Origin of the sequence: Sphingomonas melonis DAPP-PG 224, assembly GCF_000379045.1 — a bacterium.
Taxonomy (GTDB): Bacteria; Pseudomonadota; Alphaproteobacteria; order Sphingomonadales; family Sphingomonadaceae; genus Sphingomonas; species Sphingomonas aquatilis.
The window spans coordinates 2625082-2678872 of the sequence record NZ_KB900605.1 but is presented as its reverse complement, the minus strand read 5'-3'; the positions used below and the strand labels follow the sequence as shown (position 1 = coordinate 2678872).

At 66.8% G+C, this 53791-nt stretch carries 56 protein-coding genes and 1 tRNA gene (2 of these 57 running past the window's edge); 21 read left to right on the top strand and 36 right to left on the bottom strand.

The window, feature by feature from the left end; translation table 11 throughout:
- From SPHME3_RS0112945 to SPHME3_RS0112875, 15 genes are all read right to left on the bottom strand, one after another.
- On the bottom strand, positions 1–480 hold the beginning of the coding sequence (locus tag SPHME3_RS0112945) for a tail fiber protein (protein WP_018250786.1). 510 nt of this gene lie to the left of the window's left edge; only the first 480 of its 990 coding nucleotides appear in the window; it begins with the start codon at positions 478–480; the stop codon falls past the left edge of the window.
- A complete protein-coding gene (locus SPHME3_RS0112940; RefSeq protein ID WP_018250785.1) occupies positions 477–1121 on the bottom strand; it encodes a phage tail protein I in 645 nt (214 codons plus the stop codon). Before SPHME3_RS0112940 ends, SPHME3_RS0112945 begins: the two co-directional genes overlap by 4 nt.
- Positions 1118–2011 (bottom strand): baseplate assembly protein, encoded by an 894-nt coding sequence (locus tag SPHME3_RS0112935; RefSeq protein ID WP_018250784.1) that lies wholly within the window; start codon positions 2009–2011, stop codon positions 1118–1120. The genes SPHME3_RS0112940 and SPHME3_RS0112935 overlap by 4 nt, the downstream gene beginning before the upstream one ends.
- Before the next feature lie 77 nt (positions 2012–2088).
- Positions 2089–2538 carry a phage virion morphogenesis protein gene (locus tag SPHME3_RS0112930; protein WP_018250783.1) on the bottom strand — a complete coding sequence of 150 codons (450 nt, stop codon included), beginning with the start codon at positions 2536–2538 and terminating at the stop codon, positions 2089–2091.
- Positions 2535–3008, bottom strand: a complete 474-nt coding sequence (locus tag SPHME3_RS0112925) for a phage tail protein (RefSeq protein WP_018250782.1) — start codon at positions 3006–3008, stop codon at positions 2535–2537. Before SPHME3_RS0112925 ends, SPHME3_RS0112930 begins: the two co-directional genes overlap by 4 nt.
- Positions 3005–3286 carry a hypothetical protein gene (locus SPHME3_RS0112920; protein WP_018250781.1) on the bottom strand — a complete coding sequence of 94 codons (282 nt, stop codon included), beginning with the start codon at positions 3284–3286 and terminating at the stop codon, positions 3005–3007. Before SPHME3_RS0112920 ends, SPHME3_RS0112925 begins: the two co-directional genes overlap by 4 nt.
- Positions 3258–3755 carry a hypothetical protein gene (locus SPHME3_RS0112915; RefSeq protein WP_018250780.1) on the bottom strand — a complete coding sequence of 166 codons (498 nt, stop codon included), beginning with the start codon at positions 3753–3755 and terminating at the stop codon, positions 3258–3260. The genes SPHME3_RS0112920 and SPHME3_RS0112915 overlap by 29 nt, the downstream gene beginning before the upstream one ends.
- Complete coding sequence (locus SPHME3_RS0112910) at positions 3752–4246, bottom strand: lysozyme (RefSeq protein ID WP_018250779.1); 495 nt, start codon at positions 4244–4246, stop codon at positions 3752–3754. The genes SPHME3_RS0112915 and SPHME3_RS0112910 overlap by 4 nt, the downstream gene beginning before the upstream one ends.
- Positions 4246–4599, bottom strand: a complete 354-nt coding sequence (locus tag SPHME3_RS20085) for a hypothetical protein (protein ID WP_018250778.1) — start codon at positions 4597–4599, stop codon at positions 4246–4248. Before SPHME3_RS20085 ends, SPHME3_RS0112910 begins: the two co-directional genes overlap by 1 nt.
- 3 nt (positions 4600–4602) lie before the next feature.
- Entirely contained in the window at positions 4603–4818 is a 216-nt protein-coding gene (locus SPHME3_RS0112900; RefSeq protein ID WP_018250777.1) for a tail protein X, read from the bottom strand.
- The gene (locus SPHME3_RS0112895; protein ID WP_018250776.1) at positions 4818–5297 is read right to left on the bottom strand and encodes a head completion/stabilization protein; all 480 of its coding nucleotides are present in this window, start codon (positions 5295–5297) and stop codon (positions 4818–4820) included. The genes SPHME3_RS0112900 and SPHME3_RS0112895 overlap by 1 nt, the downstream gene beginning before the upstream one ends.
- Positions 5294–5539 (bottom strand): hypothetical protein, encoded by a 246-nt coding sequence (locus tag SPHME3_RS21570; protein WP_018250775.1) that lies wholly within the window; start codon positions 5537–5539, stop codon positions 5294–5296. Before SPHME3_RS21570 ends, SPHME3_RS0112895 begins: the two co-directional genes overlap by 4 nt.
- A gap of 119 nt (positions 5540–5658) precedes the next feature.
- Positions 5659–6420: a phage terminase small subunit gene (gene gpM / locus SPHME3_RS0112885; protein ID WP_018250774.1), complete on the bottom strand. Its 762-nt coding sequence runs from the start codon at positions 6418–6420 to the stop codon at positions 5659–5661.
- 162 nt (positions 6421–6582) lie between these two features.
- Complete coding sequence (locus SPHME3_RS0112880) at positions 6583–7635, bottom strand: phage major capsid protein, P2 family (RefSeq protein ID WP_018250773.1); 1053 nt, start codon at positions 7633–7635, stop codon at positions 6583–6585.
- Positions 7636–7683: 48 nt separating this feature from the next.
- A complete protein-coding gene (locus tag SPHME3_RS0112875; protein WP_018250772.1) occupies positions 7684–8505 on the bottom strand; it encodes a GPO family capsid scaffolding protein in 822 nt (273 codons plus the stop codon).
- A 168-nt stretch (positions 8506–8673) separates the two neighbouring features.
- Here SPHME3_RS0112875 and SPHME3_RS0112870 point away from each other — a divergent pair, with 168 nt between their 5' ends.
- The 3 genes from SPHME3_RS0112870 (at position 8674) to SPHME3_RS0112860 (ending at position 12531) form a co-directional block, all read left to right on the top strand.
- On the top strand, positions 8674–10524 hold the full coding sequence (locus tag SPHME3_RS0112870; protein WP_018250771.1) for a terminase large subunit domain-containing protein: 1851 nt from the start codon (positions 8674–8676) through the stop codon (positions 10522–10524).
- A 1-nt stretch (position 10525) separates the two neighbouring features.
- Positions 10526–11581: a phage portal protein gene (locus SPHME3_RS0112865; RefSeq protein ID WP_018250770.1), complete on the top strand. Its 1056-nt coding sequence runs from the start codon at positions 10526–10528 to the stop codon at positions 11579–11581.
- Between the two features lie 143 nt (positions 11582–11724).
- Entirely contained in the window at positions 11725–12531 is an 807-nt protein-coding gene (locus tag SPHME3_RS0112860) for a DNA adenine methylase (RefSeq protein WP_018250769.1), read from the top strand.
- Here the strand turns inward: SPHME3_RS0112860 and SPHME3_RS20080 are convergent.
- On the bottom strand, positions 12528–12926 hold the full coding sequence (locus SPHME3_RS20080) for an HIRAN domain-containing protein (RefSeq protein WP_018250768.1): 399 nt from the start codon (positions 12924–12926) through the stop codon (positions 12528–12530). The two genes, SPHME3_RS0112860 and SPHME3_RS20080, sit on opposite strands and share 4 nt — an antisense overlap.
- Here SPHME3_RS20080 and SPHME3_RS21565 point away from each other — a divergent pair.
- Together SPHME3_RS21565 and SPHME3_RS20070 are read left to right on the top strand one after the other, a co-directional pair.
- Positions 12925–13329 carry a hypothetical protein gene (locus tag SPHME3_RS21565; RefSeq protein ID WP_231376751.1) on the top strand — a complete coding sequence of 135 codons (405 nt, stop codon included), beginning with the start codon at positions 12925–12927 and terminating at the stop codon, positions 13327–13329. The genes SPHME3_RS20080 and SPHME3_RS21565 overlap by 2 nt on opposite strands.
- On the top strand, positions 13314–13688 hold the full coding sequence (locus SPHME3_RS20070; RefSeq protein WP_156021360.1) for a hypothetical protein: 375 nt from the start codon (positions 13314–13316) through the stop codon (positions 13686–13688). The genes SPHME3_RS21565 and SPHME3_RS20070 overlap by 16 nt, the downstream gene beginning before the upstream one ends.
- Before the next feature lie 749 nt (positions 13689–14437).
- Here the strand turns inward: SPHME3_RS20070 and SPHME3_RS0112840 are convergent.
- A tRNA-Gly gene (locus tag SPHME3_RS0112840) sits at positions 14438–14511 on the bottom strand.
- A 129-nt stretch (positions 14512–14640) separates the two neighbouring features.
- Here SPHME3_RS0112840 and SPHME3_RS0112835 point away from each other — a divergent pair.
- Entirely contained in the window at positions 14641–15954 is a 1314-nt protein-coding gene (locus tag SPHME3_RS0112835) for a methyltransferase family protein (protein ID WP_231372514.1), read from the top strand.
- Here the strand turns inward: SPHME3_RS0112835 and SPHME3_RS0112830 are convergent.
- Genes SPHME3_RS0112830 through purM form a run of 4 tightly spaced genes read right to left on the bottom strand, consistent with a single transcriptional unit; the run spans position 15939 to position 18571 of the window.
- Positions 15939–16547: a hypothetical protein gene (locus SPHME3_RS0112830; protein ID WP_017978754.1), complete on the bottom strand. Its 609-nt coding sequence runs from the start codon at positions 16545–16547 to the stop codon at positions 15939–15941. The two genes, SPHME3_RS0112835 and SPHME3_RS0112830, sit on opposite strands and share 16 nt — an antisense overlap.
- On the bottom strand, positions 16544–16906 hold the full coding sequence (locus tag SPHME3_RS0112825) for an MmcQ/YjbR family DNA-binding protein (RefSeq protein ID WP_017978755.1): 363 nt from the start codon (positions 16904–16906) through the stop codon (positions 16544–16546). The genes SPHME3_RS0112830 and SPHME3_RS0112825 overlap by 4 nt, the downstream gene beginning before the upstream one ends.
- Positions 16903–17448 carry a phosphoribosylglycinamide formyltransferase gene (purN, locus tag SPHME3_RS0112820; RefSeq protein ID WP_017978756.1) on the bottom strand — a complete coding sequence of 182 codons (546 nt, stop codon included), beginning with the start codon at positions 17446–17448 and terminating at the stop codon, positions 16903–16905. The genes SPHME3_RS0112825 and purN overlap by 4 nt, the downstream gene beginning before the upstream one ends.
- 7 nt (positions 17449–17455) lie before the next feature.
- Positions 17456–18571, bottom strand: a complete 1116-nt coding sequence (gene purM, locus SPHME3_RS0112815) for a phosphoribosylformylglycinamidine cyclo-ligase (RefSeq protein ID WP_018250765.1) — start codon at positions 18569–18571, stop codon at positions 17456–17458.
- Between the two features lie 441 nt (positions 18572–19012).
- On the opposite strand from purM, the gene SPHME3_RS0112810 reads away from it, so the two are divergent.
- The 5 genes from SPHME3_RS0112810 (at position 19013) to SPHME3_RS0112790 (ending at position 25325) form a co-directional block, all read left to right on the top strand.
- Positions 19013–19414 (top strand): nuclear transport factor 2 family protein, encoded by a 402-nt coding sequence (locus tag SPHME3_RS0112810; protein WP_017978758.1) that lies wholly within the window; start codon positions 19013–19015, stop codon positions 19412–19414.
- A 187-nt stretch (positions 19415–19601) separates the two neighbouring features.
- Positions 19602–20849 (top strand): hypothetical protein, encoded by a 1248-nt coding sequence (locus SPHME3_RS0112805; RefSeq protein ID WP_017978759.1) that lies wholly within the window; start codon positions 19602–19604, stop codon positions 20847–20849.
- A 4-nt stretch (positions 20850–20853) separates the two neighbouring features.
- Entirely contained in the window at positions 20854–21486 is a 633-nt protein-coding gene (locus tag SPHME3_RS0112800; RefSeq protein WP_017978760.1) for an HdaA/DnaA family protein, read from the top strand.
- A gap of 2 nt (positions 21487–21488) precedes the next feature.
- Complete coding sequence (locus SPHME3_RS0112795) at positions 21489–23654, top strand: RNA degradosome polyphosphate kinase (protein ID WP_017978761.1); 2166 nt, start codon at positions 21489–21491, stop codon at positions 23652–23654.
- Positions 23655–23858: 204 nt separating this feature from the next.
- Positions 23859–25325 carry a Ppx/GppA phosphatase family protein gene (locus tag SPHME3_RS0112790; RefSeq protein WP_018250764.1) on the top strand — a complete coding sequence of 489 codons (1467 nt, stop codon included), beginning with the start codon at positions 23859–23861 and terminating at the stop codon, positions 25323–25325.
- A 128-nt stretch (positions 25326–25453) separates the two neighbouring features.
- On the opposite strand, the gene SPHME3_RS0112785 is transcribed toward SPHME3_RS0112790, so the two are convergent.
- Positions 25454–25750 (bottom strand): I78 family peptidase inhibitor, encoded by a 297-nt coding sequence (locus tag SPHME3_RS0112785; RefSeq protein WP_017978763.1) that lies wholly within the window; start codon positions 25748–25750, stop codon positions 25454–25456.
- Positions 25747–26922 (bottom strand): ribonuclease D, encoded by a 1176-nt coding sequence (rnd, locus tag SPHME3_RS0112780; RefSeq protein ID WP_020486492.1) that lies wholly within the window; start codon positions 26920–26922, stop codon positions 25747–25749. The genes SPHME3_RS0112785 and rnd overlap by 4 nt, the downstream gene beginning before the upstream one ends.
- Before the next feature lie 102 nt (positions 26923–27024).
- Here rnd and aspS point away from each other — a divergent pair, with 102 nt between their 5' ends.
- Complete coding sequence (gene aspS, locus SPHME3_RS0112775) at positions 27025–28845, top strand: aspartate--tRNA ligase (protein ID WP_017978765.1); 1821 nt, start codon at positions 27025–27027, stop codon at positions 28843–28845.
- Positions 28846–29071: 226 nt separating this feature from the next.
- On the opposite strand, the gene SPHME3_RS0112770 is transcribed toward aspS, so the two are convergent.
- Positions 29072–29905 carry a TIGR00266 family protein gene (locus SPHME3_RS0112770; RefSeq protein WP_017978766.1) on the bottom strand — a complete coding sequence of 278 codons (834 nt, stop codon included), beginning with the start codon at positions 29903–29905 and terminating at the stop codon, positions 29072–29074.
- Between the two features lie 139 nt (positions 29906–30044).
- Here SPHME3_RS0112770 and SPHME3_RS0112765 point away from each other — a divergent pair, with 139 nt between their 5' ends.
- Both SPHME3_RS0112765 and SPHME3_RS0112760 read left to right on the top strand, forming a co-directional pair.
- On the top strand, positions 30045–31436 hold the full coding sequence (locus SPHME3_RS0112765; RefSeq protein ID WP_026151810.1) for an APC family permease: 1392 nt from the start codon (positions 30045–30047) through the stop codon (positions 31434–31436).
- A gap of 22 nt (positions 31437–31458) precedes the next feature.
- Positions 31459–32229, top strand: a complete 771-nt coding sequence (locus SPHME3_RS0112760) for a polyphosphate kinase 2 family protein (RefSeq protein WP_017978768.1) — start codon at positions 31459–31461, stop codon at positions 32227–32229.
- Positions 32230–32461: 232 nt separating this feature from the next.
- Here the strand turns inward: SPHME3_RS0112760 and SPHME3_RS0112755 are convergent, their stop codons facing one another.
- Genes SPHME3_RS0112755 through SPHME3_RS0112745 form a run of 3 tightly spaced genes read right to left on the bottom strand, consistent with a single transcriptional unit; the run spans position 32462 to position 34806 of the window.
- Positions 32462–33835 (bottom strand): glutamate--cysteine ligase, encoded by a 1374-nt coding sequence (locus SPHME3_RS0112755; protein ID WP_017978769.1) that lies wholly within the window; start codon positions 33833–33835, stop codon positions 32462–32464.
- A gap of 45 nt (positions 33836–33880) precedes the next feature.
- On the bottom strand, positions 33881–34621 hold the full coding sequence (locus SPHME3_RS0112750) for a 16S rRNA (uracil(1498)-N(3))-methyltransferase (RefSeq protein WP_017978770.1): 741 nt from the start codon (positions 34619–34621) through the stop codon (positions 33881–33883).
- On the bottom strand, positions 34618–34806 hold the full coding sequence (locus SPHME3_RS0112745; RefSeq protein ID WP_231372515.1) for a hypothetical protein: 189 nt from the start codon (positions 34804–34806) through the stop codon (positions 34618–34620). The genes SPHME3_RS0112750 and SPHME3_RS0112745 overlap by 4 nt, the downstream gene beginning before the upstream one ends.
- A gap of 134 nt (positions 34807–34940) precedes the next feature.
- On the opposite strand from SPHME3_RS0112745, the gene ubiA reads away from it, so the two are divergent.
- The 4 genes from ubiA to SPHME3_RS21065 all read left to right on the top strand — a co-directional run bounded on the left by ubiA (position 34941) and on the right by SPHME3_RS21065 (position 38309).
- Positions 34941–35861 carry a 4-hydroxybenzoate octaprenyltransferase gene (ubiA, locus tag SPHME3_RS0112740; protein WP_017978772.1) on the top strand — a complete coding sequence of 307 codons (921 nt, stop codon included), beginning with the start codon at positions 34941–34943 and terminating at the stop codon, positions 35859–35861.
- Positions 35862–35910: 49 nt separating this feature from the next.
- Positions 35911–37260, top strand: coding sequence for a TldD/PmbA family protein (locus tag SPHME3_RS0112735; protein WP_017978773.1), 1350 nt, complete (start codon positions 35911–35913; stop codon positions 37258–37260).
- Positions 37253–38041: a 3'(2'),5'-bisphosphate nucleotidase CysQ gene (locus SPHME3_RS0112730; protein WP_017978774.1), complete on the top strand. Its 789-nt coding sequence runs from the start codon at positions 37253–37255 to the stop codon at positions 38039–38041. Before SPHME3_RS0112735 ends, SPHME3_RS0112730 begins: the two co-directional genes overlap by 8 nt.
- 121 nt (positions 38042–38162) lie before the next feature.
- On the top strand, positions 38163–38309 hold the full coding sequence (locus SPHME3_RS21065; RefSeq protein ID WP_017978775.1) for a lmo0937 family membrane protein: 147 nt from the start codon (positions 38163–38165) through the stop codon (positions 38307–38309).
- A 39-nt stretch (positions 38310–38348) separates the two neighbouring features.
- Here SPHME3_RS21065 and SPHME3_RS0112720 read toward each other — a convergent pair whose 3' ends face one another.
- From SPHME3_RS0112720 to ligA, 4 genes are all read right to left on the bottom strand, one after another.
- Positions 38349–39146: a LytR/AlgR family response regulator transcription factor gene (locus SPHME3_RS0112720; protein WP_017978776.1), complete on the bottom strand. Its 798-nt coding sequence runs from the start codon at positions 39144–39146 to the stop codon at positions 38349–38351.
- The gene (locus SPHME3_RS0112715; protein ID WP_018250763.1) at positions 39143–40255 is read right to left on the bottom strand and encodes a sensor histidine kinase; all 1113 of its coding nucleotides are present in this window, start codon (positions 40253–40255) and stop codon (positions 39143–39145) included. The genes SPHME3_RS0112720 and SPHME3_RS0112715 overlap by 4 nt, the downstream gene beginning before the upstream one ends.
- Positions 40256–40362: 107 nt before the next feature.
- Positions 40363–43155, bottom strand: a complete 2793-nt coding sequence (locus SPHME3_RS0112710; RefSeq protein WP_018250762.1) for a TonB-dependent receptor — start codon at positions 43153–43155, stop codon at positions 40363–40365.
- Positions 43156–43333: 178 nt separating this feature from the next.
- Positions 43334–45469 (bottom strand): NAD-dependent DNA ligase LigA, encoded by a 2136-nt coding sequence (ligA, locus tag SPHME3_RS0112705; protein WP_017978779.1) that lies wholly within the window; start codon positions 45467–45469, stop codon positions 43334–43336.
- 165 nt (positions 45470–45634) lie between these two features.
- Here ligA and SPHME3_RS0112700 point away from each other — a divergent pair, with 165 nt between their 5' ends.
- Positions 45635–46609, top strand: coding sequence for an SDR family oxidoreductase (locus SPHME3_RS0112700; RefSeq protein WP_017978780.1), 975 nt, complete (start codon positions 45635–45637; stop codon positions 46607–46609).
- Positions 46610–46637: 28 nt separating this feature from the next.
- Here the strand turns inward: SPHME3_RS0112700 and recN are convergent, their stop codons facing one another.
- Both recN and SPHME3_RS0112690 read right to left on the bottom strand, forming a co-directional pair.
- On the bottom strand, positions 46638–48296 hold the full coding sequence (gene recN, locus SPHME3_RS0112695; protein ID WP_017978781.1) for a DNA repair protein RecN: 1659 nt from the start codon (positions 48294–48296) through the stop codon (positions 46638–46640).
- 79 nt (positions 48297–48375) lie between these two features.
- Positions 48376–49344 carry an outer membrane protein assembly factor BamD gene (locus tag SPHME3_RS0112690; RefSeq protein WP_017978782.1) on the bottom strand — a complete coding sequence of 323 codons (969 nt, stop codon included), beginning with the start codon at positions 49342–49344 and terminating at the stop codon, positions 48376–48378.
- Between the two features lie 89 nt (positions 49345–49433).
- Here SPHME3_RS0112690 and SPHME3_RS0112685 point away from each other — a divergent pair, with 89 nt between their 5' ends.
- Both SPHME3_RS0112685 and SPHME3_RS0112680 read left to right on the top strand, forming a co-directional pair.
- Positions 49434–50258, top strand: coding sequence for a pirin family protein (locus tag SPHME3_RS0112685; RefSeq protein ID WP_017978783.1), 825 nt, complete (start codon positions 49434–49436; stop codon positions 50256–50258).
- Positions 50259–50317: 59 nt separating this feature from the next.
- Complete coding sequence (locus SPHME3_RS0112680; RefSeq protein ID WP_018250760.1) at positions 50318–51511, top strand: glycosyltransferase; 1194 nt, start codon at positions 50318–50320, stop codon at positions 51509–51511.
- Here the strand turns inward: SPHME3_RS0112680 and SPHME3_RS0112675 are convergent.
- The 3 genes in view from SPHME3_RS0112675 to secD are tightly spaced (at most 16 nt apart) and all read right to left on the bottom strand, a layout consistent with a single transcriptional unit that may run on beyond the window.
- Positions 51493–51861 carry an MTH938/NDUFAF3 family protein gene (locus SPHME3_RS0112675; protein ID WP_156021358.1) on the bottom strand — a complete coding sequence of 123 codons (369 nt, stop codon included), beginning with the start codon at positions 51859–51861 and terminating at the stop codon, positions 51493–51495. The two genes, SPHME3_RS0112680 and SPHME3_RS0112675, sit on opposite strands and share 19 nt — an antisense overlap.
- Before the next feature lie 10 nt (positions 51862–51871).
- Entirely contained in the window at positions 51872–52846 is a 975-nt protein-coding gene (secF, locus tag SPHME3_RS0112670) for a protein translocase subunit SecF (RefSeq protein ID WP_018250758.1), read from the bottom strand.
- Between the two features lie 16 nt (positions 52847–52862).
- Positions 52863–53791, bottom strand: partial view of a protein translocase subunit SecD gene (gene secD / locus SPHME3_RS0112665; RefSeq protein ID WP_017978787.1) — the 3' portion only. It continues 670 nt past the right edge of the window; 929 of the gene's 1599 nt are visible here — the last part of the coding sequence; its start codon lies off the right edge, out of view; its stop codon occupies positions 52863–52865.

Below are 53791 nucleotides of genomic sequence, written 5' to 3'. Positions count from 1 at the left end.
TCCGCCGGTTCGTTCTGCTGGGGTGGCGAACCGCACGACACCCTTCCGTGCTGTCGTCGCAGGCGGGTTGAGGAAATCGGTGTTGCCGAAGACCAGCTCGGAGATATCACCGGTCGGAAAGGCGATGTCGATCGCGGCGAGGAAGGTCGCGCGTGGCGACTTTTCGAAGAGCTGATCCGCCTGCGCGTAGGTCGCGAACAGGGTGCCATCGGCGAGGAAGAGGCCGAAGCCGCGTGCGGTGTAGCCGTCCGCGCTGTCGTCGCGGATGGTCATGTGGACGATATTGTCGCCGACCTGGTCGCCGCTGATGCTGGCGAGCCGCTTGAATTCACCGGGCAGTACTTCCAGCGTCGGCGCCGATACGAAAGGCGCGTCAGTCAGCCCGATCGAGGCGATGCCGAGATTGATGTCGGCGTCGAGCTGGGCGGCGGTGAAGCGCGCCTGCCCCGCGCGGGTGATCATCAGGCTGAGCGCGGTCATGGGGCGGTGTCCAGCAGCGAGCCCGTCTCAGCCTGCAGGGGCTCGCCCTGTTCGGTCTGAATGTAGAAGTCCCAGACGGGCGAGGTGTCGATCAGCAGCGCGGCGTCGTCGCGCGTGTAGCTGGCGAGACGGGAGACACCCTGCACCGCAACCCCACCCGCCAGCGCCAGCGACTGGACGACGGTCAGATGCTCGCGCAGCGGCTTCACCGCCACAACCTGCGCGATGATGTCGTCGACGATCGCGGCCTGCGCGCGGCTACCGCCAGCGCTGCCCGGCGCGGTGACGAGCGGTAGGTCGATCTCGAAGGTGTGTGGCGCCAGCCGGCCGGGCGCCTCATGCGCCTCGATCACGGTGGCGAGCGTATCGATCCGGGCGAGGACGTGCTCGACCGAAGCGCGCGTGCCCTTGATCTTGTGCTGCGCGATCGATTCGGCGACCGTGCGGCGCTTCATTGCTTCCGACCAGGTGCTGTCCCAGAAATCGACCGACAGGCCATAGGCGAGCCATGGCAGCGCGTTTGCGGCGATGGTGGTGGGGTCGGCGAGCGTGGCGAGCGGCGCGTCGACGTCGCCGATGCGGGCGGACCCCGCTTCGAGCGCCCGCTCAAGGCGGGTCGCATTGGGTGGCAGCAGGCTCATGCGGCATATCCCCCATGGACGATCGCGATGTCGGTGCACCACGTCGCCTGCGTCGCATCGCAGACGACGTCGGCGGCTGGAGCGGTAAGGTCGACGCGGTGGACATTGGCGGCGCTCAGCGCGGCGATGATGCCGCTGCGGGTGATGGTGCGGCCGAGCTTCCGATTATCGGCGATGTAGGCGACGAGGGCGGCGTGGGCAGCATTCAGCACGACGTCGACGTCCGGGCCCGAGAAGGTGACGAGCGTCGCGGCAACGGCGAAGGGCACGATCTGCGCGCTGGCGGTGGTCACGTCGTCGCCGAGCGGTCGGATTGCCTTGTCGGTGACGATCGCGTCAACCGCGGTGATCAGCGCCGGCGGTGCGGTGCCGTCACCGGTGCGGGAAAGGACCGAGACCAGCACCTTGCCGGGTGCCGGCGAGGTGGCGCTCGCGTCCGCCACGTCGCCGCTCGCGCCCTTGGCATGGCTTACGTACGCCAGCTCGGGGCCGGCAGAGGTGAAGCTTTCGGGCGCAAGGACGATTCGGGCGCGCAGGGCCTCGTCATCCTCCATGATCGCAGCCGCACCAGTGAGCGGGTCGGCGGGCGTGACCTGGAGACGTGCGACGCCGACGAGGGCGCCGAGGTGGTCGAGCCGTGCACCGCTGGCATAGGCGACGAGGTTCTGCGCTGCGCCGTCCTGAAACGCTTGCCGGATCAACATCTCGCGGTAGGCGGCGACCTGCAGCACTTTCACCGCCGGATCGCTGTCGACTGTCGCGTCGAATGACGGCACGAGCGCCTGCACCGCCGCGATCATCTGCGCGAGGATGTCCTCGAAGCCCAGCTGCTCGACGAACACGGGCGCGGGCAGGCGCGACAGATCGAGCGTGGTGGGGGTGGCGGCCATCCGGCCATGTCGTCGGCGTGATGCGGCGTTGGCTATGCCGCGCTCTTGTAGAGAGCGTCTCTACAAGAGCGCTCCGATCACGGCGCGACCATTGCTAGCAGGTCGTCAAGGATCATGCTTTGCTCGGCGTCAGTGAGGCCCAGCAGCACACGCCGGGGATAGCGGACCTTCTTGCCACCCTTCTCGGGCGCGTCGTCCAATCCCTCCTGGTGAACCGTCGCGATAGCGGCAGCGCGACCGGAAAATCCAACCCACGCTTCGCCACCTTCGGTACCCGACCGCAGGTATTTGGCGAGACGCAGGCGCCGAAACATCATCTTGGCGCGCAGGCGTCCTTTTCGAGCCTGCGCCTTGGTCTTGCGGGGTGCGAAAGCCGATCCATCCGGCTGGATCTGCCGAGCAATGCGATCGGACTGACTCTTTCGGACCTTGCTGGCGATGCCGCGCAGCACTTGGCGGCGGTGGCCGGGGTCGATCTGGCGCAATAGCGCCCGCGCGAGCTGGTCGATCTCAACAAGATCGCTCATGCGCCGGCGTCTATGTCGTCGAGCAGACCGCGCCATGGATGCACGCCCGCGTCCATGCCCTCAAACCCGATCGAGGGCCGCCCATCGTCGATATGCGTCGTGCGCAGCTTGCCGCTGGGCAGGCGCTCGACGCGGACGCTCTCGGTGAGTTGGATCTCGATGGCGATGTCGCTGGTCGTGGCATCGAGGAGTTCGGACTCGAAGGTGAACGGCTGATGCTCGGCACGGTCGAGCAGGTCGGGCTGGTTTCGGGCGATCCATGATAGAATCGGCACGAACACCGTGTCGGGATCGCCGCTGAATGCCTGTATCCAGACGGTCAGCGTGTAGGCGATCTCGAACGACAGCGAGCGCGTGCCGATCGCCTTGATCGCCCCCTTGTCGACGTAGATCGAGAGGTTCTGCGGGTTCGCCTTCAGGGCGGGTACCGCCGCGAGCAGCAGCGCCCGCAGGCCATCGACCTTTTTCACCGCGCAGCCTTCGGCACGGGGCAGCTGCCCGGCGCGTGCCAGTCGATCAGACGGTCCTGACGGTCGGCATTGGCACCGAAGGCGCGGGCGAGTCGGATGATGGCAGCGCGCAGCCGCGTCGGGATCTGGGCGATCAGGTCCGGATCCTCGGGGAGACCGGCAGGACGATCGGCGCAGGCAAGCAGCTCGGCCGGCGGGCGCGGCGGCTCGACCTTGACCGCGACAGGTGGCGGGGCGGCCGAGGCGACGTCAGCGCGCCGCAGGGCGCAGCCCGGCAACAGCGTTAACAGCAGAAGTCCACTCACGATCGACAAGGTTGCGGCGCTCGGCTTGCGCATCGGCGGTCTCCATTCGGTTGAGGGCGTCACGCATGCGCGCAGCGGAGGTGCTGGCGAGCTGGGCGTCGTGCGCGGCGCGCAGGTTGGCATCCTTCATGGCATCGGCGAGCAGGCGGGCGGTTTGCTCATCGGCGGACGCCTTGAAGGCCGCGAGGTCGGCTGCGCGCCGGGCGCAGGCGGCCCCGCGGGGCACGGCTTTCGTCGTCTTGCTCGACGGAGCCGCCGACCAGTCGGCGCCGGCCTTCGCACAGATCACTTCGGCGCGGTGAATGGCGTCGTCACGATCGGCGCTGACGCGCTGAAACTGGACGTAGAGATACGCGCCGACGCCCGCGACCGCGAGCAGCACCAGAAATGCCGCCTCGGCGCGCAGCTTGGCCAACATGGGCGAGAGCAGGCGGCGGATCATCGCGGCAATTCCTTCAGGCAGAGGGCGCGCTCGGCGCGGCGCCGGCGGTCGAGGCCGTTCACGACCTGCCCGTTCGCCTTGTTCCACATCAGGATCGCATCGCACGCGCCGCGCCAGTCGCCGGCGTCAAAGCGGCGATCGACCGTGGAGCGGCAATAGCCAGCAGTGCCGATGTTGTAGGCGAGGCTGATGGCCGCGGCGAGCTGGTTGGGATGACCTCGCAGTGTAGGAGTGCAGGCGAGGACCGGTTCGGCGTGGCGGACCAGAGCAGCTTCGTTGCGCGCCATGCAACCTGCGACCGTCTCGACCATTCCGGGGGTGACGCCGAGCGTTTCACCGTCGCAGATCGTCCAGACGTTCGCCGGATCGTGCTTGCCCTGATAGGCAACGAGGCGGGGCTTGCCGCCTGACTCCCATCCTGACACGAACGGGGAGACGATCGCGGCACAGGCGACGCCGACGACGCCGACCAGCGTCTTGCGCTTGGCCATCACTTTTTCTCCTTGGAGGGCAGCAATCCGACAATGCGGTCGCGGATCTGCGCCGGGGCCTCGCCCAATGCGGTCGCGCAGCCGGCGATGAAGGCGGGGGCGGACTTGTAGGCGACCATGCCGATCAGGAAGCTGATCGCCTGCGTCACGAATGGATGGAAGGCGAACAGCGCGTCTAGCGCGCGGCTCATGAAGTAGCTCATGACGATGCCCACCCAGAGGCGGGCGAGCATTTTGCTCCAGGTAATGCCGTCATCGACCAGCATGCTGACCGTCGCCCCCAAGGCGGACGGCAAAAGGCTGACGAGGAAGGCGAGGATCGTGTCGACGACCTCATGCACGAATTTGTCCATGGGTCAGCTCCAGAGCTGCACGATCTCGCGCACGGCGACGGCCGGCGCGACGATGGTGGGGATGATGACCGGCGTGCCGGCGGGAAGGGTGGCGCCAAGACCGGCAAGGCCGGGGTTCGCGGCGAGGACGGTCGGTGCGTCGGCGATGCCGAGGCCGCGCTCGCGCCAGATCAGGCCGTCGAGCGTGTCGCCTGCCCGCGCGATGACGCTGTCAGCCATCAGATCAGCTCGACGTCGGTACGGCCGGTGCCGAGGATGTCGCGCACGGCCCAGATCGCGTCGCGGCGCAGTTCGCCGATCGACGGCTCAAGATCCTCGACCTTGTCCTTACCCGCCTTGGTGATGTCGACGTCGCGATAGCGCTCGACCAGCTTCGCCTTGGCCTCGCTGTAGACGGCGGTGCGGTAGATCTGGACGAGGCGGCTTTCCCCGTCGATTTTCGGCGATGCGACGGCGGCAAGGCTTGCGATACCACCCAGCAAGCGGGCCTCTCGGTAGGCGGCGAGCTGATTGCCGATCGCGATGATACCGTCGATCAGCGCCTGACGGCGACGGGCGGGGGTGACGGAGTCGCGGACGCTCATCGCCTGGGCGAAGTCAGCGGGGTCGATGTCGGGGAAGAAGCCGTCATTGGCGATCACCGGCGCCGGGGCGGCATCGGTGCCGTTGTCGACGATCGGCAAGAGGGTCTCGGTCACGCGAGGCCCCGTGCGGCAAGCGTGGCGCCGGCGATGAACACCAAGAGGCCGATCACGATGCACAGCATGGCCAGTTCGCGCGTGTGGCGGGCGATCAGCGGCGCCGCGGCATAGCCGTCCAGAACATCGGCGAGAGCGAGCGCCTCGGGGAACAGCGTCGCGACGGCACCCGCGAACGTCAGCCATGCGCCGCCTGCAACCAGTGCGAGGGCAAGGGTGTGGATCAGGATGGCGAGGAACATGGTAGGGCGTCCTTTTCGCGCTCCCCGGTTTACGGGGGTGGGGATCAGGTCGATCGACGGCCCGCAGCCCGAAGGCCCTCCCGTCTCGCGTGATCCGCCCCCGAGCGCCGGGGAGCGAGCTATGCGGCCGGCGTGAGGCCGGTCTGTTCCGTGATGGCGGAGTGGGCGCCGAGCGCCTTTTCCAGTCGCGTGATCAGACCCTTCACGCCGCTGCGGGTGTCGAGCATAAGCGCGCGGCGCAGCAGCTCCAGCGCGCGCTGCGACAGGAAGGTCGCCGCGAGCGGCCCGGCAGTCGTGGCGTCGGCCTCGGCGATCAGCTCCTGCGCAATGGCCTTTGCGAGCTTGGCGCGGGGCTGATCGTGCATGTCGACGTCCGCCGTCAGCTCTTCGACCCGTTCGAGGACCTTGAGGGGGAAGCGCTGCTTGGCCTGCTGCGCAGCCAGCGCCGCGTCGGCGGTCAGATCGACGATCACCGTGGCGGCGTCGCGATTGTAGCGTGCCGGCAAGGCGATGCCGAAGCGCAGGACGTGTTCGGCGAGTTCGAGCCCATGGGACCAATCGCCGGTATCCAGCGCCCAGACCATGACGGTCGGCAGCACGTCGTCGGCGCCGGCCGAGGGGAGATCGCGGCCGTCGAGCGCAGCGCCGGCGGCAAGGCGCAGGTCGCACCATTCGCGATAATCGGGGATCATCTCGCGCTTGGCGGCGATCTTGAGGTCGGTTGCCTTGATCTCCTTCAGGCGGCGCAGGTCGTGCGCCAGGCGCAGCGCGATCTGCGCAACCGCGGGATCGACGCCGATCGCGGCGCGGGCCGCGTCATCGTCTACGTCTGCGGTCGCCGCCAGCGCGGTCGACAGGCGATGTTCCAGCGCCGGGCTCATGGCAGGGAGAGCGGGTTGCCCGCCCCCGTCGCTGACAACGACCGATTGGGGCAGGCCAGGTTTAGCCGCAGCTGCGGCGAGGCGTTCCCGATGTAGGCGAGCAGGGCTCATGATCGTGTCCGGTAAGCGAGAGGGCGGGCAGCTTGCGGGGCGGAAGGTTGGTTAGACCTTCGGCCCGAGCTGGATGTTCTCGATCAGGCAGGCTTTGCCGTAATCCTCGACCATGAAAGCGTCGTTGATGCTCTCATAGTTGGCGATACGGTCGAACTCGGGTTCATCCTTTACCGCGCGGCGCGCCGAGCCGATCTGCCAGTAATACGACAGGTTCTTGAGGCTCGTGATGAGGATGGCATTGGCCGGAAAGAACGGCACCTGCATGGTCGGCTTACCGCCCAGCTGGCGGCTCGACAGGATGACGTCGCGCGCGACCTGCTCAGTCGCCTTGTCGCCGGCCGCGCTGACGATCTTGAAGTATTTCTCCTGCACGAGATCGGACCCGACGATCACGACCAGATCGGTCGCGGTGCGGTACCGCTCGTGAATCAGGTTGCCGATGGCATCGAAGACCAGCGCGTCGAGGTTGACGTAATCGGCGGTGCCTTCGTCCGACACGTAGACCTTGAGGTTGTCCTTGGTGCCGTGGCTCATGACGCGGGCCGGCGCGTTGGTCCGCATCTTGTAGAGCCAGCCCCAGTTGACGTCCTGCAGCAGGGGATAGGTGGTGCGGTTCGTCTCCACCGCGGCGTCGACGCCGTTAAACCCGATCGTGATAACGTCCTCGGCCTTCTGCACGAGCACGGCATCACGCACGAGCTGCTGGAACTCGGGTCGGTGCGCCCAGGCGTCGAGCAGCGTGTAGCCCCAGGCGTAGTCGTAATCCGTCTTCTTGCAGAAGTATTGGTCGATGACGTCGCTGGTGGTGGGATCGCCGGGGTTGCGGCGGTGGCCTGCGGCAGTGTCGGTACGGCTGGCGAGCGAGCGGCCAACGCCGACGCCGACACGCGCGCCCTGCTGTGCGGCTACCGGAATGACGTTGATGCGGCTCATGAAGTCGCTGGTCAGCTGCAGCTTGGCCTGCAGCCGCTGCTCGATCACCGGTGCGACCGCGAACTGCTTCAGCTCGCCGGGGATGACGGTCAGCGAGGGATCGAGGCCGTTCAGCTGGGCGAGCGTGCCGACGTAGCTGTTAAACAGGAGGCGGGTGGCGGTCTGCATGTGGCGGGTGTTCCTGGTCGAGAGGCGGAAGGGAGCGGCGGGCTGCGATCAGCAATCAGTGGCGAACTTCGCATCGACCGATCCGCCCGCGTGGGGCGCGCGCGAGAAGCCGTTCGGCGCCTCGGTCGTGGCGAGGCGCTGTTCGAGGGCGGCGAACCGCTGATCGCTGGCAGCCTGTGCGTCGGCGATTGGCTTGATGGCCGCGGCGATGCTGGTGCCGAGTGACGCAATTGCCGAGGCGAACCGATCGTTGTCGTTCGCCGGCTCCTTCGTTTCTTCCTTCTTCGGCTCGGGCGGCGCGGGCTTGAACATGGCGGCGACGCGCGAGAAACCGGCGACGATCGCATCCGACACGCTGGTCGGATCGGCGGGCGGTGCATCGAATTCGATCGCAGCCGGCGCATCGCCGTGAGCATGAACCGTGCCCGGCGCGCTACGCGAGAACTTGAGCGCCTGGGTGGCGATGCTGGCGGGGTTGTCGGTGAAGGCGAGAGCGAGCATGCCGACCTTGCCCGTTCCGGCGTAGCTGTCGGTTAATTCCACCGACGGGAACGGCTTCTGATCCTTAGCCGAGAGGGCGACGAGCTGGTCGTTGGCATCGACTTGGCAGTAGAGCGCGACCCGCTTCTCGGTCTTGCCGGCGATCGTGATGTCATCGGTCTGCTGCTTGACCGCGATCACACTGCCGTAGCCGTTGAATGGCGGTTCAGGACTGTAGCCCGAGATATGCTCGATGTTGATCCGAGGAGTGTAGCTCTCGGGATTAAACGTCGCGACGATGTCGGCGATCATTTCCGGCGTGATCACCCGCCCGTCGCTGATCGTCTGACCTGCGACGAAAGCGCGGAAGAACTTGCTCTTGGTGCCCATGGCGCTGCGGTCCTCGGTTCGAAATCGTGTCCACGGCGCGGGGCCGCATCTGAGGCTTCAACAGGGACCGAACAGGCGCATCTTCTCAAGGCGGCGCTCTTGTAGAGAGCGTCTCTACAAGAGCAGGGCGGCGATTGCGGGGGCGGGCGGTGGCTAGGCTTGCCCACGATGAGCAAGCTTTCCGTCGACACTGGCATGCCGCTGCCCGCCGTGACGTTCCCGATTCCGGTGACGGCGCAGCGCATGGCGCGCAGCCTGTATTGGCGGGGATGGGGGGTCACCCAGATCACCGACGAGCTGGCGCAGCTCGGGTATGCCAACGATGAAACCGGCAAGGCCTATGCCCGCGCAACGGTCGAGAGCTGGAAGCAGCGGGGCGGCTGGGACGAAGCATCGTGCATCGAGAAGGTCCAGGACTCGGCCGAGGGCCGGATCAACACGCTGATCTGGAAGGAAGCGAAGACCGGCGCCGATTACAAGGAGCTGGACGCGCTGATGCGCGCGCTCGTGATGACGGCGAAGATCGAACGCTACAAGGCGCCCGGCGGGCACGACGGCCACCTCAACGATAAGGTCGCCAACCGCAACGCGGGCGAGAAGCGGCAGGCGAAGAAGAACCACTTCACCGCCGAACAGGTCGAGCAGCTCGAAGCGATCTTCGAAGACGAACTGTTCGACTATCAGCGCGATTGGTGGGGGGCAAAGGATCAGCGAACCCGCATGATCCTCAAATCGCGCCAGATCGGCGCGACGTGGTATTTCGCGCGCGAGGCGCTGCTCGACGCGCTGCGGGGCGGCGGCAACCAGATATTTCTGTCTGCATCGAAGAACCAGGCGCACATCTTCCGCAATTACATCGTCCAATTCGCGGCGCGGGTCGGGGTCAAGCTGCAGGGCGATCCGATCATCGTCACCGCGGACACGATCCCCGACGGCGAGTCGGCGGCCCAGCTGATCTTCCTCGGCACCAACGCCCGCACCGCGCAGGGCTATCACGGCAATTTTTATTTCGACGAGTTCTTCTGGACCTATGGGTTCGAGGAGCTGAACAAGGTCGCCAGCGCCATGGCGCTGCACAAGCGGTGGCGCCGGACCTATTTCTCGACGCCGTCGACGATCGCGCATCAGGCCCATCCTTACTGGACGGGCGAGCATCGGAATCGCCGGGTCAAGAAGGCGGACCGAGTATCGATCGATGTCAGCCATGCCGGTGTGGCCGCGGGCCGGCTGTGCGAAGATGGCGTGTGGCGCCAGATCGTGACGATCGAGGACGCCGAACGGGGCGGCTGCGACCTGTTCAACATGGCCGAGCTGCGCGTCGACTATGCGCCCGACGAGTTCGCTAACCTGCTCATGTGCCAATTCGTGGACGACAGCCTGTCCGCGTTCAAGTTCAACGAGATCCTGCGGTGCACGGTCGACACGGTGATCGATTGGGACTGGTTCAACCCGCTGGCCGCCCGGCCGGCGGGCGATCGTGCGGTCTGGGCGGGATATGATCCGCAGGAAAGCGCCGACGGCGACAACGCCGCGCTGATCATTGCGCTGCCGCCGAGCGGGCCGAACGGCAAGTTCCGGCTGCTCGAACGCCACCAGCTCCGCGGCGATTTTCAGGAACAGGCCGAATTCATCCTCGCCCGGCTGTCGCGCTACAATTGCACCTACCTCGGCATTGACGCGAACGGCGTCGGCGCCGCGGTGCATCAGCTGCTCGTCGGCAAAATCCGGGGCCTGACCAAGATCGAATATTCGCTCGAAGCGAAGACGGCGATGGTGATGAAGGCGCAGCACAGCTTCGCCCGGCAGCGCATCGAATTCGACGCGAGCTGGATCGACCTGCAATCGGCGTTCCTGTCGATCAAGAAGGCGCTGACGACGTCCGGCCGCGCCGTGACCTTCAAGGCGAGCCGCACCGAAGAGGTAGGTCACGCCGACCTCGCTTGGGCGGCGATGCACATCATGATCAACGAGCCGCTCGATGGGCAGGAAGCGCCCAAGGGCTCCATGGAGATGTTCTGACATGAGCAAGGCGAGCAAGGCGCGGCGGATGTCGCGCGCGGAAACCGCCCAGGCCGCGACCGGCGCGATCATCGCGTCGAACGACAACCGCGGATCGATAGAGACCTATTCGTTCGGCGATCCCGAACCCGTCCTCGGCGGGCGCCAGCTGCTCGACATGCTGGAATGCTGGCATAACGGTCGCTGGTACGAACCGCCGGTGCCGCTCGATGGACTGGCTCGCGCGTTCCGCGTCTCGCCGCATCACAGCTCGGCGATCATCCTCAAGCGGAACCTCCTGCAAGCCTCGCTCGACCCGTCGTCGCTGATCACACGCGCTGAGCTGGGCAAGATGGCACAGGATTATCTGGTGTTCGGCAACGCCTATGCCGAGACGCGCCGCAACGTCTTCTCCGATCCGGTGCGCCTCGTGCACGCCATGGCCCGCTACACGCGGCGCGGACTAGTCGAGGGACAATTCTGGTGGGTGCCGGGCAACGCCGAGGCGGTGCAGTTCCCCGACAACAGCGTGATCCAGATCATGCAGCCGGATGTGAACCAGGAGGTTTACGGCGTTCCCGAATATCTGTCAGCGCTACAGGCCGCGCTGCTCAACGAAGCGGCGACGCTGTTTCGCCGGCGCTACTATCTCAACGGCAGCCATGCGGGGTACATCCTCTATGCCACCGGCGAAATCGATGCGACGGACGTCGATCGGATCAAGGAAGCCATGCGGCAGGCGAAGGGGCCGGGCAATTTCCGCAACATGATGGTCCACGCGCCGAACGGGAAAGAGGGGAGCCTCAAGATCATCCCCGTGACCGAGGCCGGCGCAAAGGACGAGTTCATCGGCATCAAGAACGCCACCCAGGCGGACGTGATGGCCGCGCATCGCGTGCCGCCCCAGCTGCTCGGCATCGTGCCGGCGCAAGGGTCGGCCTTCGGCAATCCCAAGGATGCGACAGCCATGTTCTTCGAGCTGGAGATCCAGCCGATGCAAACCGCATTCCTCGAAATCAACGACCGGCTGGGGTTCGAGGCGATCCGCTTCCTCGAACGCGACAAGCCGTCAGCCTGAAATCCAGTCCGGCATAGCCGGGCGGGGGAGCCGGGTTGCAGCCCGACTTACCGACGAGGGGAAGCTCGCCACGACCAACGGCCATCGGCCGTCCCGCACCCGGCGATTCGCCGGGCGGGCCATTTATGAGGCGAGAACGAAAAGTGAACATACAAAAAGCAATTCGCCCCGTCGCGCCTGCGGCTGGCTACATCGGCGGCAAGCGCAACCTTGCCGCCCGCCTCGTCTCGATGATCGAGCGCATCGACCATGATGGCTACGCCGAGCCATTCGTCGGCATGGGTGGCGTCTTCCTGCGGCGACGATCGCAGCCGAAGGTCGAGGTCATCAACGACGCATCCGGCGATGTCGCGACCTTCTTCCGGGTGCTGCAACGCCACTACCCGTACATGATCGACATGCTGCGGTTCCGTGTCGCCAGCCGTGCAGAATTCGAGCGGCTGAGGGCGCAGCCGCCCGAGACGCTGACCGATCTCGAACGCGCGGTGCGGTTCCTATACCTTCAGCGACTGGCGTTCGGAGGCGAGGTTAACGGCCGGCATTTTGGTGTCGACAAGACGCAAGGCGCGCGCTTCAACGTGGCCAAGCTCGAACCGCTGCTCGCTGACATTCACGAGCGGCTAACAGGCGTGGTGATCGAGCAGCTCGACTTCGGTGTCTTCATCCAGCGCTATGATCGCGCCGGCATGCTGTTCTACCTCGATCCGCCTTATTGGGGCTGCGAGACAGACTATGGCCAGGACGTGTTCGGCAGGGCCGACTTCGCGCGTCTGGCGGGGCAGCTCGCCGGGATCAAGGGGCGTTTCCTTCTGTCGATCAACGACGCACCGGGGGTGCGCGAGGTGTTCGCCCGGTTCACGATGGTCGAAGCATCGACCACATACACGATCGGCGTCGCGGCCAGCACGCGCGCGGCCGAACTGATCATATCGAACGGCCCGATCGGCTAGGCTCCCCATTCCGGCCCATCCGGGTCGCGACACAGCCAATCGTCCTCATCCGGTGCCGCGGGCTTTGGCCTGGGCACCGGCAAGGTCGGCATACCCCCGCCGAAACGCACGCGGATCGACGCGATATGCTGGTCCAGCTCCTGGAATATCGCCTCGTATTCCTCGCCGGCGCGAATGCGAGAGCCAACCCATAGGCAGCGTTCGCGCGACAGGTAGCCCACCTGATGGTCGCGGGCGCTGAACACGGCGACGGCAGCCGGATCGTGCCTGTTCTTCGGTTCGAGCACCAGCCGAACCGGCTCGCCGGGTGTGCAGAGCGACAGCTCGAAGCGGCGATTGCTCTTGTCCGCGTTGGCGTAATTGATGCCGACGACGGCGAGGCTGAATTCCTCCATGGCCCATCCCGTAGAACAAACGTGGAACAGTCTCTATCTACGAAGCATGGCGAGTCGGTCAATCGAACGGTGGGGCGATCACAATGCGATGGTGCACGATCGTCGGCGCGCACTCGCGCGGGCGGCTGTGATCGAGCAGGCGCGGCGTGATGAGGTGCGGGCGATCATGAGCCGGGCCACCGCTGATCCGCGCGAGGCGTTGCGCCAAGTGGTCGGCCGCGGCCGCGACAGCCTTGCTTCACTGTCGCGCATGATCGGGCACGGGGACGGCTATCTCGCTCGGTTCATCGACCACGGGGTGCCGAAGGCATTGGCACCGGACGATCACCGCCGCCTGGCCGAGTATTTCGGCCTGACCGAGCGCGAGCTGGGGATACGAGACCTGTGGTGCGCGCGACGCTGATCGAGCTGGCGGTGCGCGTGCTGCGCGCGGCAGTCGAGCGCGCGAGGGCCGGGCCGATCGACGGGCCGGAGGTACGCTTGGCGCTTCGGTGTGTCCTGCCTCATGCGACCGATCGTGCGTTGCTCGTCGAATTCTGGTCGTATGCTGGCCAGCTCCCCAACGCGAACCGCTCCGACAGCTGCCGTGCCGTGCTCGATGCTATCGTCGAGGATCTGCGCGCAGCCGGTCGCTATCCGGATGCGGATCTGGAGTCGCGGCGGTTCATGGCCGAGGCGCTCGTGCAGGTGAAGCGCGACCAGGAGGCCGAGGCCCTGGCGAAGCGACGCCACTATTGGGCGCCGCCCCCAAGGTGGCGCTGACCGTCGCAAACCGGGCGTAATTTTATTGCGTGTAATAAAATTTCAAAATCTACGAGCCAAATTTTTTGCGGTCATGTGCTTCGTCGCGGCTGCGACCCCAAATCCCGCGCTGTTCTCCCCGCCTCGCCCGCCCTCTTTTTGGGTCGGTTTTGATGCAAAACGACGATCTGATGCGTCGGGAGGGAAGAAGGCCCTAGATCCGTGCGGATCTGCGTTCGAAGGCGCATGCAAATTGATGCAGCCGAAAGATCGAAAGCGTGCAGCTCCACTCTTATCGTTCGATCGGCACTCTTGGGTGGATCACGGCCCCGCGGTTGCCCGCATGAGGATTGCTCCGCTGCACATCACGATCCTTATACGAGGGGGTAGGGTCGGGAAAACCCCAACATCCCCAACCGCCGGAAAAAAGGCTGCTGTAACCCGCAGAAAACTGCGAAAAATGGCGTTGGCGTCCAACCCTAACATTCACCAACATTTTTCATGTCAGAACCCAATCTCATTGAAAAGGCACGTCTTTTTAAGAGCCGATCGTTGGGGTTTGGAGACATAATCAGGTTATAGATATATTGGGGTAAATGTTGGCCTGAAACCCGCGGAAATCTGCCATTGTTGGCGATGTTGGGGTTTTCCCGACCCCTCCCAAAAGCTGGGCACCTCGGTGCTAAATTAGCGGGGAGCGTCTCGTCTAAACCGCGACATCCAGCGGACGTCATCAACCGCGCGCTACCGCCTGAATTACCTGATAAAACTGGAGCGGGTAACGGGAATCGAACCCGTGTATTCAGCTTGGAAGGCTGCTGCACTACCATTGTGCTATACCCGCATGACGCTGGCAGCGGAGCCTGGGGCCCGGCGATCGTCGCGTGGGTGCCTATCTATCGTCGCGCTTCGTGCGGTGCAAGCGGCAGCGTGGTTCATGGCTTGATTACCGTTTGCACGGTAGAAGCGGGCCATGTCTGTCGACCCTGTACCTGATTGTGCGTCCTTGCCCGATCATCGCCCGCCGTCGGCGGTAAGCCATGGCGTGGGGCTGGCGGGCCTTGCTGGGTTGGGCGCGTGGCTGGTCTTTGCGGGCAGCATCGGCATGGACGGACCTTATGCGGCGCTGGTCGCGCTGGTCGCCTGCGCTGCGCCGATGATCCTGTGGTCGCTGCTCGTCGACAAGGTGCATCGCCATGCGACGACGGGGATCGACTGGGGCAGTCCGCGGCCGTTCGCCGAGACGCGGGAGATCAGCCTGACCAAGCTTGCCGGCCTGTTCGCGACCTGGGCGGCGATCGGCATCATGTATGGCATGGGGCGCTTCTATTGGGAGGGCAATTTCGCCTTCGCCATGTGGTGCTTCAGTTGGGGCATGCCGATCGTCGCACTGCTGGCGGTGCCCTATGTCCTGTGGCTGGACCGCTATCTGGAGCAGCCTCGCGACGGCAGCTGGCATGTCGGCGCGTGGCTGACCGGGCAGGCGGGCGTCGAGCGCGAGGCGATCTGGGGGCATATGCGCAGCTGGGGAGTGAAGGCGTTCTTCCTGGCCTTCATGCTGGCGGTTGTGCCGGGCAATTACGGCAGCTTCATCCGCAGCGATCTGACACGGCTGAGCGACCCGGTGATGCTGGCGAGCTGGCTGATCGCGCTGATGTTCGTGATCGACGTCAGCTTCGCGACCGTCGGCTATGTACTGACATTGCGGCCGCTCGATTCGCATATCCGCAGCGCCAATCCGTTTGCGGCGGCGTGGACCGCGGCGCTGATCTGCTATCCGCCGTTCATCATGATGGAGACCGGCGGACCGCTGGATTATCATCCGGGGACGCAGGAGTGGAGCAGCTGGTTTGCCGGGCATCCGGCGCTGCTGTGGCTGTGGGGCGCGGTGCTGGTCGTGCTGACGGCGATCTATGCCTGGGCGACGGTGGCGTTCGGCCTGCGCTTTTCCAACCTCACGCATCGCGGCATCCTGACCCACGGGCCTTATGGCTGGTCGCGTCATCCGGCCTATCTGTCGAAGAACCTGTTCTGGTGGCTGTCGACGCTGCCGCTGCTGACGACGGGGTCGTTGGTCGATGCGATCCGGGCCACGTTGCTGATGGGCGTGGTGAGCGGCGTCTATTATTGGCGGGCGAAGACCGAAGAGCGGCATCTGGGGCTCGACCCGACGTATCGCGCGTACAGCGACTGGATGGGGCGGCATGGCGCCGTGCCGCGGTTCCTCCGCTGGCTGCTGGGCACGCCTGCACCGGCGCCGGTCGAGGCGCCTCAGGTGGCGGGATGATCCTTCGTCCATAAGGCGTCGATGCGCGCCTGGTTGCCGCCGGTTTCGCGCAGGCGCAGGTCGATCAGTTCGACCACGCGGCCACGCAGCGGGCGGCCATGCGTTTCCCACACGAGATCGTAGACCGCCTGCCGCGTCGTCGGCTGGTCGTCGGTGAAATAGGTGTAGCGGATCAGCACGGGCAGCCGGCCGCTCTGTGCGTCGGGGCCGCCATCGGTCGCCTTGCGCAGCGCCTTTTCGAACCAGCGCGATTCGATCGTCTGATCGACGGCATCCTGCGGGCCGACGTCGAGCGCGGTCGGGAAGGTGACGCGCACGTCGCCGAGCGGATGCGCCTCTGTCTTGGCGAGGACGATCTGGCTCTTGTCCTTCGACGGTGTGCCACGGAGCACGAAGCGGGTCTTGTCGCGCGTCGCACTCGCGGCTTCTACCGCTTTGTCGGCGGCGGCGTCGCGGCGTTCCTGCCAGTTGTTGTACAGCGTCAGCGCGGCGATGATGACGCCGGCAACGGCGACCACCTCCGCCAGGGTGATCCAGCGGCGGCGCGTCTGCGCCTGATCGGGCGTTTCGCTGCCTCCGCCGGTGCCGCTCATCGTCCGCCGGCCTCCAGCAGACGTTCGGGCGCCGCCAGTTCCCAACTGTGCGCGATGCGATCCTCGATCAGCGTCCAGTCGGGGTCGCCGCCCAGCGTCATGCCGATCCACGGTTCGGGGCCGAGATCGTCAGCGGGTTCGTAGGCGTCTGGATCGCTTTCCAGCGCGTCGGCCTGTTCCTCGGCATCGGCCGTGCGGACACACACCGTTTCGTCGTCGGTCAGCTGTGCGAAGGGGACGTCATCGACGACGAAGACGGGGAGGCCGCCCTCGTCGCGTTCCTCCGCCTCGGGCAACAGCAGCGCGATCGCGCGGACGCGGTCGATCGGGGTGGACGCGTCGGTCAATTCGGGGGTCATCGGCTGGCGAACTCCTTGAGCACCTGCGGATACAGGCGATGTTCGGCGACCAGAACGCGCGCGGCGAGCGTATCGGGGGTGTCACCGGCAAAAATCGGCACTTCGGCCTGGCCGAGCAGGGCGCCGGCATCCAGTTCCTCGGTGACGATATGCACCGAACACCCCGCCACCGCATCGCCGGCATCTATCGCCCGCGCGTGCGTGTCGAGGCCCTTGTACTTGGGCAGCAGCGAAGGATGGATGTTGACGATGCGGTCGCGCCAGCGCGCGACGAAGTCGTTCGACAGCAGCCGCATGTAGCCGGCAAGCGCGACGATCTCGCATCCCGCCTCGCGCAGGGCGGCGTCGACCTGTGTCTCATAGGCCGCCTTGCCGATCCCCTTGGGCGACAGCGCGAAGGTCTTGAGCCCCCGCTCGCGCGCCCAGGCGAGGCCCGCGGCATCGGGCTTGTCGGATGCGACGAGGCCGACCGGCACGCCCGATTCGACCAGCGCCATCATGTTCGAGCCGCGGCCCGAGATCAGGATGCCGACGGTCTTCATCGCCCCGTCAGCCATGGGTGTGGGTGGCGGTCCAGTCGGCGCGCGCGCTCCACGTTTCGGTGCTGCCGCGCACGGTGCAGCCGCGCGGGCCGGCGTCGATGCGGCCGATCGTGTGGACGGTTTCGCCGGCCTCAGTGAGCGCTGCAGCGACCGCGTCCGCCTGATCCGCCGCGACGACGACCGCCATGCCGATGCCGCAGTTGAAGGTGCGCGCCATTTCCTCGGGCTCGATCGCGCCTTGGGCCTGCAGGAACGCCATCAGGCGCGGCTGCTCCCAGGCATCGGCATCGACCACGGCATGCGTGCCGTCGGGCAGGACGCGCGGGATGTTCTCGAGCAAGCCACCGCCAGTGATGTGGGCGAGGCCCTTGATCCGGCGCTCGCGGAGCAGCGGCAGCAGCGATGCGACATAGATGCGCGTCGGCGCCATCAGCGTGTCGATGAGCAGCCGGTCGGCGTCGAACAGCGCCGGGCGGTCAAGCTTCCAATTGCGATCGGTGGCAAGGCGGCGGACCAGCGAGAAGCCGTTCGAATGCACGCCCGACGAGGCGAGGCCGAGGATGACGTCACCCGCGGCGATCGTCTGCCCGGTCAGCACGGCATCGCGCTCGACTGCGCCGACGCAGAAGCCGGCGAGATCGTAATCGCCCTCGGCATACATGCCGGGCATTTCCGCGGTTTCGCCACCGATCAGCGCGCAGCCGGCCTGGCGGCAACCCTCCGCGATCGAGGCGACGACGCGTTCGGCGATGCCGTTGTCGAGCTTCGCGGTCGCGTAATAGTCGAGGAAGAACAGAGGCTCGGCGCCCTGTACGATCAGGTCGTTGGCGCACATCGCGACGAGATCGACGCCGACGCCCTCATGCCGGTCCCATTCGATCGCGAGCTTCAGCTTGGTGCCGACGCCATCATTCGCCGCGACTAGCAGCGGATCGGTAAAGCCCGCCGCCTTGAGATCGAACATGCCGCCGAACCCGCCCAGGTCGGCGTCGGCGCCCGGCCGCCGGGTCGCCTTGGCGAGCGGTCCGATCGCACGGACCAGCGCGTTGCCCGCGGCGATCGATACGCCGGCGTCGGCATAGGTGTAGGACTGGTCGGCGGGGGAGGATGGCTCGGTGCTCATCCGGCCAGCCTGCTACGATCTGTCCGGCGCGGTGGCAATGCTGAACCGGCGCCGGGTGCATGGGCAGGTGATTCGGGCGGGGCGGACGGGCCGGAATCGCCGAAATTCGCGCGCGGAAGTGGACGAAGTGGACGATACGTATCGTTCGAAACGCGCACCCCGCCTGCCCCCGCGTCGCGATGGGGGAGGTGGGCGCCGGTCGAGCACATGATGCGGATGTAGGGAGTGGTTGGCGTGTAGGACAGGGGCATGAATGCTGAAGTTCGTTCAGATGCGCGACCGGGCTTCCTATCAGCGCGGAGTGGCGGTGTACGTAATGTGCCCCACCGGATGTCCGTCGCCGTTCCCAATCGGAGAGAACTGAAACACCCGTACAGGCCGTTGACCCTGAGGGGTCGCCAACATAGCTTTTCCGATGCGACGCAGCATAATGAGGACGCTATGGCCAACTCCGCAAAGGCGACGGCTGAGGAGTTCTTCCGCCGGAACGCATCCGGTGATCCTCCTGAGCGAATTGCCGAAATGGTCCGCGAGGATGTCGATTGGTACGTGGCGGGCGACGTCAACGTCGTCCCGTGGATCGGGCGTAAGGAGGGTCGTGCTGGCGTAGCGGACTTTTATCGCGAACTTCGTCATCAGGTTATAGCCGAGAAATTCGAGATTACGGATATGCTGGCTAACGAAAACAGGGTCGTCGTGCTTGGTGAGCTGGCCTCGCGGGTGAGGAATACCGGGAAACTCATACAGACGGAATTCGCCTTCGACTTTACGGTCGAGGACGGTCAGATCGTTCGCTTCCGGCTGTTTGAAGATAGTCACGCCGTAGCGTTGGCCGCCGTGTAAGATCGACGATCATTCACACCTGATTTCGAAACCTAAAATTCGCGAGCGTCATTCCCGCTTCTCGATCGGGCTGGGAAGAAGCAGGCTGGCAGGCACGCCCCGACCGCCCCTCTGCGTCTTTCCCCTGGCGCCGCCCCGTCACATCGCGCTTGGCTTACCGGCCGCGCTTCGCCAAAAGGCGGGCACGATGCGTGTCCGTACCCTGTTCTCGTCGCTGGCCGGTGCCGCGCTCCTTTTTGGCGCGGGTGCGCTTGCGCAGATCGAGGGCGGGCGCGGGGTCGCGCCGGTCGACAGTTCGGGCGATTTCGAGGTGAGCGGCGTCACGGTCGACGTCGCGGCGAAGACGGCGGAGGCCGCGCGCCTGGGCGGCTGGCGGCTGGCGCAGCGCAAGGCGTGGGTGCAGCTGTCGCGCCGGCTGGGTGGCGACGGCGCGCTGATTTCCGACAATGCGCTGGACCAGATCGTGTCGGGCATCGTCGTCGAGAACGAACAATTGGGGCCGACGCGCTATATCGCCAAGCTGGGCGTGCTGTTCGACCGCGGCCGGGCGGCGTCGATCCTGGGCATCAGCGCCTATTCCGACCGGTCGCGCCCGATGCTGCTCGTGCCGCTGCAGATTTCGGGCGGCGTCGAAACAGTGTTCGAACAGCGCAACGATTGGCAGGAGGCCTGGGCGCGCTTCCGCACCGGCAACAGCACGATCGATTATGTCCGCCCATCTGGCACGGGTGCCGATTCGCTGCTGCTGAATGCGGGCCAGATCGGGCGGCCGGGACGCGGCTGGTGGCGGACGATCATCGACCAATATGGCGCGTCCGACATCCTAATCCCGGTAGTGCGCCTGTATCGCAGCTATCCGGGCGGGCCGATCATCGGCGTGTTCCAGGCGCGGCACGGGCCGGACAATCAGTTGCTCGGCAGCTTCACGCTGCGCGTCGGGACGGCGGCGGGCCTGCCGCAATTGCTCGATGCGGGCGTGACGCGGATGGACGGGCTTTTCCAGCAGGCGTTGCGCGGTGGTGCGCTGGGGCTCGACCCCACGCTGTCGCCGCCGCCCGAGCCCGAACCCGTCGTCGATCCGACGACCGAGGATACGAGCGGCGAGACGCTGGCCGAGATCGTCGGCGATACGGCGCCCGCGAGCGCCGGCATCGCGATCACGCTCCAATTCGACACGCCGAGCGCGAGCGCGGTCGCAAATACCGAAGGACTGGTGCGCGGCATCCCCGGCGTCCGCTCCGCCTCCACCACCAGCCTGGCGCTGGGCGGCGTGTCGCTGATGCGCGTGACCTATGACGGCGATCCCGATGCGTTGCGCGCGGCGCTGGAGGTGCGGGGCTTGCAGGTGACGGGCAGCGGCCAGACGCTGCGCATCCGCCGCGCGCCGCAATTGCTGCCGCCGAACCTGCCGGCCGACACCAACCCGGCAGGCTAACGCGATGACCAATCAGCTCGCGTTGCCGTTGGGGTGGCCCGCCGACCCCCGCGACGACGCCTTTCTCGTGACGCCCTCCAACGCCCGCGCCGCACAGACGCTGGAGCATTGGGCGACGTGGCCGGTGATGGCGGCGGTGCTGACCGGCCCGCGCAAGTCCGGCCGCAGCCTGCTCGCGCGAATCTTCGCCGCGAAGAGCAACGGCACGATCATCGACGATGCCGAGAACGTGCCCGAGGCGCAGATCTTCCACGCGTGGAACCAGGCGCAGGCGGAGCGGCGCCCGCTGGTGATCGTGGCGGACGCCTTGCCGCCGCTGTGGGCGGTGCGGCTGCCGGACTTGCGATCGCGCCTGGCGGCCAGCCCGCATGCTGCGATCCAGCCGCCCGACGACGAATTGATCGCGGCGCTGCTCGACCATCTGTTCCAGCGCCGGGGGCTGGATGCGCGGCCCGATCTCGTCACCTGGCTCAGCACGCGGATCGAGCGCAGCCATATCGTCGTCCAGCGCGTCGTCGATGCGCTGGATCAGGAGGTGCTCGAAAGCCGCAAGCGGTTGTCGATCCCGCTCGCGCGGACTGTTTTGACCGCAGCGGGGATCGTCACGCAACCGCAACCGTTGCTGCCTATGTCCTGATCATGACTCGCCCAGCCCATCTCGCCCATCTGACCGACGCCGACGACGATCCTTTCGTCCCCGAGGTCAACGATCGCTATTTCAACCGCGAGCTGTCGTGGCTGGCGTTCAACCGGCGGGTGCTGGAAGAGGCGTGCAACGGATCGCATCCCTTGCTGGAGCGGCTGCGCTTCCTGTCGATCTCGGGCACCAACCTCGACGAATTCTTCATGGTGCGCGTGGCTGGCCTCAAGGGGCAGCAGCTGAAAGACGTCGATCGCCGCTCGACCGATGGTCTGACGCCAGCACAGCAGCTCGCCGCGATCACCGCGGAGGCCGATTCGCTGATGGCGAGCCAGCAGGCGGTGTGGGGCGACCTGCGCACCGCGCTCGACGAGGCGGGCGTCCATGTGTTGCGCCGCGACGAGGTGGACGCCGAGGCCGCGGTGTGGCTGGAACAGCATTTCCGCGAACAGATCTTCCCGATCCTGACGCCCCAAGCGCTCGATCCGGCGCACCCGTTTCCGTTCATCCCGAACAAGGGGCTGTCGGTGATGTTCGACGTCGTTCGCGATTCGGACGGCGAGCCGGTGCGCGAGCTGGTGATGATCCCCGCCAGCGCGCCGCGCTTCGTACGCCTGCCGGGCGAGGTTGCGCGCTATGTGTCGATCGAGGCGCTGCTCAAGCGCTTCGCCTATGTGCTGTTTCCCGGATACACGCTGGTCGGTGCTGCGGCGTTCCGCGTGCTGCGCGACAGCGATATCGAGATCGATGAAGAGGCCGAGGATCTCGTCCGCTACTTCGCCAATGCGATCAAGCGCCGCCGTCGCGGCCGCGTGATCCGGCTGGAGCTGGAAACGGGCATGCCCGATGCGCTGGCCGACGTGCTGCGCAACGAACTGGGCGGGGCGGATGCGATCGTCACCGAAAGCGGCAACCTGCTCGGCATCGGCGACCTCGACATGGTAATCGACGAGGACCGGCCGGACCTCAAATTCCTGCCGTTCGTGCCGCGCTTTCCCGAGCGCATCCGCGAATTCGGCGGCGATTGTTTCGCGGCGATCCGGGCGAAGGACATCATCGTCCACCACCCGTACGAAACCTTTGATGTGGTGCTCGCCTTCCTGAAGCAGGCGGCGGCAGACCCGGACGTCATCGCGATCAAGCAGACGCTGTACCGCGCCGGCAAGCAGCCTGCCGTCATCAACGCGCTGATCGCCGCGGCGGAGGCGGGCAAATCGGTGACGGCGGTGGTCGAGCTGCGCGCTCGGTTCGATGAAGAGCAGAATATTCTATGGGCGAGCGCGCTGGAACGCGCGGGCGTGCAGGTGGTCTATGGCTTCCTGGAGTGGAAGACGCACGCCAAGGTGTCGATGGTGGTACGGCGCGAGGGCGGGCAGTTCCGCACCTATTGCCACTTCGGGACCGGCAATTACCACCCGGTGACCGCGCGCATCTACACCGACCTCAGCTTCTTCACTGCGGACGCGCGGATGGGGCGGGATGCGGCGCAGATGTTCAATTACGTCACGGGATATGTCGAACCGACCGATATTACCAAGCTGGCGCTCAGCCCACGCGACCTGCGCAAGACGCTGCTGGAGCAGATCGACGTCGAGATCGCCAATGCCCGCAGCGGCAAGCCCGGTGCGGTCTGGGCGAAGATGAACAGCCTGGTCGACCCGATCATCATCGACAAATTGTACGAGGCGAGCGGCGCGGGCGTCGCGGTGGAGCTGATCATCCGCGGCATCTGCTGCCTGCGGCCGGGCGTGCCCGGCATGTCGGAGAATATCCGCGTGAAATCGATCATCGGCCGCTTCCTGGAGCACAGCCGCATCTTCTGCTTCGGCAACGGCGCGGCGCTGCCCAACGACAATGCGCATGTGTTCATCTCGTCCGCCGATTGGATGCCGCGCAACTTCGACCGGCGCGTCGAATATATGCTGCCGATCGAGAACCCGACGGTGCATGACCAGGTGCTCGACCAGGTGATGGTCGCCAACCTGATCGACACCGAGCAGAGCTGGGAGCTGGAGGCGGACGGGCGCTACGTGCGGGACGAGCCGGGCGACAAGCCGTTCAACCTGCACCGCTATTTCATGAACAATCCATCGCTGTCCGGACGCGGTGCGGCGCTGGCGGAAAGCAATGCGGTGCCCACTTTGGCGCTTCGGCGGCGGCGTTAGGGTTGTTGCTCGTCCCTTCAGCGGCCACAGTCGCGTGATGGATCGTACGCGCTTGCCACACATCCGTCGTCACTCCGGACTGGTTCCGGGGTCCACCGGGCCGCGGGGGCGGTGTTCGCGCCTCGTGCCGTCCCCCTCGCCGCGGAGTGGACCCCGGAACCAGTCCGGGGTGACGGGGGATTGGGGCGAAGGGTTCGCTCGCCCATGAGCCGCGCCTTTCCCCGTACCGGCATCATCGACATCGGATCGAACTCGGTTCGGCTGGTCGTGTATCAGGGGCACCCGCGCGTGCCGGCGACGCTGTTCAACGAAAAGGTGATGGCGGGCCTCGGCCGCAGTCTGGCCGCGACGGGGGCGATCGACGCCGACAGCATGAGCCTCGCGATCGGGGCGCTGCGGCGATTCGCAGCGGTTGCGCGCGAGATGGAGGCGACGGTGCGCACCGTGGCGACCGCAGCGGTGCGCGATGCGTCGAACGGCGGGGACTTCATCGCCGCCGCGCGGGACCTTGGCCTCGAGGTTGAGCTGCTGAGCGGCGAACAGGAGGCGAATGCGGCGGGGCTTGGCGTCCTGTCGGCCATCCCCGATGCGGACGGGATCGTCGGCGATCTGGGCGGCGGCAGTCTGGAGCTGGTGCGGGTGGTGGCCGGCACCGTCACCGATCGTATCTCGTTCCCACTCGGCGTGCTGCGCATCGCGGCGCTGCGGCGGGGCAGCCGCCCGGGGCTGGACCGCCATGTCTCGAAGCTGATCCGCGATGCCGGATGGAACGGGCGGGGCAGGGGCCTGCCGCTGTACATGGTCGGGGGATCGTGGCGCGCGCTGGCGCGGCTCGACATGAGCCTGACGCATTTCCCGCTGCCGATCATCCATGGCTATGCGCTGGCGCCCGAGACGGTCGCACGCCTGGGCCGCAGTATCGCGCACATGTCCAAGCAGCGGCTGCGCGAAATCCCCGGCATGTCCGCAGGCCGGGCGTCGCAGCTTGGCGACGCGACCGCCCTGCTCGGCATCGTGCTGCGCGAACTGGGATCGTCCAGCGCGGTGGCGTCCAGCTTCGGTCTGCGCGAGGGGCTGTTGTACGGTGCGCTCGACCGCCAGACCCGCAGCCTCGATCCGCTGATCGTCGCCGCGCGCGAAGAGGGGCGGCTGCTGGGGCGCTTTCCCGAACATGGCGATCTGCTGAGCGACTGGATCGCGCCGCTGTTCGCCGCCGATCCGCCGCATCTGGCGCGCATTCGCCACGCCGCCTGCCTGCTGGCCGACGTGGGGTGGCGTGCGAACCCCGAATTTCGCGACGAGCGCGGGTTCGAGATCGCGCTGCACGGCAATTGGGTGGCGATCGAGGCGTCCGAACGCGCGATGCTGGCGCAGGTGCTGCATACCAGCCTGGGCGGCAGCACGACCCCGCATCCGCTGCTCGGCGGGCTGGCGAGGGATGCGCAGATCGCCTGTGCGATTCGCTGGGGTCTCGCGATCCGGCTGGGGCAAAGGTTCAGCGGCGGGCTGGCGGGGCCGTTGCAGCGATCCGCGCTGTCGATCGATGCCGGGCAGGTGACGCTGGCGCTGAAGGATGCTGATCGCGCGCTATATGCGGAGACGGTCGAGCGGCGGCATGCGGCGCTGGCGGCGGCGCTGGGGCGGAAGTCGGTGGTTCACTGGAGCGGGTGATGGGGGCGTGGGTCGGGGGGATGGGATGTTCCCGGCAACGAAGCGCTGCCCTTGCCTCCCCCTCCGTCATGCCTGCGGCATGCCACCTCCCCCTGGCGGGGGAGGACTTTGGGTGGGCTGTTATCGGCTCAGCCGCATTTTAGGCCGCTGATCTCGTTCATGTCGTCGAGCAGGATATTCAGGCGGTCGGGCCGGAAATCCATCGTCGCCGCATCGCCGGGGCGGAGCACGCGGGAAATCCGCGAGTGGGTTTCATATTCGATGGCGTCGCGCATGCGCTCGCGGAACTTGACGCCGGCGTAGCGGATGCGTGCCTCTTCGGTCACGACGCACGGGCCGGCGGGCGGCGGCGGGGGCGCCATCGTCATGCAGCCGCAAAGACCGATCGGCAGCAGCGCCGCCAGCGTCCAGACCCGTGTCGTCATCCCGCTTCCTCCGTCCGCGTCATCGTGAGCTTGCCGCCCTGTACGGCAAAACCCAGTCGACCTTCGACAAGATCCAACGCATCACGGCCGAATTGGTCGAATCGCCAGCCTTCCAACATCGGCAGGCCGGTGCGGGTGCCGGCGGCGAGCGCCTCCAACTCATCGGATCGGGCCAGCAGGCGCGAGGCGACGTCGATGTCGCGCGCGCGAATCTTGAGCAGCAGCTTCAACAGATCGGCGACCAGCGCGCCGTCCTTGCCCAGGCCCGGCTTGCGATCGTCGCGCGGGGGCAGTTCGTCCGCGGACAGGGGCGCCGCGCTCTCCAGCGCCGCCATCAGCCGGCCGCCGATATCGTTCGACGCCCAGGTCGCTGACAGGCCGCGCACCTTGGCGAGGTCCGCCTGCCGCCGCGGCGGATGGCCGGCGAGGTCGCCCAGCGTCTCGTCCTTGACGATGCGGCCGCGTGGCAGGTCCTTGCCCTGCGCCTCCAGTTCGCGCCAGCGGGCGAGCGCCTTCAGCCGGCCCAGCACGTCGGGCTTGCGGCCCGAGATGCGCACGCGCTTCCACGCCTGATCGGGGTCGTTGGCGTAATTGGCAGGATCGGCGAGCCGCTCCATCTCCTGGTCCAGCCATACGCCGCGACCGGTCTTGCGCAGCCGTTCCAGCATCTTGGGGAAAATCCGCGCGAGGTGCGTGACGTCGCCGATCGCATATTCGATCTGGCGCGCATCGAGCGGCCGGCGCGCCCAATCGGTGAAGCGCGCGCCCTTGTCGACCTGAATGCCGAGCCAGCTGTCGACGAGGTTCGAATAGCCGATCTGTTCGCCCTGACCCAACGCCATCGCCGCGACCTGCGTGTCGAACAGCGGGTGCGGCGTCTTGCCGGTCAGATTGTGGATGATCTCGATATCCTGCCCACCGGCATGGACGACCTTCAGCACGTCCTCGTTGTTCACCAGCAGATCGAGCAGCGGCGTCATGTCGAGCCCCGGCGCCATCGGGTCGATCGCGGCGGCCTCGTTCAGGTCGGCGATCTGGATCAGGCACAATTCGGGGTAATAGGTGCTCTCGCGCATGAACTCGGTGTCGACCGTGATGAAGTCGGCCTGGGCAAGGCGATGGCAGAGATTGGCGAGCGTCGCGCTGTCGGTAATCAACGGGTGGATATGCATCCGACGCTCCATAGACCGCCCGCGCGGGTTGACAAATAGGGGATGGGTGAAGATGCGATCCGTCATCCATCCCCGTCACCCCGGCCTGAAGAAGACACGATCATGCACGCCTATCGTACCCACACCTGCGCCGCGCTCTCCGCGAGCAACGTCGGCGATACCGTTCGCCTGTCGGGCTGGGTGCATCGCAAGCGCGACCATGGCGGCGTCCTGTTCGTCGACCTGCGCGACCATTACGGCATCACCCAGATCGTCGCCGACAGCGATTCGCCCGCGCTCGCCATCCTGGAGCAGGTGCGCGTCGAATCGGTCGTGACGATCGATGGCAGCGTCAAGGCGCGCTCGGCGGGCACGGTGAATGCCAACCTCGCGACCGGCGAGATCGAGGTGTTCGCGCGCGGTGCGACGGTGCTGTCGGCCGCGGACGAGCTGCCGATGCCGGTCGCCGGCGAGCAGGAATACCCTGAGGACATCCGCCTGCGGTATCGTTTCCTCGACCTGCGCCGCGAGACGCTGCACGCCAATATCGTGCGCCGGACGAAGGTGATTTCCGAAATGCGGCGCCGGATGGAAGGCGTGGGCTTCACCGAATATTCGACGCCGATCCTCACCGCCTCGTCGCCGGAAGGCGCGCGCGACTTCCTGGTGCCGAGCCGCATCCATCCGGGCAAGTTCTACGCGCTGCCGCAGGCGCCGCAGCAGTATAAGCAGCTGTTGATGGTGGCCGGCTTCGACCGCTATTTCCAGATCGCGCCCTGCTTCCGCGACGAAGACCCGCGCGCCGACCGCCTGCCGGGCGAGTTCTACCAGCTCGACCTGGAAATGAGCTTCGTGACGCAGGAAGAGGTGTGGGAGACGATGGAGCCGGTGATCGGCGGCATCTTCGAATCCTTCGCCGACGGCAAGAGCGTGACGCCGAGCGGCCAGTTCCCGCGCATTCCGCACGACGAAGCGATGCTGAAGTACGGCAGCGACAAGCCCGATCTGCGCAACCCGCTGATCATCACCGACGTGTCGGAGCATTTCACGCAGAGCGGCTTCGGTCTGTTCGAGAAGATCGTCGCGGGTGGCGGTGTCGTCCGCGCGATTCCGGCGCCGGGCACCGCCGACAAGAGCCGCAAGTTCTTCGACGAGATGAACGAATGGGCGCGCGCCGAAGGGCATGCGGGCCTCGGCTATGTCACGCGCAAGGGCGGCGAGTTCGGTGGGCCGATCGCGAAGAACCATGGCACCGAAGGCATGGAGGCGATCTATGCCGCGCTCGGGCTGGGGCCGGATGACGGGCTGTTCTTCGCGGCGGGCAAGGCGGAGGCGGCGGCGAAACTCGCCGGTGCCGCACGCACGCGCGTGGCGGACCAGCTTGGGCTGATCGAGCAGGGGGCGTTCCGCCTGTGCTGGATCGTCGACTTCCCGTTCTACGAATATGACGAGGACGCGAAGAAGGTCGAATTCGCGCACAATCCGTTCTCGATGCCGCAGGGCGGCATGGACGCGCTGGAGAATCAGGACCCGCTGACGATCAAGGCGTATCAGTACGACCTCGTCTGCAACGGCTATGAGATTGCGTCGGGGTCGATCCGCAATCAGTCGCCGGAGCTGATGGTGAAGGCGTTCGAGCTCGTCGGCCTGAGCAAGGCCGACGTGGAAGAGCGCTTCGGCGGCCTCTATCGCGCGTTCCAGTACGGCGCACCGCCGCATGGTGGCATGGCCGCGGGCGTCGACCGCATCGTCATGCTGGTGTGCGGCGCGCAGAACCTGCGCGAGGTGTCGCTGTTCCCGATGAACCAGCGTGCCGAGGACCTGCTGATGGGGGCGCCGTCGCCCGCGTCGGTGCAGCAGCTGCGCGAGCTGTCGATCCGTCAGGCGACCCCGCCGCAGGCGACGGTCAACGTCGACAAGGCGGTGGCGCCGAGCGCGGGGTAAGCTTCGCGCGACGGATTGACCAGCGACGGCGGGTCGGGCGTTGTCGAGGTTGGCGGAAGACCGACGACAAGTCCTCCCCCGCCAGGGGGAGGTGGCATGCCGTAGGCACGACGGAGGGGGCGGACACGAAGCCAATGTGTCGCTGACCTCCCCCTCCGTCACCGCTGCGCGGCGCCACCTCCCCCTGGCGGGGGAGGACTTTGTTTGGCGTCAGATGCAGGTCCGACTAATCATTGCCGCCGACCCAATCGCCGAGCCCGCCCAGCACCGATCCCTCGCCGCGGTTCTGGCCACCGCCGTTCGCCGCCGCCATCATGCGGCCCGCAAGGCGCGAGAAGGGGAGCGACTGGATCCAGACCGTGCCCGGTCCGCGTAGCCGCGCGAAGAACAGGCCTTCGCCGCCGAACAATGCGCTGCGCACACCGCCGACCGTGACGAGGTCGAACTCAACCGACGGCGTCATCGCGGCAAGGCAGCCGGTGTCGACGTGCAATTCCTCGCCCGGCGCCAGCGTCCGCTCGACGACGGTGCCGCCCATCTGGACGAAGACCCAGCCATCGCCGGTCAGCGACTGCATCACGAAGCCTTCGCCCCCGAACAGCCCGGTCATGACCCGCCGCTGGAAATAGATGCCGAGCTGCACGCCCTTCGCCGCGGCGAGGAATGCGTCCTTCTGGCAGATCAGCTGCCCGCCCAGGTCCGACAGGCGCAGCGGCACGATCGAGCCCGGCGTCGGCGAGGCGAAGGCGACGCGCGCCTTGCCGTACCCCTCATGCGTGAAGACCGTGGTGAACAGGCTTTCGCCCGTGACCAATCGCTTCCCCGCGCCGAGCAGCTTGCCCATGAAGCCGCTGCCGCTCGCGCCGCTGCCGTCACCGAAGACGGTGGTCATCGCGATGCTGGCGTCCTTCCACACCATTGCGCCCGCCTCTGCGACCGCGCTTTCGCCGGGGTCGAGCTCGATCTCCAGGAACTGCAATTCCTGGCCCTTGATCTCATAGTCGATCTCGTCCGCCACGCTCGATCGGCGTTGCTGCTGCCAGGGACTTTCATAGGGCATGGATCATCGTCCTCTTCAGGTGATGCACCGCTCTACCACGCCTGCAAAAACCAATGCGAGTAGCAAGCCGCGCAATTCCGTCGCTTCCCTCGCTCCATTAACCATGTCACTAGGCCCCCGGGGTTAGACGTGGGGGGTCATGTTAGACGATCAGTTGCTTCCGGCACGGCCGGCCCCGCTCGTCCGCAGTCTCGGTGTTATGGGTGTCCTGTTCCTGACCTTGTCGGTGGCGACGCCGGCTTCGTCGGTGTTCGTCATCATTCCGGGCATGTTGCAGGTGGCGGGGACGGGGACGATCTGGGCGCTGATCCTGGCGGGGATCGTCTGTGTCGCGACGGCCTTCGTCTATGCCGAGCTGTCGAGCGCCTGGCCCGTTGCGGGCGGCGAATATGTCGCCGTCGCCAAGACGCTGGGGCCGCTATCCGGATTCGTGATGCTGGGCGTCAACGTCTTCAACAATCTGTTCTTTCCGCCCGCCGCGGCGCTGGGGATCAGTGCGGTTCTGTCCACCGTCTATCCGGGCCTGCCAACGGTGCCGGTCGCGATTGCGGTCGTCGCGGCATCGACGCTGATCGCGCTGCTCCAGATCCGCGTGAATGCCTGGATCACCGGCCTGTTTCTGGCGGGCGAGGTACTGGCGCTGCTCGTCGTTACCGCGCTCGGCTGGTCGGACGTGGTGCGGCCGTTCGCCGTGCTGCTGACCGCGCCGGTGATGCCGGACGGCGGCGCGATGGTGCCGGCATCGGCCGCGGGGATCGGCCTTGCCACCTCGATCGCGATCTTCGCGCTCAATGGCTATGGCGCGGCGGTCTATTTCGGCGAGGAGATGAAGGAGCCGTCGCGGCTGATCGCGCGGGCGATCCTGGCGAGCCTCGTGCTGACGTTGCTGTTCGAGATCGTCCCGACGATCGCGGTGCTGATGGGCGCGCCCGACCTGCATGCGCTGACCACCGCCAGCGACCCGTTCGGGCTGATCGCGCGATTGCGCGGTAACGGCTGGGTGGCGGATACGACCGCGATCGGCGTCGTGATCGCGATCGTCAACGCGATCATCGCCTGCATCCTGGCCTGTTCGCGCTTCTTCTACGGCACCGCGCGCGACGGCAGCTGGGGGCGGCCGATCGATCTGTGGATGACGCGCATCCATCCGCGCTTCGGATCGCCCTGGGTCGGCACGCTGATCGTCGGCGGGGTGGGCGTCGCCTGTTGCTTCCTGCCGCTGACGCTGTTGCTGGTGCTGAGCGGCACCGGCCTCGTTGCGATCTACGCCGGCATCGCGATCGCCGCGATGGTCGGGCGCCGGACCGGGGCGACGGCGCATGCGCGCTATCGCATGCCGCTATACCCGATTGCCCCGGTCGTGACGCTGATCGCGCTTGCCTATGTCGTGTGGACGAGCTGGCAGGACGCGAGCGAGGGGCGGCCCGGCCTGCTGATGACGGGCGCGCAGATCGTCGCGTCCGCGGCCTATTACTGGTTCGTCCTGCGTCGTCGCGGCGACTGGAGCGTTCACGTTCCTGATGAGGGTTAGGAGCGAAAGGACGGACCGACGCATGATCGACCTGCGCGATTACGAGAAGAAGCAGGCCTATAAGGGCCATTACAAGCGCGACCTCGCCGCGCTGCAGGAGCGGCTGGAGCAGATCCTCGTCGCCCATATCGTCCATGGCCGCCGTGCGGTCGTGATGCTGGAGGGCTGGGACGCGGCGGGGAAGGGCGGCATCATCCAACGGCTCACCGCGGAATGGGACCCGCGCTATTACGAGGTCTATCCGATCGCCGCGCCGAGCGCTGAGGAAAAGGCGCATGATTTCCTGTGGCGCTTCCAGACTCGCCTGCCCAAGCCGGGCAACATCATCGTCTTCGACCGCAGCTGGTATGGCCGTGTGCTGGTCGAGCGGGTCGAGGGCTTTGCTAGCGAGGCCGAATGGCGCGCGGGCTATGACGCGATCAACGCGTTCGAGGCGGAACTGGCCGAGGACGGCACGACGTTGGTGAAGCTGTTCGTCCATGTGTCGCAGAAGGAACAGGACAAGAGGCTGGAGGCGCGGCTGGACGATCCGTGGAAGCGGTGGAAGACGGGGCTGGAGGATTATCGCAACCGCGCCAAACGCGACGAGTATCTCGCCGCGATGCACGACATGTTCGCCCGCACCGACACGGGCGGCGCGCCCTGGACGGTGATCAACGGCAACGACAAGAAGGCGGCGCGCATCCACGCGCTAACGGAGGTCGCCGACCGGCTGGAGGCCGCGGTGGATATGACGCCACCGCCGCTCGATCCGGAACTGGAGCGCGTCGCGCGGGCGGCGTTGGGGCGGTAGGCGCGCGCTTTTGTGGCGGATCGTCGTTCAACAGGGGGAGTAATCCCTCCCCCGCCAGGGGGAGTAATCCCTCCCCCGCCAGGGGGAGGCGGCATGCTGTAGGCATGACCGAGGGGGCGGAAACACCAATTGACGTGTCGCTTACCTCCCCCTCCGTCACCGCTGCGCGGCGCCACCTCCCCCTGGCGGGGGAGGAATTGTCATCGGTCGATCGCTGGAATGTCGAGGCGTTTTAGAAGCTTGCCTCATCGTATACGCGGGACAGGTCGCCTGCCCAGGCGCCGTTGTAGCGATCGAGCAGCACCTGCGCGGGCACCTTGCCGCTCCGGACGACGTCGCGCAGCGGATCGAGGAAGCCGGTTTCGTTTTCGCCGATGCCATTGATCCGGGCGCGCGCGGCGAGGCCGGCGTGGGCGATGTCGAGCACGGTGCCGGCGATATCGGCCAGCCGTCCGCCACCCGGCAGCGGCGCGTCGAGCGCCATCCGCGGCACCGCATCGCGCAGCGCCTGCCGTTCGGCGAGGCTCCAGCCCTTCACCAGGTCCCACGCCGCATCGAGCGCCGCGTCGTCGTAGAGCAGACCGACCCAGAAGGCGGGCAGGGCGCAGATACGGCCCCACGGACCGCCATCGGCGCCGCGCATCTCGAGGAAGGTCTTCAGCCGCACTTCGGGGAAGGCGGTGGACAGATGATCGTTCCAGTCGTCCAGCGTCGGCTTTTCACCGGGGAGGACGCTCAGCTCGCCCTTCAGGAAGTCGCGGAACGACAGACCGGCGGCATCGATGTAGCGACCGTCGCGGTAGACGAAGTACATCGGCACATCGAGCATATAGTCGGCATAGCGTTCGTACCCGAAGCCGTCTTCGAACACGAAGGGCAGCATGCCGGTGCGGGCGGGATCGGTGTCCGACCAGATATGGCTGCGATACGACAGGAAGCCGTTGGGCTTGCCATCGGTGAAGGGCGAGTTGGCGAACAGCGCGGTCGCGAGCGGCTGGAGGGCCAGCCCGACGCGGAACTTCTTCGCCATGTCGGCTTCCGACGCATAGTCGAGGTTCACCTGGATCGTGCAGGTGCGCAGCATCATGTCGAGGCCCATGCTGCCGACGCGCGGCATGTGGCGCAGCATGATCGCATAGCGGCCCTTGGGCATAATCGGCAGCTGGTCGCGCGTCTTGTCGGGCCACATGCCGAGGCCGAGGAAGCCGATGCCGAGCTTCTCACCCGCCGCCTTCACCTGATCGAGGTGGCGTCCGGTCTCGGCGCAGGTCTGGTGCAGGTTGTCGAGTGGTGCGCCCGACAATTCGAACTGGCCGGCCGGTTCCAAGCTGACGCTGCCGTCCGCCCCCGTCAGCGCGATAAGGTTTCCGCCTTCCTCTACGGGTTGCCAGCCATATTGCTGAAGCTCTGTCAGGAGCGCGCGGATGCCGCCGGGCTCGCCCCAGCTCGGCGCGTGATGGTCGGTCGTGCTGTAGACGAACTTCTCATGCTCGGTGCCGATCCGCCACCGTTCGCGCGGCTTTTCCCCGCGGGCGAAACTCGCGATCAGCTGCTCGCGCGACTCGATGAGGGGTGAGCCCTCGGCGATAACGGTCTTGGTCGTCATGGCGCGCCCTTACGCGGGGATGAACAGCGACGCCAGCAAGCTTTGCTACCAGTCGCCCGCAGCCGCCATCCATAATGCGACCGCGGCGGCCGCGGCCGTGTCGGCGCGCAGGATGCGGGGCCCAAGGCTGATGCCAATCGCTTGAGAATGTTCGCGTATCATCGCGCGTTCGGCATCGGTGAAGCCACCCTCCGGCCCGATCAGGATGGCGGCCGGGCCGGGATGCGCCCGCATCGCCGCGACGGCCGGATCGCCGCCCGCCTCGTCTGCGAAGAATAGGGTGCGCGTCGCCGGCCAGTCGCGCAGCATCGCGGCGAGCTTCACGGGCTCGTCGAGCGCCGGCAAAGCGGTGCGGGCGCATTGCTCCGCCGCCTCGATCATGTGCGCGCGCAAGCGATCGGTCTTCAGCTTGTCGACGATGGTGCGCGCGGTGACGACGGGGACCAACCGATCGACCCCAAGCTCGCAGGCCTTTTCGGCGAGCCAGTCGATCCGGCCCTTCTTCAACGGCGCGGCGCACAGCCATAGGTCGGGCACCGGCTCCCGCTCGCGCAAACGTGTCGACACGTCGACGGTCAAGTCTCGGCGCCCGACCTGCACCGCGGTCGCCAGCCATTCCCCCGTGACGTCGTCGAACAGCTTCACCGGATCGCCCGGCGCAGTCCGCATCACCGACAGCAGATAATGCGCCGCGGGCCCGTCGATGCGCAGCGGACCGGGCGCGAGGGGCTGCTCGACGAACAGGCGCGGGGTGGATTGCGGGGGCCAGGCGGGCGTGGCGGTCATGGTCGATGCTCGGGTTGGGCCTTGAGGCGCTTCTGCCGCGCCCAGATTTTGCGGGCGACGATCGCGACGAGCAGCGCGCCCACCGCGATCGCCACGACGACGACGGTCACCACGCCTGCAACGCGCAGGATCGCCCAGAACAGCGCCTCGACGAAGCGCCCGACCGCCACGGACAGGCCGATCATGGGTGGTTCCGGCGGGGGCAGGAGGGGCGGGTAGCGTCCATCGCGGACGATCTGCCGCATCTTCGCGGCGATAGCGAGGCAAAAGCCCGGGAACGGCCTTGCCCGCGGGCGGTGTCGCGCGGCAAAGGCGGATCATGGCCGCGCATCCCCCCACCGATATCGTCCCCGACAGCGAACATCGCGGTCTGGTCGGCCGCCTGCCGCCCCGCGCGCGGGGACTGGCGCTGCTGGCCCGGCTCGACCGGCCGATCGGCTGGTGGCTGCTGTTCTGGCCGGGGGCGTGGGCGATCGCGCTCGCTGGGGGCGGGATCGTGCGCTGGCCGCTGCTGCTGTGGTTCCTTGCCGGCAGTATCGCGATGCGCGGTGCGGGCTGCGTGTACAACGACATCGTCGATCGCGACCTCGACGCGCAGGTCGCGCGGACGCGGGCGCGGCCGATCCCGAGCGGGCTGGTGTCGGTGCGGCTCGCTTGGGTGTGGCTGGTCGCGCTGTGTCTGGTCGGGTTGGTCGTGCTGCTCCAGCTCGGCACGCTGGCGAAGATCGTCGCGCTGGCGAGCCTGGCGCCGGTGGCGGCCTATCCCTTCATGAAGCGGATCACCTGGTGGCCGCAGGCGTGGCTGGGCCTTGTGTTTTCATGGGCGGCGCTGGTCGGTTGGGCGGAGGTGGCGGGTGCGCTGTCGGCACCGCTGTGGCTGCTGTACGCGGGGTGTATCACCTGGGTGATCGGCTATGACACGATCTATGCGCTGCAGGATCGCGAGGACGATGCGCTGATCGGCGTGCGCTCGTCGGCGCTGCGGATGGGTGCGCGGGTGCGAGCGGGGACGGCCGGCTTCTATCTGCTGGCGGTGCTGTGCTGGGCGGGGGCGATCTGGCTGGTGCATGCCGATCCGCTCGCGTTGGTCGCGTTGGTGCCCGTCGCGCTGCATCTCGGCTGGCAGGTGACGACGCTGGTGCCGGACGACGGCGGCAATGCCTTGGCCCGCTTTCGCAGCAACCGCTTTGCCGGGTTGCTGATGTTCCTCGCCTGTCTGGTCGTCGGATCGACCGCCTGAGCCGCCGTCGGGCCTAGCATCGCGCCCCTCCCGCCCCTAATTGGGGGCGATGCTGACTCCCGATCAAGCGCGTGACCGCGCCGCCGATATCGTTTCCCGTGCGGTTCGGGCGGGAGCGGATGCCGCGGACGCCGTCTTCGCCGCGGATGCCTCGACCGACGTCGGCGTGCGGCTCGGCGCATTGGAGGATCTGGGGCGGTCGGAGAGCGAAGAACTGGGGCTGCGGGTCTTCGTCGGCCAGCGCTCGGCGAGCGTCTCGACCTCCGATCTGTCCGCCGACGCGCTGGGCGCGCTGGTGGAGCGTGCGGTGGCGATGGCGCGCGAGGCGCCGGAGGATCGCTGGGCGGGCCTTGCGCCGCAGGAACGGCTGATGCACGGGGCGCCGCCGCTGCTCGATCTCGACGATGGCGGCGACATTTCACCTGCCGATTTGCGGGCCTGGGCTGAGGAGGCCGAGGACGCGGCGCGCAGCGTCGCGGGCGTCAGCAATAGCGAGGGCGGCGGCGCGGCCGCGTCACGGTCCGTCTGGGGCCTGGCGACCAGCCACGGCTTTGCCGGCGCCTATGCCACGACCACCTACAGCCTGTCCGCGAGCGTTTTGGCGGGCGACGTCGCGAGCGGCATGCAACGCGATTACGCGCATCACGCGGCGCGCAAGCGGGCGCATCTCGAGACGCCCGAGGCGATCGGTCGGCGCGCCGGGGAGCGCGCCGTCGCCCGGATCAACCCCGGCCGCCTCGCCAGTGGTGCGATGCCGGTCGTGCTCGACCCCCGCGTCGGCTCGTCGCTGCTCGGCCATCTCACCGGCGCGATTGCAGGCCAGGCGATCGCACGGCGGACCAGCTTTCTGCTCGACGCGCTGGGGACGCGCGTGTTCGCCGACGGCGTCACCATTTGTGACGATCCGCATCGTCCGCACGGTTTGCGGTCGCGCCCCTTCGACGGTGAAGGGCTGCCGGTATCGCCGACCGCGATCATTGCGGACGGTATGCTGGAGACCTGGCTGCTCGACAGCGGATCGGCGCGACAACTGGGGCTGGAGCCGACCGGCCATGCCGCGCGCGGCGTCGGCGGATCGCCCGGCGTCTCGCCTAGCAATCTGTACATGCAGGCCGGCGTGATCCCGGTCGAGACGCTGATCGGCGACATTGCCGATGGCGTCTATATCACGGAGCTGATTGGCCAGGGAGTGAACTCCGTCACGGGCGACTACAGTCGCGGCGCGTCCGGCTTCCGCATCGTCGACGGCGTGATCGCCGGGCCGGTCGCCGAGTTTACGATTGCGGGCAATCTGAAGGACATGTTCCTCAACCTGACGCCCGGGAGCGACCTCGAATTCCGCTATGGCATCAATGTGCCGACGCTGCGGATCGACGGGATGACGATCGCGAGTGGCTGATCCGGCGTTCGACCTGACGGCGGCCGTCGCCCAGATCGCGCACGAGGCGGGGCAGATGGCGCTTGCCCGCTGGCGGACCGATTTCCGCCGCTGGGAGAAGACACCGGGCAGCCCGGTGTGCGAGGTCGACCTCGACGTCGATCGGATGTTGCGTGCGCGTCTGGAGGGGCTGCTGCCCGACGCCGGTTGGCTGTCGGAGGAGACGGTGGACAATACCGACCGGCTGGCGCGCGAGGCGGTGTGGGTCGTCGATCCGATCGACGGGACCCGCGACTATATCCGCGGACGCGAAGGCTGGGCGGTCTCGGTCGCGCTGGTGCGCAACGGCGAGGTGGTGCTGGGGGTGCTTGATGCACCGGCGCGTCGCGAACGCTGGACCGCGACGCGCGGGCAGGGGGCGTGGCGTAACGGCGTAGCCCTGCACGCCGGTATGCGATCCGCTTTGTCCGGCGCGCGCGTGCCCACCGATGCGCTGCCGAAGATCGATCGTCATCTGACGATCGTCCACAAGCCCAATTCGATCGCGCTGCGGATGGCAATGGTGGCGGCGGACGAGGCCGACCTCGTCGCGACGCTGCGCTGGGGCAACGAATGGGACATCGCGGCCGCGGCGGTGATCGCGGTAGAGGCGGGTGCGGGGGTAAGCGACGCGCTGGGTGGGACGCTCCGCTACAATAAGCCCGATCCGACCGCCTTCGGCGTGATGGTTGCCGCGCCGGGCATCCATGACGAAGCGCTCGCGTGGATCAGGCCACGGGCGGAGGCGGCCTCGATCCGCTGACCGCGCATTGTAAGCGCCTCACAAACAATCACTCTTCGGCCATATCGGAACCGGTATCGCCTGCGTAACGTTTTGTTGCTGACGCCGGGCGCTGGGCCTGGCGAAGAGAGGGATGCCAATCATGTTGTGGACGATCGCCGTAATCCTGCTGATCCTGTGGCTGCTGGGCTTCTCGCTCCACATCGCCGGCGGTTTGATCCACATCCTGCTGGTCATCGCGATCATCGTCGGCCTGATCCAGCTCTTCACCGGCCGCCGCGCTTTATAAGTTCGATCGGGGGGCGGCACCGGCCGCCCCCCGATTTCGTCAGTGAACGAAGCGCGCGACGACGTCGCGATAGCTGCGGCTGACCTTTACGCTGGCGCCCGAATCGAGCACCAGGAAGCATTCGCCGTTGGTGTGCGGCTTCACCTGTTTGACGAGGTCCAGATTGACGATCGTCGAGCGGTGGACGCGCTGGAAGCGGCGCGGATCGAGCCGCTTTTCCAAATCCTTCATCGTCTCGCGCAGGATCAGGTTTCGGTCGCCGGTGTAGATCACCATGTAATCGCCCGCCGCGTCGATCCGCTCGATCGTGTCGACGTCGACGCGGAAGATCTGGCCCTGATCCTTGATGTTGATCAGCTTCTCGTAGCGATTGGCCGACAGGTCGCCTGCGTCCGCGATGTCGGCAGCCGCCTCGGGCGCATGCTCGGCGAGCACCTCCTTCAGCTTCTCCACCTCCTCGACGCCGCGCTTTTCACTAAGCCTTTGACGCACCCGTTCGATCGTATCGGCCAGCCGCGATTCCTCGACCGGCTTCATCAGATAATCGACCGCCTGCGCCTCAAACGCCCGCAGCGCGTGGTCGCTATAGGCGGTGACGAACACGAACAGCGGCGGCTCGACCTCCATCAGGCCCTGCACGACCGAAAAACCGTCGAACCCGGGCATCTGGATGTCGAGGAAGACAAGGTCGGGCTTGTGCGTCTTGATCGCCCGGATCGCCTCGCGCCCATTCGAGCACTTTTCGATGATCTCGATGTCTTCATGCGCCTGGAGCCGGAGCTCCAATCCCTGGATCGCGAGCGGTTCGTCGTCCACCAGGATGGTTCTGATCGTCATGCGGCCTCTCTACTCACATCGTCGAGCTGGAAGGGGATTTCGATCTCCACCGAAAACCCGCCAGCCGGCGCGGTACGCGTCTCAAAACGGTGATCCGGGCCATAGGCCTGGACCAGCCGCTCCCTAATATTGGGGAGACCCACGCCAGTTGAAAGGCTTGGCATCGCACGCCCCTCCTGCAAACCCGGTCCAGTGTCGGATACGCCGATCTGCACGCGATCCCCGGCGAGCCGCGCGCGGATGCAGATTTCGGCCCCCTGCTCCTGCGTGCTGACCGCATATTTGATCGCATTCTCGACCAAGGGTTGCAGCAGCAGCGAGGGCAGGCGGGCGCGTTCGGCGCGCGGATCGACGTCGAACACCGGGCGCAGGCGATCCTCGAACCGCATCTTTTCGATCTCCAGGTACAGCTTCAGCGTCTCGACCTCTTGCAACACGGTGACGTGCGCGGTCGGTTCGTTGGCCAGCGTGTAGCGCAGGAAGGATGACAGCCGGCTGAGCATGGCATTCGCCCGCTCGGTCTGCTTGAGCAGTACCAAAGTCGAGATAGAATTCAGCGTGTTGAACAGGAAGTGTGGGTTGAGCTGATAGCGCAGCATCGCGAGCTGCGCCGACGACGCCTGGCTTTCCAGATGCTGCATCTGGTCGATTTGATCCTCGACGATCAGGTAGAAATTGATGCCGAAGTAGAGCGCCGACCAGCCGAACAGCGCGGTGAAGGCGACGTAGAAGGCGACGACCATGCGCGGCAGCGTGACGCCGGGCTGGCCGTTCTGGATCAGCGACCAAGTAAAGGCATCGACGAAGGTCGAGAAGATCGTCGCGACCACGAAGGCGAGGATCGTCAGGATCAGCCCGCTGACCCGCGGCAAGCGCCGGAAATAGCCGTAGAAGGTTGAGAGCAGCAGCGTCACGCAATAGCCGACGATAGCCTCGACGATCACGGGGATGATCGTGTCGAGCGACAGGTTGGTGAGCGTCGAGGCGCCGCGCAGCAACAGATAGCCGGTCCAGCCGACCGCCTGCAGCGTCCAGAAGGCGCGGCTCTTGTTCTCGAAGAAGGGGCGCACGTTGAGCGCCGGGCGGGTGGGGGCGGGAAGGGTCGCCATATAGCCGGCGTCTCTACACGCGTGCGCACCGCCGTGCAAAACAGAAGGGCCGCCGCTGCCCGAAGGAAGCGACGGCCCTATCCGTCAGGCAGTATTGGTTAGTTCGATCAGAAAGCGGTGTTCACCGACAGGATGAACGCGCGCGGGCTGCCGATCTGCACGAACGGGATCGAGTTATTTACGTTCACCGTCTGGCCGCCGGTAAAGCCGCCGACGTAGAACTTGTTGAACGCGTTGACGACGTTCAGCTGCAGGTACGTCTTGTTGTTGCCGCCGATGCCGACCCAGTCGAGCGCCAAGCGCGCGTCGAAGTCGACCGTGGTGTAGCCGGGAGCATAGGCACCATAGGTCTGGTACTGAATGCCACGCTGACCGGTGTAGGTGGCCGGAACGTTGTTAACCGTCGGGCAGACGTTGTTGACCAGATTCAGGTTCCCGTTCGGGCCCGCGCAGGCAAACTGCGGCAGGTTCTGGTCATTCAGGTAGCGACGGCCAGTCCGCTTCGCCTGAACGCCGAGTTCAAGCGGCCCGAGGGTCGCCTGGACGCGACCACCGAAGGTGTAGACCGGAGCGCCCGATTCACGCTTGCCGGCGGTCTGCGCCAGGATCGGGGCGCCCGCGACCGTGCAGTTGTTGGTCGTGTTCGCAGCGGTCAGCGTCTGCGGGCAGCGGCCGATCTCTACGTTCGTCTTGATCTCCGACTTCAGGTACGAACCGTATGCGTAGAACAGCAGCTCGCGGATCGGACGATAGGAGATGCTGCCATCGATGCCGTACTTATCGACGCGACCCAGGTTGCGATAGATCGTCTGCTGCGTGTCGATGTCATAGGCGCTCGCCAGACGGTTCTGGAAGCGGGTGTACCACGGCCCCAGCGACGCGGTGACGCGGCTGGTCGTGTAGCGGATACCGGCATCGAAGTTGTCGGTCGTTTCCGGGCGCGGGTTCGCAGGGGTGGTGTTCTGCGGGTAATAGAACGCCTGATACAGGTTGTCCGTGCCCGGAACCTGGATGCCCTTCGAATAATTGCCGAAGATGCTGAACGCGTCGGTGACTTCGTAGGTCAGGCCGCCGGCCGGCAGGATGCGGTCATACTTGTAGACGCGGTTCTGCGGGGCAGCGAAGCCCGTGATCGTCGGAGCGGCGGTGGTGCCGCCGACGACGTAGGGGTTCGCCGCGGCATAGGCCGCGTTCTGCGAGGCCGACGCCAGGCAGTCGACGTTGCCGCCGGCCGACGTGGAGAAGCAGTAGTTGGTCAGGTCGCGCTTGAACCACTTGCCCGTCACCGACGCTTCGACGCGCAGCTTGCTGTCGAAGAAATTGCCGATGTACTGCGCGAAGCCCTGGTTCAGGATCGCCTTCGAGAAACGGTTGCGCTTCTCGACCACCCCACCGTTGATCGCCAGAATGCCGTCGTTGACGGGGAAGACGTCAAACGGCTTGCCGTTCGCCTGCAGGAAACCGAGCTCGCCGGTCTGCTTGTGGCGCCCGTAATCGAGCGTGTAGCCAACGCGGATGCTCTGCGTGTCCGAGAACTCGTACCGCAGCGATGCGATCACGCCATAACGGTTGGTGATCGTCTGGCTGGGGGCGAGCAGCGTAACGGTGTCGAGCGTATCACCGTCGCCGTTCAGGTCACGACCAAAATAATAGCCGTTCGAATTGCTGACGCTCTGGAAGAAGCCATAGTACGTATTGGCGCCGACGGTGCGGCCCTGCTCGCGCCCCGTAACCGTGCCGCCGCCGTTCGCCTTCGTGTACTGATACGACGGATCGACGAACAGCGTCAGCTTGTCGCTGAGCGAGAAGCGCGAGTTGATGCGGATGTTGGCGGTGTTCGACGGATTGTAGCGCTCGTCGAAGCTGCTGCCGCAAATGGCGCCGTTGTTGGATGCGCCCGGTGCGTTGGTCGTGGCAGGTGCGTCAACGCCGCCAGCCTGGGGCACGTCGATCTGACAGCGTCCGACCGAATAGGGCAACTCATCACGGCTGCGCGGGAAGCGGTTGGTCGACCCGGTCCCCGCGGTGCGCACGTCACCGGTAATCAGCGTCGGAGCGGCGGCGTTTGCACCGGTCGCGACCGTCGTCGTGTAAACGTTATTGTCGTTGCGCAGCGGAGCCGAGCCGAAGAAGTTGTTGCGGTTCTGGTTGTAGTGGCCCGAAACCGAGATGAAGTCCTTGCCGCTGCCGATCGGCTGATAGATCTTGGCGTTATACTGCTGCTTGTTGATCTTGCCGAAGTTGTTGAACACGACGTCGTTCGTCGCGCTCGAACCCGAGAACCACGCCTTGGTGCCCCAGGGCGTGAAGACGCCGGTGTTGACCAGACCGAACACGCGGAAGAAGCTGTAGTCACCGATCGAGCCGACCATGCGCGCACCGAACTGGTCGGTCGGGATCAGCGTGCGATAGTTGACGGTCGAACCCGAGGCCGAAGCGGTGGGCGAGTCGGGATCGGTCGAGCCGAGGTTGACGTTGACCTGCTCAATCAGTTCGGGGTCCAGCTGCTGGTTCGAATAGATGGCGTAGTTGCCGGTGTCGTTCAGCGGGATGCCGTCGAACGTCTGGCTGATGCGGCTGCCGTCGAACCCGCGGATGGTGAGCGTGCCGCCCGCCGAACCGAACGGATCGTTGTTCTGGAAGCTGACGCCCGGCAGCTGGTTGATGATGTCGTTGATCGTCTGGCCAGGGGTCTGGTGCGAGATGAACGTCTGATTCAGGACCTGCTTGTTCTTCGCGGTCGCGGGAATGTCCACGCCGCCGACGCCGGGTTCGCGCGCGCCGGTGACGACGATGTCACCCGAACCGACGGTGTCGGCTTCGGTCGAACCGGTCGACTGCGCGAAGGCGGCACCCGGCAGCATGAGCGCGGCGAAGGCAACGCCGCAAGCGAAAGTCATACGCATCTGATCTTGTCCCCTTTGAGCATGGTGCTCTTGGATTCGCGGCTCGTGTTTTTTGCCGTTGCCGCGGCCCATGTGAGATCAATATTGCGAGTTTGTGACAATCAAAGGGCAGCGATGATGACCCGCGTCGCTTCGTTCCGCTGCGTTGCAAAAAGGCAACGCCCCCGGTTCGTCATGCGGCCGTTTCGGCAACGATTTCAGCCCATTGCGCTTCGGTGATGACCGCCACGCCCAAGTCCGTCGCCTTCTTGAGCTTCGACCCCGCATCGGCTCCGGCCACCACGAGGTCGGTCTTGGCAGACACCGACCCCGACACGCGCGCGCCCAGTGCCTCGGCCTGCGCCTTGGCTTCGTCGCGACTCAGCGTTTCGAGCTTGCCGGTGAAGACGACGATCTTGCCGCTGACCTGCGAGGCGCGGGTTTCCCAGACGACGTCAGCGGGCGTGACCTCGCTGAGCAGGTCGTCGACGACCTCGCGATTATGCGCCTCGGCGAAGAAGTCGAGCAGCGCGTCGGCGACTTCGGGGCCGATCTGGGGCGTGTCGATCGCCGCGACGATCGCGCGCTGGCGGCGCAGCTCGAACTTGCGGTCGGGTTCTCCCAGTGCGGGTATGGTGTCGGCGCGCACCTTGAGCGCGGCGTCGATCATCGCGCGGAAGCCCGCCATCGAGACGAAGCGGCGGGCCAGGTCGCGCGCGGTGATCTCGCCGACATGACGGATGCCCAGCGCGAAGAGGAAGCGGTCGAGCGCTATGTCGCGCCGCGCGTCGATCGCGGCGAGCAGCTTGTCGACGACCAGTTCGGACATGCGCTCGCGCTGGATCAGCGCCTCGCGATGCTGGTGCAGGCGAAAGATGTCGGCGGGCGAGGCGATCAGGCCGTCTCGGAAGAATTCCTCGACCCGGACGAGGCCGAGGCCCGTAATGTCGAAGGCGTGGCGCGAGACGAAGTGGATCAGGCGTTCCACGCGCTGCGCCGGGCAGATCAGGCCGCCGGTGCAGCGGATGACGACCTCGCCCTCCTCGCGCGTCGCTAAGCTGCCGCATTCTGGGCAGTGGTCGGGGAAGACGAAGGGCTCTCGGGCGACGTCTCGGGTCAGGTTCTCGACGATCTGCGGGATGACGTCCCCTGCGCGTTGCAGGACGACGCGGTCGCCGGGGCGGACGCCCAGCCGCTCGATCTCGTCGGCATTGTGCAGCGTGGCGTTGGTCACGACGACACCGCCGACCGTCACCGGCTCCAGCCGGGCGACGGGGGTCAGCGCGCCGGTGCGGCCGACCTGGATATCGATCTTCTCCAGCGTGGTCTGGGCGCGCTCGGCGGGGAATTTGTGCGCGATCGCCCAGCGTGGCGTACGCCCGACGATGCCCAGCCGGGCCTGCCAGTCGAGCCGGTCGACCTTGTAGACCACGCCGTCGATATCGAAGGGCAGGTCGGCACGCTGCGCCTCGATGGTGCGATAGATGGCCAGCGCGGCACCGGCATCGGGCACGCGGGCAAAGGCGTCGGCGATGGGAAAACCCCAGCGGCGCCATGCCTCGACCATGTCGAACTGCGTCTCGACGGGCACCTCGCTTGCCTCGCCCCAACCATGCGCCAGGAAGCGCAAGGGACGCCCGGCGGTGATGGCCGGGTTCTTCTGGCGCAGAGACCCGGCGGCGGCGTTGCGCGGATTGGCGAACTGGCGGGCCTCCTTGTTCGCGTCGGCGGCTTCCTGCGCCAGTCGGGCATTGAGCGCGGCGAAATCGGCCTTGCTCATATAGACCTCGCCACGCACCTCGAAGACCCGCGGCGCGTCGGCGGGCAGGGTCTGGGGAATGTCGGCGATGGTGCGGACATTCTCGGTCACGTCCTCGCCGATCGCGCCGTCACCGCGGGTCAGCGCCTGGACCAGCCGCTGGTCGACATAGCGCAGCGAACAGGACAGGCCATCGATCTTGGGCTCGGCGGTCAGGGTGACCGGCTCGTCCTCGGGCAACTTCAGATAGCGGCGGACGCGGGCGACGAACTCCTCGACCTCCTCGTCGGTAAAGGCATTGTCCAGGCTGGTCATCGGACGGGCATGCGGCACCTTGGCGAGATGGGCGGCGGGGGCGGCGCCGACCTTGCGGCTGGGCGAATCGGTGCGGATCAGGTCAGGGAAGGCCGCCTCGATCGTGGTGTTGCGGCGGACCAGCGCGTCATATTCGGCGTCCGAAATCTCGGGCGCGTCATGCGTATGGTAGAGGCTGTTGTGGTGCGCGATCTGCGCGGCGAGTGCCTCCAGTTCGGCGGCGGCATCGAGCGGCGTCTGCGGCAGGTCGGTCATGGTTGCCGACTAGGGGAGAGGACGGCGGTCGGGCAAGCGGGGAGTGGAATAGCCCGGATCGAGGGCGATAGATGCTTGATACGCCGCATGAATTTCCACCACCGATGAACCAACCGCGGCCCCGGGCGATTGCGTCTTCATCCATCCGCCATCGAAGGCCGCATCATGACCGATCAGACCAATCGCCGCGATCTGTTCAAGGGCGCCGCCGTCGCTGGCGTCGCCGCCGCTGCGGCCCCGGCTTTCGCGCAAGGCGCGCCGGCGCTCAGCGATCCGCAGACGCGCTACACCAGCCAGCCGTTTCCCGAACAGCGCCAGAAATGGCCGGCGCTGCAACGCGACATGAAGCCGGTGCCCGACAGCGGCGAGCGCAGCTATCGCGGGTCGGGGCGGTTGGCCGGGCGCAAGGCGCTGGTCACGGGCGGCGATTCCGGCATCGGCCGCGCCGCGGTGATCGCCTTTGCGCGCGAAGGCGCCGATGTCGCGATCAATTACTATCCGACCGAGGAGCCCGATGCGCAGGACGTCGCCAAGCTGCTGCGGGCCGAAGGGCGCAAGGTGGTGCTGATCCCCGGCGATCTCACGGACGAAAAATTCTGCCGCGACCTGATCGCGCGTGCTAATCGAGAGCTGGGCGGGCTGGATATCCTGGTCAACAATGCGGCGTACCAGCAGTCGAAGGCGTCGATCGCGGAGATCAGCACCGAACAGTTCGACCGGACGATGAAGACCAACGTCTATGCGATGTTCCACCTGTGCAAGGCGGCAATCCCGCTGATGCCGCGGGGTGCGGCGATCATCAACACCGGGTCGGTCAATTCGGTCAACCCGGGCGAAGAGCTGCTGGATTATGCCACGACGAAGGCGGCGATCCTCGTCTTCACCAAGGGACTGGCGAAACAGTTGGGGCCGAAGGGAATCCGCGTGAACATGGTCGCGCCGGGCCCGGTGTGGACGCCGCTGCAGGTGGCGGGCGGCCAGCTGCCGGGCAAGATGGGTAAGTTCGGGCAGGACACGCCATTGGGCCGGGCGGGTCAGCCAGCGGAACTGGCAGGGCTGTACGTTGCGCTGGCCGAGGCGGGCAACAGCTTCACCACCGGCAGCGCCTTTGGCGCTAACGGCGGCACCGGCGCGATCTGACGTTTCCCTCTGATGAGGGAGGGGAGGGTCAGGCCGTCTCCAACAGGCGATCGGCCTGCGCCCGCGCCTCATCGGTGACGGTCGCACCCGACAGCATCCGGGCGATCTCTTCGCGTCGTTCGGCCTCGTCGAGCACCCGAACGCCGGTGCGGGTGACGGTGCCGTCGTGGCTCTTGGCGATCAGCAGATGCTCGGCACCGCGCGCCGCGACCTGGGGCGAGTGCGTCACCACCAGCAGCTGCGTGTGTTCGGCGAGGCGCGCGAGGCGCTCGCCGATCGCGCTCGCCACCGCACCGCCGACGCCGCGATCGATCTCATCGAAGATCATCGTCGCCGCGCCGCCTTCCTCCGCCAGCGCGACCTTCATCGCCAGGATGAAGCGCGACAGCTCACCACCGCTGGCGATCTTGGCGAGCGGGGCGAAGGGCGCGCCGGGATTGGTCGCGATTTCGAATTCGACACGATCCTTGCCGTGCGCGGACCACCCGTCAGGCCCGACCGACACCACGGTCGTGCGGAAGCGTGCGGCGTCGAGCTTCAACGGCGCGAGTTCGCCCGCGACCGCCGCGTCGAGGCGCTCGGCCGCGGCATGGCGGCGTTGCGACAGGATGTCGGCGGCGACGTCGTAATCGGCGCGGGCCGCGGCGACGGCCGCTTCCAGCAGCGCGATCCCGCCCTCGCCAGCTTCCAGCCGCTCCAATCGGCCGCGCAAATCCTCGGTCAGCGCGGCGAGATCGTCGGGCTGGACGCGATGCTTGCGCGCCATACCGCGCAGTTCGAACAGGCGCGCCTCATCCTCTTCCAGCGCCCGTGGGTCGAAGGCGAGGGCACGGCGCGCCTCGACCAGCTGTTCCTCGGCAGCCGCCGCCTCGATCACCGCGCGATCGATCGCAGCCAGCGCTTCGCCGAGCGCGGGATGATCCTCGGCAATGCGTTCCAGCACGCGCGCCGCCTGGCGCAGCTGCGCTAGCCCGCCGTTCGATCCTTCGAGATAGTCGTCGATTGCGGCCAATTCGTCCGCGATCTTTTCGGCGCGCTGCATGCCGCGCCGCTTGTCGGCGAGCGCTTCCTCTTCGCCCGGTTCGGCGGCCAGCGCGCTGAGTTCGCCCACCGCATGTTCCAGCCATTCGCGATCGCGCGCGGCCGTCTCGATCTCGGCCTGCGCCGCGGCGAGCTCTGCCTGCGCGTCTCGCAAACTTACCCAGGCGCGCGCGGTATCGCCCGGATCGACGCGTCCGAACGCATCGAGCAGCGCGCGATGCCCGCGTGGATTGAGCAGGCCGCGATCGTCGTGCTGGCCGTGGATTTCGACCAGCATCGGCGCCATCTCGCGCAGCAGCGCAACGCCTGCGGGCTGGTTGTTGACGAGCGCGCGACTGCCGCCGTCGGCCTTGACGATGCGTCGGACGAGCAAGGGTTCGCCCGGCTCGACCTCGACACCATTCTCTTCCAGCAGGGCGCCGAGTGCACCGACGGGCGGATCGAAGGTCGCGGTGACGATGGCCTGTGCCGCACCGTGGCGCACCAGCCCCGATTCGCCACGGCCCCCCAGCGCCAGCCCGAGGGCATCGAGCAGGATCGACTTACCCGCACCGGTTTCCCCGGTCAGCACGTCGAGCCCGGCCCCGAATTCGAGGTCAAGCGCCTCGATCAGCACCACATCGCGAATGGACAGCGCGGTCAGCATCGGAGGCGCTATAGCGCGCCTACGCGGCGATGTTGATCCTTAAATGTTCTCATCGCCGCGATGACGGCCGGGGCGCCGATCAGTTGGTCGGCGTCTCGGTGGTCGGCACCGGTGCGCCGGCCGTGCCGCCGCTGGGGGCGACCGGCGTCGGCGGCGTGGGGGCTTCCGCCTTGGGCTTGGCGGCCTCCAGCTCGCCAGGCTCGGCGAGCTTCTTGGTGCCGGGCGTGTTGGGCGGGATGATCGGCTGGCCGGCGGGAATCGGCGCAGTCGGCGTGAAGGGGTGCTCCTGCATCAGCTTGTACGCATGCGCGTACCAGTCGCTGCCGGGATAGTTGGCGCCGAGCACCGCCGCAGCCTTCTCGGCTTCGCCGCGCAGGCCCAGTTCCAGATAGCATTCGACGAGGCGCATCAGCGCTTCGGGCGTGTGCGTGGTGGTCTGATACTTGTCGATCACGGTGCGGAAGCGCAGCGCGGCGCCCAGCCACTGACCGCGGGTTTCGTAGAACCGCCCGATCTCCATTTCCTTGCCGGCTAGGTGATCGTTGACGAGGTCGATCTTCAGGCGCGCGTCGGAGGCGTAGCGGGTGTTCGGATAGCGGCGGGTCAGTTCGCCCAGCGCGCTCAGCGCCTGGAGCGTGATCTTCTGGTCGCGCGTGACGTCGCGAATCTGTTCGTAATAGCTCAGCGCGATCAGATAATAGGCGTAGGGAGCATCGCGGTTGCCGGGGTGGACCGACAGGAAGCGCTGCGCCGACTGGATGCTCGCGGTGTAATCGCGGTCGAGATAATAGCTGAACGCGCTCATCAGCTGCGCGCGGCGGGCCCAGATCGAATAGGGGTGCTGGCGCTCGACCTCGTCGAACAGCAGCGCCGCCTCCTTGTAGCGGCCCTGATCGAGCCGCGTCTTCGCGGTCGAATAGAGCGTGCCCACGTCGCGCGCGACATAGGGCAGGTCGGACTTCGCCTTGTTACGGGCGCAACCGGCGACCGGAAGCGCGAGGACGGCGATCATCGCGGCGGCAAGCGCCTTGGACTGTGGGATACGCATCGGCTAAGGCTCTTAGCGTAAGCGCGTGCCAGCGAACAATCCCCTCCGTCGCAGGTTGGCGCGCCTGTTACGGACTCGAAAGGACCCTCATGCCTGCTACGTTGCTCCACACCCACCGCGTCGAAAAGCCGTGGGGCCGGCATGACCTGGGGTTCGGCTTTGAGGATGCGCCCAAGGACGGCAAGCCGATCGGCGAGATCTGGTTCCAGGAGCCGGGCGACAGCACGCCCGACCTGCTGATCAAATATCTGTTCACCGACCACAAATTGTCGGTGCAGGTCCATCCTGACGACGAGCAGGCGCACGCCCGCGGCCTGCCGCGCGGCAAGGACGAATGCTGGACGATCCTGGCGGCCCGCCCCGATTCGACGATCGCCCTGGGCCCCAAGCAGCCGATCACCGCCGACCAACTGCGCGCCCATGCACAGGACGGCAGCATCGAGGACGATCTCGACTGGGTGCCGGTGAAGGCCGGCGACTTCTACTACGCCCCCAGCGGCACGATCCACGCGATCGGCGGTGGCCTGACGCTGATCGAGGTGCAGCAGAACAGTGAGACGACCTATCGCCTGTACGATTACGGCAGCGATCGGGAATTGCACCTAGACGATGGCGTCGCGGTATCGCACCTGACCCCGTACCAGCCGATTGCCTCGCCGGGTGCGGCGGGCGAGGGGCGCGACATTCTGGTCGAGGGGCCGAAGTTCGTGCTGGAGCGCTGGACGGGTGGCGAACACCAAGTCGCGCTGCAGGACGGTCAGACCGGCTGGCTGGTGCCGATCCGCGGATCGGGCGAGGTTGCCGGTGTCGCGTTCAAGGCAGGCGAATGCGTCACCGTCACCGGTAGCGAGACGATCGCGAGCAGCGCCGATGCCGACCTGCTGTTCGCCTATCCGGGCACGCAGCGCCTCTGATTCGCGGGCGGGCGCCGGGTAGGGGAAGCCTTAACCCGGCGCCGTTAGGCCAAGCCGCGATGCTGCGCGTCCTGACCCTGTCGTCCCTGTATCCGGATGCGAACCGGCCGAATTTCGGCGTGTTCGTCGAACGGCAGACGCAGGGGCTGGCGGCGGCGGACGGCGTCGCGGTGCGGGTCGTCGCGCCGGTGGGTGTTGCCCCCTGGCCGGTGTCGCGCTTGCGGCAGCGAGAGCGGCTGGCACTGCCGGCGCGGGAGACCTGGCGCGGCGTCGATGTGTACCGTCCGCGCTTTATCGCGATGCCGGGCACTGCCGGCCGGTGGCATGCCCGTATGCTCGTTCGCGCGCTCGTGCCGGTGCTGGACGCGATACGGCACGACTTTCCGTTCGATGTGATCGACGCGTCCTTCTTCTTCCCCGATGGGCCGGCCGCGGTGATGCTCGGGCGGCGCTACGGCGTTCCTGTCTCGATCAAGGCACGCGGGGCGGATATCCATCTTTGGGGGCGATCGGGCCCGACGGCCGCGCAGGTGCGGGAGGCCGGCCGCGCGGCGGACGGCCTTCTCGCAGTCAGCGGCGCGATGCGGAACGACATGATCGCGCTCGGCATGCCGGGAGACCGCATCCGCGTGCATCACACGGGCATTGACACGGACGCCTTTCACCCGTTCGATCGAGCCGTTGCCAAGGCCGCGTTGGGCGTCACCGGGCCGCTTGTCCTGTCCTTGGGGGCACTGATCCCACGCAAGGGCCACGACATCGTGCTGCGCGCGGTGGCGACGCTGCCCGGCGTCCCGCTGATGATCGTCGGCGAGGGGGCGGAGCGGGCAAGCCTGACCGCGCTTGCTGCGTCATTGGGGATTGCCGATCGCGTCCGCATCGTGGGCGGCGTGCCGCACCGGGCGCTTCCGGCGGTGATCGCCGCGGCCGATGTCATGGCGCTGGCCTCGCGTTCGGAAGGGCTGGCCAATGCGTGGATCGAGGCGCTCGCCTGCGGCACCCCTGTCGTCATTCCGCCGATCGGCGGTGCGGCGGAGGTGGTGACCTCGACGGACGCCGGACGGATTGTCGCGCGCAACCCGGAGGCCTTTGCCGTCGCCATACGGGAGCTGATCGCCGCTCCGCCTGCGCCTGATGCAGTCTCCGCGACGGTGAAGCGCTTTACCTGGCAAGCCAATACTGCGGCGCTGGTCGATCACCTGTCGGCGCTCGTCGCCCACCGGCGCGAGAGGGATCAGGCATCCAGCGGGTAGAGCGCCGCGCCGATCACGCGGCCCTCGCCGCGCAGCACGCCCCAGGCGCGCGCCGCCGCGCGGCTGTCCATCGCCTCGACGCCGATGCCCGCGTCTTCCAGCGCGCGGACCAGCGCGACCGGCGGGCGGGTCAGCCCGGCGCCCGTGCCGATCAGGATGAACTCCGGCGCCGCGTCGATCAGCGGCTGCAACGCCGCCGTGTCGAGCCGGTCGAGCGGGGGCGGCGTCCATTCGGACGCCGTCTCCACCGTCATCAGCAGCGCGCGGAACACCCGCTCGTCGTCGACCCGGAACCCCGAGCCGACGAAGCCGCGAACGATCGGGCCGTCGGCGGCGGCCTCACGGTCCATGCGCACCGCGTCAGCCCTCGCGCGGGCCGACCCGCTCCGCATTGCTGATGCCGCCTTTTGCGGTGCGTTCGCCGGCATTCGGATCGGCGCGCAGGCCGAGCGTGATGAGCAGCGACGACGACACGTAGATCGACGAATAGGTGCCGACAACGATGCCGAGGATCATCGCGGCGGTGAAGCCGCGCAGCACATGGCCGCCGAGCAACAGCATCGCGATCAGCGCGAGCAGGATCGTGACCGAGGTCATGACGGTACGCGGCAGCGTCTCGTTGACCGACAGGTTGATGATCTCGCGCATCTCCATCTTGCGATAGCGGCGCATGTTTTCGCGGATACGGTCGTCGATCACGATCTTGTCGTTGATCGAATAGCCGATGATCGTCAGCACCGCGGCGATGATGTTCAGGTCGAATTCGAAGCGCGACAGCGCGAAGAAGCCGACCGTCATCAACAGATCGTGGACGATCGCGACGATCGTCGACACACCGAACTGCCATTCGAACCGCACGATCGCGAACAGGCCGATGCCGAGGATCGCGAGGACGACGGCGAGCACGCCGTTGCGGATAAGCTCGCCCGACACCTTGCTCGACACGGTCGAATAGCGGCTGAAGGTCGCGCCTGGGAACGCCTGGCCCAATGCGCCTTCCACCTTTTTGACGACGGCGTTGGTGGCGCCTTCGTCGGCGCCTTCCTGCACGGGCAGGCGGATGGTCAGTGTCTTGGGGTCGCCGAACTGCTGCAGTGCGGCTTCGCCGACGCCCAGGCCGTCGATGACCTGGCGGACCTTGTTCTGGTCGGGCTGGGTCGGGAACTTCTCTTCGATCATCAGGCCGCCGACGAAGTCGACGCCGAAGTTCAGGCCCTTCACCACCGTCAGCCCGACCGCGAGCAGGCTGAGCGCGAGCGTGAGCCCGAATGCCCAGCCGCGCAGGCGGACGAAGTCGATGTTGGTGTTGTCGGGTACGATTTTCAGGAGGCGCATGAGGTGTCCTTTCGCCTCAAATGTTGATCGTCTTGGGCTTCTCGCGCCGGATCCACAGCGCAACGAGCATGCGCGTGAAGGTGACGGCGGTGAAGACCGAGGTGACGATACCGATGAGCAGAACGACCGCGAAGCCGCGGACCGGACCAGACCCCAGTACGAACATGATCGCGCCCGAGATGAAGTGGGTCATGTTCGCTTCGAAGATGGTGCGGCTGGCTTCCTTATAGCCCAGCTCCACCGCCTGCACGACGCTGCGCCCGCGACGGCGTTCCTCGCGGATACGCTCGTTGATCAGCACGTTCGCGTCGACCGCGGTGCCGATGGTGAGCACGAAGCCCGCGATGCCCGGCAGCGTCAGCGTGCCGCTGATCAGCGCGAGGACGCCGAGGATGACGAACACGTTGATGACGACGGCGAGGTTCGCATAGGCGCCGAAGCGGCCGTAGGTCAGGAACATGAACGCCATGACCAGCGCGACCGCGACCGAGCAGGCGAGGATGCCGGCGCGGATCGAATCGGCGCCCAGTTCCGGCCCGACGGTCGATTCCTCGATCACCTTCAGGTTGATCGACAGCTTGCCCGAACGCAGCGCGATGGCGAGCTGGTTGGCGCTTTCGACGGTGAAGCCGCCGTTGATGACCGCCGATCCGCCCAGGATCGGTTCGTTGATATTGGCGACCGAGACGACCTGATTGTCGACCACCACCGCGAACGGCTTGCCGACGTTCGCCTGCGTCACGCGGGCAAAACGGTTGCCGCCGACGCCGTTGAAGGTGATCTGGACGTTAGGGGCGTTGGTCTGCTGGTCGAAGCCTTGGCGCGCGTCGGCGACCATGTCGCCGGTGATGACCGCGGTGCGCTTCACGACGCTGACCGGCACGCCGTCGCGGCTGCCGGGATAGGGCAGGATCTGGCTGCCGATCGGGGCGATGCCCTTGGCGA

What these genes read in the sequence shown, in the direction of transcription:
- SPHME3_RS0112940 (WP_018250785.1), bottom strand. Translation starts at nt 1,121, where the DNA reads ATGAGCCTGCTGCCACCCAATGCGACCCGCCTTGAGCGGGCGCTCGAA.
- SPHME3_RS0112935 (WP_018250784.1), bottom strand. Translation starts at nt 2,011, where the DNA reads ATGGCCGCCACCCCCACCACGCTCGATCTGTCGCGCCTGCCCGCGCCC.
- SPHME3_RS0112930 (WP_018250783.1), bottom strand. Translation starts at nt 2,538, where the DNA reads ATGAGCGATCTTGTTGAGATCGACCAGCTCGCGCGGGCGCTATTGCGC.
- SPHME3_RS0112915 (WP_018250780.1), bottom strand. Translation starts at nt 3,755, where the DNA reads ATGATCCGCCGCCTGCTCTCGCCCATGTTGGCCAAGCTGCGCGCCGAG.
- SPHME3_RS0112910 (WP_018250779.1), bottom strand. Translation starts at nt 4,246, where the DNA reads ATGGCCAAGCGCAAGACGCTGGTCGGCGTCGTCGGCGTCGCCTGTGCC.
- SPHME3_RS20085 (WP_018250778.1), bottom strand. Translation starts at nt 4,599, where the DNA reads ATGGACAAATTCGTGCATGAGGTCGTCGACACGATCCTCGCCTTCCTC.
- SPHME3_RS0112900 (WP_018250777.1), bottom strand. Translation starts at nt 4,818, where the DNA reads ATGGCTGACAGCGTCATCGCGCGGGCAGGCGACACGCTCGACGGCCTG.
- SPHME3_RS21570 (WP_018250775.1), bottom strand. Translation starts at nt 5,539, where the DNA reads ATGTTCCTCGCCATCCTGATCCACACCCTTGCCCTCGCACTGGTTGCA.
- gpM (WP_018250774.1), bottom strand. Translation starts at nt 6,420, where the DNA reads ATGAGCCCGGCGCTGGAACATCGCCTGTCGACCGCGCTGGCGGCGACC.
- SPHME3_RS0112880 (WP_018250773.1), bottom strand. Translation starts at nt 7,635, where the DNA reads ATGCAGACCGCCACCCGCCTCCTGTTTAACAGCTACGTCGGCACGCTC.
- SPHME3_RS0112875 (WP_018250772.1), bottom strand. Translation starts at nt 8,505, where the DNA reads ATGGGCACCAAGAGCAAGTTCTTCCGCGCTTTCGTCGCAGGTCAGACG.
- SPHME3_RS0112870 (WP_018250771.1), top strand. Translation starts at nt 8,674, where the DNA reads ATGAGCAAGCTTTCCGTCGACACTGGCATGCCGCTGCCCGCCGTGACG.
- SPHME3_RS0112865 (WP_018250770.1), top strand. Translation starts at nt 10,526, where the DNA reads ATGAGCAAGGCGAGCAAGGCGCGGCGGATGTCGCGCGCGGAAACCGCC.
- SPHME3_RS21565 (WP_231376751.1), top strand. Translation starts at nt 12,925, where the DNA reads ATGGCCCATCCCGTAGAACAAACGTGGAACAGTCTCTATCTACGAAGC.
- SPHME3_RS20080 (WP_018250768.1), bottom strand. Translation starts at nt 12,926, where the DNA reads ATGGAGGAATTCAGCCTCGCCGTCGTCGGCATCAATTACGCCAACGCG.
- SPHME3_RS0112835 (WP_231372514.1), top strand. Translation starts at nt 14,641, where the DNA reads ATGTCTGTCGACCCTGTACCTGATTGTGCGTCCTTGCCCGATCATCGC.
- SPHME3_RS0112830 (WP_017978754.1), bottom strand. Translation starts at nt 16,547, where the DNA reads ATGAGCGGCACCGGCGGAGGCAGCGAAACGCCCGATCAGGCGCAGACG.
- SPHME3_RS0112825 (WP_017978755.1), bottom strand. Translation starts at nt 16,906, where the DNA reads ATGACCCCCGAATTGACCGACGCGTCCACCCCGATCGACCGCGTCCGC.
- purN (WP_017978756.1), bottom strand. Translation starts at nt 17,448, where the DNA reads ATGAAGACCGTCGGCATCCTGATCTCGGGCCGCGGCTCGAACATGATG.
- purM (WP_018250765.1), bottom strand. Translation starts at nt 18,571, where the DNA reads ATGAGCACCGAGCCATCCTCCCCCGCCGACCAGTCCTACACCTATGCC.
- SPHME3_RS0112810 (WP_017978758.1), top strand. Translation starts at nt 19,013, where the DNA reads ATGGCCAACTCCGCAAAGGCGACGGCTGAGGAGTTCTTCCGCCGGAAC.
- SPHME3_RS0112805 (WP_017978759.1), top strand. Translation starts at nt 19,602, where the DNA reads ATGCGTGTCCGTACCCTGTTCTCGTCGCTGGCCGGTGCCGCGCTCCTT.
- SPHME3_RS0112800 (WP_017978760.1), top strand. Translation starts at nt 20,854, where the DNA reads ATGACCAATCAGCTCGCGTTGCCGTTGGGGTGGCCCGCCGACCCCCGC.
- SPHME3_RS0112795 (WP_017978761.1), top strand. Translation starts at nt 21,489, where the DNA reads ATGACTCGCCCAGCCCATCTCGCCCATCTGACCGACGCCGACGACGAT.
- SPHME3_RS0112790 (WP_018250764.1), top strand. Translation starts at nt 23,859, where the DNA reads ATGAGCCGCGCCTTTCCCCGTACCGGCATCATCGACATCGGATCGAAC.
- SPHME3_RS0112785 (WP_017978763.1), bottom strand. Translation starts at nt 25,750, where the DNA reads ATGACGACACGGGTCTGGACGCTGGCGGCGCTGCTGCCGATCGGTCTT.
- rnd (WP_020486492.1), bottom strand. Translation starts at nt 26,922, where the DNA reads ATGCATATCCACCCGTTGATTACCGACAGCGCGACGCTCGCCAATCTC.
- aspS (WP_017978765.1), top strand. Translation starts at nt 27,025, where the DNA reads ATGCACGCCTATCGTACCCACACCTGCGCCGCGCTCTCCGCGAGCAAC.
- SPHME3_RS0112770 (WP_017978766.1), bottom strand. Translation starts at nt 29,905, where the DNA reads ATGCCCTATGAAAGTCCCTGGCAGCAGCAACGCCGATCGAGCGTGGCG.
- SPHME3_RS0112765 (WP_026151810.1), top strand. Translation starts at nt 30,045, where the DNA reads ATGTTAGACGATCAGTTGCTTCCGGCACGGCCGGCCCCGCTCGTCCGC.
- SPHME3_RS0112760 (WP_017978768.1), top strand. Translation starts at nt 31,459, where the DNA reads ATGATCGACCTGCGCGATTACGAGAAGAAGCAGGCCTATAAGGGCCAT.
- SPHME3_RS0112755 (WP_017978769.1), bottom strand. Translation starts at nt 33,835, where the DNA reads ATGACGACCAAGACCGTTATCGCCGAGGGCTCACCCCTCATCGAGTCG.
- SPHME3_RS0112750 (WP_017978770.1), bottom strand. Translation starts at nt 34,621, where the DNA reads ATGACCGCCACGCCCGCCTGGCCCCCGCAATCCACCCCGCGCCTGTTC.
- SPHME3_RS0112745 (WP_231372515.1), bottom strand. Translation starts at nt 34,806, where the DNA reads ATGATCGGCCTGTCCGTGGCGGTCGGGCGCTTCGTCGAGGCGCTGTTC.
- ubiA (WP_017978772.1), top strand. Translation starts at nt 34,941, where the DNA reads ATGGCCGCGCATCCCCCCACCGATATCGTCCCCGACAGCGAACATCGC.
- SPHME3_RS0112735 (WP_017978773.1), top strand. Translation starts at nt 35,911, where the DNA reads ATGCTGACTCCCGATCAAGCGCGTGACCGCGCCGCCGATATCGTTTCC.
- SPHME3_RS21065 (WP_017978775.1), top strand. Translation starts at nt 38,163, where the DNA reads ATGTTGTGGACGATCGCCGTAATCCTGCTGATCCTGTGGCTGCTGGGC.
- SPHME3_RS0112720 (WP_017978776.1), bottom strand. Translation starts at nt 39,146, where the DNA reads ATGACGATCAGAACCATCCTGGTGGACGACGAACCGCTCGCGATCCAG.
- SPHME3_RS0112715 (WP_018250763.1), bottom strand. Translation starts at nt 40,255, where the DNA reads ATGGCGACCCTTCCCGCCCCCACCCGCCCGGCGCTCAACGTGCGCCCC.
- SPHME3_RS0112710 (WP_018250762.1), bottom strand. Translation starts at nt 43,155, where the DNA reads ATGACTTTCGCTTGCGGCGTTGCCTTCGCCGCGCTCATGCTGCCGGGT.
- ligA (WP_017978779.1), bottom strand. Translation starts at nt 45,469, where the DNA reads ATGACCGACCTGCCGCAGACGCCGCTCGATGCCGCCGCCGAACTGGAG.
- SPHME3_RS0112700 (WP_017978780.1), top strand. Translation starts at nt 45,635, where the DNA reads ATGACCGATCAGACCAATCGCCGCGATCTGTTCAAGGGCGCCGCCGTC.
- recN (WP_017978781.1), bottom strand. Translation starts at nt 48,296, where the DNA reads ATGCTGACCGCGCTGTCCATTCGCGATGTGGTGCTGATCGAGGCGCTT.
- SPHME3_RS0112690 (WP_017978782.1), bottom strand. Translation starts at nt 49,344, where the DNA reads ATGCGTATCCCACAGTCCAAGGCGCTTGCCGCCGCGATGATCGCCGTC.
- SPHME3_RS0112685 (WP_017978783.1), top strand. Translation starts at nt 49,434, where the DNA reads ATGCCTGCTACGTTGCTCCACACCCACCGCGTCGAAAAGCCGTGGGGC.
- SPHME3_RS0112680 (WP_018250760.1), top strand. Translation starts at nt 50,318, where the DNA reads ATGCTGCGCGTCCTGACCCTGTCGTCCCTGTATCCGGATGCGAACCGG.
- SPHME3_RS0112675 (WP_156021358.1), bottom strand. Translation starts at nt 51,861, where the DNA reads ATGGACCGTGAGGCCGCCGCCGACGGCCCGATCGTTCGCGGCTTCGTC.
- secF (WP_018250758.1), bottom strand. Translation starts at nt 52,846, where the DNA reads ATGCGCCTCCTGAAAATCGTACCCGACAACACCAACATCGACTTCGTC.